The 55,529-nt window shown below is 54.1% G+C and carries 42 protein-coding genes; 30 read left to right on the top strand and 12 right to left on the bottom strand.

The window, feature by feature from the left end:
- Positions 1–343: 343 nt before the first annotated feature.
- Positions 344–889: a hypothetical protein gene (locus BUB22_RS13730; protein ID WP_073116014.1), complete on the top strand. Its 546-nt coding sequence runs from the start codon at positions 344–346 to the stop codon at positions 887–889.
- 128 nt (positions 890–1,017) lie between these two features.
- A complete protein-coding gene (locus BUB22_RS13725) occupies positions 1,018–5,232 on the top strand; it encodes a fibro-slime domain-containing protein (RefSeq protein ID WP_073116012.1) in 4,215 nt (1,404 codons plus the stop codon).
- A 15-nt stretch (positions 5,233–5,247) separates the two neighbouring features.
- Here BUB22_RS13725 and BUB22_RS13720 read toward each other — a convergent pair whose 3' ends face one another.
- Positions 5,248–7,185: an ABC-F family ATP-binding cassette domain-containing protein gene (locus BUB22_RS13720; RefSeq protein WP_073116010.1), complete on the bottom strand. Its 1,938-nt coding sequence runs from the start codon at positions 7,183–7,185 to the stop codon at positions 5,248–5,250.
- 157 nt (positions 7,186–7,342) lie between these two features.
- Here BUB22_RS13720 and BUB22_RS16135 point away from each other — a divergent pair, with 157 nt between their 5' ends.
- The 4 genes from BUB22_RS16135 (at position 7,343) to glmM (ending at position 12,515) form a co-directional block, all read left to right on the top strand.
- Positions 7,343–9,367: a fibrobacter succinogenes major paralogous domain-containing protein gene (locus tag BUB22_RS16135; RefSeq protein WP_083535553.1), complete on the top strand. Its 2,025-nt coding sequence runs from the start codon at positions 7,343–7,345 to the stop codon at positions 9,365–9,367.
- Positions 9,368–9,445: 78 nt separating this feature from the next.
- Positions 9,446–10,669 (top strand): alpha/beta hydrolase, encoded by a 1,224-nt coding sequence (locus BUB22_RS13710; RefSeq protein ID WP_073116008.1) that lies wholly within the window; start codon positions 9,446–9,448, stop codon positions 10,667–10,669.
- A gap of 87 nt (positions 10,670–10,756) precedes the next feature.
- Entirely contained in the window at positions 10,757–11,089 is a 333-nt protein-coding gene (locus BUB22_RS13705; protein WP_073116006.1) for a cupin domain-containing protein, read from the top strand.
- A gap of 85 nt (positions 11,090–11,174) precedes the next feature.
- Positions 11,175–12,515 (top strand): phosphoglucosamine mutase, encoded by a 1,341-nt coding sequence (glmM, locus tag BUB22_RS13700; RefSeq protein WP_073116004.1) that lies wholly within the window; start codon positions 11,175–11,177, stop codon positions 12,513–12,515.
- Positions 12,516–12,721: 206 nt separating this feature from the next.
- Here the strand turns inward: glmM and BUB22_RS13695 are convergent, their stop codons facing one another.
- Both BUB22_RS13695 and BUB22_RS13690 read right to left on the bottom strand, forming a co-directional pair.
- Complete coding sequence (locus BUB22_RS13695; RefSeq protein WP_073116002.1) at positions 12,722–14,407, bottom strand: putative transporter; 1,686 nt, start codon at positions 14,405–14,407, stop codon at positions 12,722–12,724.
- Positions 14,408–14,410: 3 nt separating this feature from the next.
- On the bottom strand, positions 14,411–14,974 hold the full coding sequence (locus BUB22_RS13690; protein ID WP_073116000.1) for an FISUMP domain-containing protein: 564 nt from the start codon (positions 14,972–14,974) through the stop codon (positions 14,411–14,413).
- A gap of 137 nt (positions 14,975–15,111) precedes the next feature.
- Here BUB22_RS13690 and BUB22_RS13685 point away from each other — a divergent pair, with 137 nt between their 5' ends.
- On the top strand, positions 15,112–15,993 hold the full coding sequence (locus BUB22_RS13685; protein WP_072813335.1) for a LysR family transcriptional regulator: 882 nt from the start codon (positions 15,112–15,114) through the stop codon (positions 15,991–15,993).
- A gap of 15 nt (positions 15,994–16,008) precedes the next feature.
- On the opposite strand, the gene BUB22_RS13680 is transcribed toward BUB22_RS13685, so the two are convergent.
- Genes BUB22_RS13680 through BUB22_RS13670 form a run of 3 tightly spaced genes read right to left on the bottom strand, consistent with a single transcriptional unit; the run spans position 16,009 to position 25,659 of the window.
- The gene (locus BUB22_RS13680; protein WP_073115998.1) at positions 16,009–18,120 is read right to left on the bottom strand and encodes an ATP-dependent DNA helicase; all 2,112 of its coding nucleotides are present in this window, start codon (positions 18,118–18,120) and stop codon (positions 16,009–16,011) included.
- A gap of 1 nt (position 18,121) precedes the next feature.
- Positions 18,122–21,895, bottom strand: a complete 3,774-nt coding sequence (locus BUB22_RS13675; RefSeq protein WP_073115996.1) for a UvrD-helicase domain-containing protein — start codon at positions 21,893–21,895, stop codon at positions 18,122–18,124.
- A gap of 8 nt (positions 21,896–21,903) precedes the next feature.
- The gene (locus tag BUB22_RS13670) at positions 21,904–25,659 is read right to left on the bottom strand and encodes an exodeoxyribonuclease V subunit gamma (RefSeq protein ID WP_073115994.1); all 3,756 of its coding nucleotides are present in this window, start codon (positions 25,657–25,659) and stop codon (positions 21,904–21,906) included.
- Positions 25,660–25,785: 126 nt separating this feature from the next.
- On the opposite strand from BUB22_RS13670, the gene BUB22_RS13665 reads away from it, so the two are divergent.
- From BUB22_RS13665 to BUB22_RS13650, 4 genes are read left to right on the top strand one after another with little or no spacing between them, the layout of a single operon-like run.
- Positions 25,786–26,769, top strand: a complete 984-nt coding sequence (locus BUB22_RS13665) for a bile acid:sodium symporter family protein (protein ID WP_073116027.1) — start codon at positions 25,786–25,788, stop codon at positions 26,767–26,769.
- 45 nt (positions 26,770–26,814) lie between these two features.
- Positions 26,815–28,788: an FISUMP domain-containing protein gene (locus tag BUB22_RS13660; protein ID WP_139259013.1), complete on the top strand. Its 1,974-nt coding sequence runs from the start codon at positions 26,815–26,817 to the stop codon at positions 28,786–28,788.
- Positions 28,789–28,800: 12 nt separating this feature from the next.
- Positions 28,801–31,311, top strand: coding sequence for an FISUMP domain-containing protein (locus BUB22_RS13655; protein ID WP_073115990.1), 2,511 nt, complete (start codon positions 28,801–28,803; stop codon positions 31,309–31,311).
- 26 nt (positions 31,312–31,337) lie between these two features.
- Complete coding sequence (locus BUB22_RS13650; RefSeq protein WP_143152023.1) at positions 31,338–31,676, top strand: hypothetical protein; 339 nt, start codon at positions 31,338–31,340, stop codon at positions 31,674–31,676.
- 96 nt (positions 31,677–31,772) lie between these two features.
- On the opposite strand, the gene folD is transcribed toward BUB22_RS13650, so the two are convergent.
- Positions 31,773–32,612, bottom strand: coding sequence for a bifunctional methylenetetrahydrofolate dehydrogenase/methenyltetrahydrofolate cyclohydrolase FolD (gene folD / locus BUB22_RS13645; protein WP_072813350.1), 840 nt, complete (start codon positions 32,610–32,612; stop codon positions 31,773–31,775).
- 87 nt (positions 32,613–32,699) lie between these two features.
- A complete protein-coding gene (locus BUB22_RS13640) occupies positions 32,700–32,933 on the bottom strand; it encodes a hypothetical protein (protein ID WP_073115988.1) in 234 nt (77 codons plus the stop codon).
- A 267-nt stretch (positions 32,934–33,200) separates the two neighbouring features.
- Here BUB22_RS13640 and BUB22_RS13635 point away from each other — a divergent pair, with 267 nt between their 5' ends.
- The 4 genes from BUB22_RS13635 to BUB22_RS13620 all read left to right on the top strand — a co-directional run bounded on the left by BUB22_RS13635 (position 33,201) and on the right by BUB22_RS13620 (position 37,148).
- The gene (locus BUB22_RS13635; RefSeq protein WP_073115986.1) at positions 33,201–34,163 is read left to right on the top strand and encodes an FKBP-type peptidyl-prolyl cis-trans isomerase; all 963 of its coding nucleotides are present in this window, start codon (positions 33,201–33,203) and stop codon (positions 34,161–34,163) included.
- Positions 34,164–34,242: 79 nt separating this feature from the next.
- Positions 34,243–35,601, top strand: coding sequence for an amino-acid N-acetyltransferase (gene argA, locus BUB22_RS13630; RefSeq protein ID WP_073116025.1), 1,359 nt, complete (start codon positions 34,243–34,245; stop codon positions 35,599–35,601).
- A 123-nt stretch (positions 35,602–35,724) separates the two neighbouring features.
- Entirely contained in the window at positions 35,725–36,315 is a 591-nt protein-coding gene (locus BUB22_RS13625; RefSeq protein WP_073115984.1) for a nitroreductase, read from the top strand.
- A 104-nt stretch (positions 36,316–36,419) separates the two neighbouring features.
- A complete protein-coding gene (locus BUB22_RS13620) occupies positions 36,420–37,148 on the top strand; it encodes a DUF3800 domain-containing protein (RefSeq protein ID WP_073115982.1) in 729 nt (242 codons plus the stop codon).
- Positions 37,149–37,284: 136 nt separating this feature from the next.
- Here the strand turns inward: BUB22_RS13620 and BUB22_RS13615 are convergent, their stop codons facing one another.
- Positions 37,285–37,971 carry a CatB-related O-acetyltransferase gene (locus BUB22_RS13615; RefSeq protein WP_073116023.1) on the bottom strand — a complete coding sequence of 229 codons (687 nt, stop codon included), beginning with the start codon at positions 37,969–37,971 and terminating at the stop codon, positions 37,285–37,287.
- A 142-nt stretch (positions 37,972–38,113) separates the two neighbouring features.
- Between BUB22_RS13615 and BUB22_RS13610 the strand changes: the two genes are divergently transcribed.
- The 10 genes from BUB22_RS13610 (at position 38,114) to BUB22_RS13565 (ending at position 48,590) form a co-directional block, all read left to right on the top strand.
- Entirely contained in the window at positions 38,114–39,571 is a 1,458-nt protein-coding gene (locus BUB22_RS13610) for a glycoside hydrolase family 5 protein (protein WP_073115980.1), read from the top strand.
- Between the two features lie 19 nt (positions 39,572–39,590).
- Positions 39,591–40,157, top strand: a complete 567-nt coding sequence (gene folE, locus BUB22_RS13605; RefSeq protein WP_073116020.1) for a GTP cyclohydrolase I FolE — start codon at positions 39,591–39,593, stop codon at positions 40,155–40,157.
- A 111-nt stretch (positions 40,158–40,268) separates the two neighbouring features.
- Positions 40,269–41,561 carry a poly(ethylene terephthalate) hydrolase family protein gene (locus BUB22_RS13600; RefSeq protein WP_083535552.1) on the top strand — a complete coding sequence of 431 codons (1,293 nt, stop codon included), beginning with the start codon at positions 40,269–40,271 and terminating at the stop codon, positions 41,559–41,561.
- A gap of 80 nt (positions 41,562–41,641) precedes the next feature.
- Entirely contained in the window at positions 41,642–42,865 is a 1,224-nt protein-coding gene (gene glgA / locus BUB22_RS13595; protein WP_072813364.1) for a glycogen synthase, read from the top strand.
- Positions 42,865–44,016 carry a macro domain-containing protein gene (locus BUB22_RS13590; RefSeq protein ID WP_073115976.1) on the top strand — a complete coding sequence of 384 codons (1,152 nt, stop codon included), beginning with the start codon at positions 42,865–42,867 and terminating at the stop codon, positions 44,014–44,016. Before glgA ends, BUB22_RS13590 begins: the two co-directional genes overlap by 1 nt.
- Before the next feature lie 172 nt (positions 44,017–44,188).
- Positions 44,189–44,848: a vWA domain-containing protein gene (locus BUB22_RS13585; RefSeq protein ID WP_073116018.1), complete on the top strand. Its 660-nt coding sequence runs from the start codon at positions 44,189–44,191 to the stop codon at positions 44,846–44,848.
- 158 nt (positions 44,849–45,006) lie between these two features.
- On the top strand, positions 45,007–45,498 hold the full coding sequence (locus BUB22_RS13580) for a hypothetical protein (RefSeq protein WP_073115974.1): 492 nt from the start codon (positions 45,007–45,009) through the stop codon (positions 45,496–45,498).
- Between the two features lie 39 nt (positions 45,499–45,537).
- Entirely contained in the window at positions 45,538–46,023 is a 486-nt protein-coding gene (locus tag BUB22_RS13575; RefSeq protein ID WP_073115972.1) for a hypothetical protein, read from the top strand.
- Positions 46,024–46,136: 113 nt separating this feature from the next.
- Positions 46,137–47,771 (top strand): right-handed parallel beta-helix repeat-containing protein, encoded by a 1,635-nt coding sequence (locus tag BUB22_RS13570; RefSeq protein WP_073115970.1) that lies wholly within the window; start codon positions 46,137–46,139, stop codon positions 47,769–47,771.
- A 24-nt stretch (positions 47,772–47,795) separates the two neighbouring features.
- Positions 47,796–48,590: an FISUMP domain-containing protein gene (locus BUB22_RS13565; protein ID WP_083535551.1), complete on the top strand. Its 795-nt coding sequence runs from the start codon at positions 47,796–47,798 to the stop codon at positions 48,588–48,590.
- Here BUB22_RS13565 and BUB22_RS13560 read toward each other — a convergent pair.
- The 3 genes from BUB22_RS13560 to BUB22_RS13550 all read right to left on the bottom strand — a co-directional run bounded on the left by BUB22_RS13560 (position 48,572) and on the right by BUB22_RS13550 (position 50,917).
- Positions 48,572–49,393 (bottom strand): TIGR02452 family protein, encoded by an 822-nt coding sequence (locus BUB22_RS13560; protein ID WP_073116016.1) that lies wholly within the window; start codon positions 49,391–49,393, stop codon positions 48,572–48,574. The genes BUB22_RS13565 and BUB22_RS13560 overlap by 19 nt on opposite strands.
- 187 nt (positions 49,394–49,580) lie before the next feature.
- Positions 49,581–50,102, bottom strand: a complete 522-nt coding sequence (locus BUB22_RS13555) for an Abi family protein (RefSeq protein ID WP_073115965.1) — start codon at positions 50,100–50,102, stop codon at positions 49,581–49,583.
- Between the two features lie 458 nt (positions 50,103–50,560).
- Positions 50,561–50,917 carry a helix-turn-helix domain-containing protein gene (locus tag BUB22_RS13550; RefSeq protein WP_073115963.1) on the bottom strand — a complete coding sequence of 119 codons (357 nt, stop codon included), beginning with the start codon at positions 50,915–50,917 and terminating at the stop codon, positions 50,561–50,563.
- 141 nt (positions 50,918–51,058) lie between these two features.
- On the opposite strand from BUB22_RS13550, the gene BUB22_RS13545 reads away from it, so the two are divergent.
- From BUB22_RS13545 to BUB22_RS13525, 5 genes are read left to right on the top strand one after another with little or no spacing between them, the layout of a single operon-like run.
- On the top strand, positions 51,059–51,655 hold the full coding sequence (locus BUB22_RS13545; RefSeq protein WP_073115961.1) for a restriction endonuclease subunit S: 597 nt from the start codon (positions 51,059–51,061) through the stop codon (positions 51,653–51,655).
- Positions 51,656–51,657: 2 nt separating this feature from the next.
- Positions 51,658–53,211: a type I restriction-modification system subunit M gene (locus tag BUB22_RS13540; protein WP_073115959.1), complete on the top strand. Its 1,554-nt coding sequence runs from the start codon at positions 51,658–51,660 to the stop codon at positions 53,209–53,211.
- 6 nt (positions 53,212–53,217) lie between these two features.
- Positions 53,218–54,129, top strand: coding sequence for an ORF6N domain-containing protein (locus BUB22_RS13535; RefSeq protein WP_073115957.1), 912 nt, complete (start codon positions 53,218–53,220; stop codon positions 54,127–54,129).
- A gap of 5 nt (positions 54,130–54,134) precedes the next feature.
- The gene (locus BUB22_RS13530) at positions 54,135–54,356 is read left to right on the top strand and encodes a hypothetical protein (protein WP_073115955.1); all 222 of its coding nucleotides are present in this window, start codon (positions 54,135–54,137) and stop codon (positions 54,354–54,356) included.
- Positions 54,353–55,468 (top strand): RecQ family ATP-dependent DNA helicase, encoded by a 1,116-nt coding sequence (locus tag BUB22_RS13525; protein ID WP_073115953.1) that lies wholly within the window; start codon positions 54,353–54,355, stop codon positions 55,466–55,468. Before BUB22_RS13530 ends, BUB22_RS13525 begins: the two co-directional genes overlap by 4 nt.
- Positions 55,469–55,529 lie beyond the last annotated feature (61 nt).

Here is a 55,529-nt window from a genome sequence, read left to right as displayed (position 1 = left end):
GCCGATGGTACCTGGCCCCCGGGCCCGGGAGAGTAGGGCGCCGCTGGATTCTCGGGCCCCTTGAGCTAACGCTCGAGGGGCCCTTCTTTTTTATACCGCTCGCGCTACGTCCCGGCATGTACGCTCCGGCAGGCGCTCTCCCCGCAAGGGGGACCATGTCCACATAGGCGCTGAAGCGCCAAGTGGCCAAAGTGCTTTCGCCGCCACGACTCGTCAGTACGAGTCGCTTGCGGCTCACAGCCCCATGAGGTAAACCTCGTGGGGGGCTTTTTTTATACCCGCGATAAACGTCCCTGCCAACTAGAAACATCCTTTTTTATATTTTCAAGTAAATGGAGATGAAATGAAGTTAAAAGCTCTTGCTATTCTTGTCCTTAGCTGTATTTTTTTCTACGGCTGTGCTGCCACTCTCCCTATGAAAGAGCCTGGAGAAAATAACGCCTTGGTTGCAATTCGCAGCCAAGCAAGTGGTTCTTACTTTATTGGGCTTGGGTTAGGCTTCTTTGGAGATGAACCCTTGCAGTTTATTTTGAAGAGCAAGAATTCCGACAAGGAATATTTATGCAAGCGTTTCAACGATAAGATTTGCGTCGCTGCTAATATCCCTGCGGGCGAATACGAGGTGACTACTGCAAATTCTCCGCTCAAGCAACCTATCGTAGGGACTCCTGTCAAGGTTGAACTTGGTGACTATAGGTTTGACATTTCTGTAGAGCCAGATGTGAACTACGCGGGCAAGTTCGTAGTCAAAACAGAGCAGGATGGCACTGTTCTTAAGGTTGCTTCCTGGGAAAATCAGGTTTTGTCTAGCGAAGACAATGCGTTATTGGATGAAATCATGGCAAATAGTGCCGAATCCGGCTGGAAGCGCCCTCGCGCGATCCAGTAACCATCCCTTTACACATATTGCGTTTTTCTCAACATTTTTCACCCGGACTGCATTCCGGTGAGCGACATTCCCGCGGTTTGAATATAGATTAGATATGGTTGTTTGAAGTCTGCGCGAAAGGAGTGTTTATGAAACGCGCGTGTTTGGGTGTATTCTTTTTGCTGTTGTGCGGGCAAATTGCCTGGGCCGACCTTATTCTGCATTTTCAGTCCCCGTGGCGTGACGATGCGACCCGCAGCGAATATGTGCCGCACGTGCTGGGCGGTGCGGGTGGCGACTACAACCCGCATTTTGACGCAAATTCCTCGACGATGATGAAGAGCGATGGCGACGGCTGGTTCACCTACACATGGGTGGGCAAGACGCTCGCCGATTTCCAGGACTGGATGAGCTTCAACATCAAGGCCTGCCCGAATACTGCCGATAACAACTTCAATAACAACAACTGCGTTGCCTGGAATGCGGGCGATTTCAAGATGGGCGAGTTCTTTGGCACGGAGACGGAGCTCTGGCTGTACACGGAGGCCGACGGTACCTACGAGAAGTCGTTCATGGCTCCGGGTTCGAAAATAGTGTGGTTCAAGAGCCCGTGGGGCAACAAGGCCCTGCCCCAGATGATTTTCGGGGCGGATTCCGTGCTGATGCGGTTCATTCCGGGCGATGCCTCGAAGTGCGGGTGGTTCTACGGCTCGGTTACGCCCACGATGATGGCGGCTAACCCGATACAGAGTGCTTACTTTGTCCGCTACAAGGCCCCGTGGTATACATTCCCGGCAGACAGTGCCGCCGTCGTGGAACTTGCTGCGGCACTTGCGGCCGCCGACACGGTATTTGTCGACGGGACGGCGGACGCACCCGAGGTGACGCTTGAAATCGGGAGCAGGGGCGAATGCTTTGACCCGACGCGGGTACTTCACGTTTATCACCCGTGGCGAACCAACACGAGTTACCGCGACAGCGCCTTCTACATCTCGGTGGACAACAACATCATGAACCAGCCGACTCCGCTCACGGCCGAGGGCGAATACAAGTACTGGCGGCATATCAGTTTTGACGATTCGCTGGTGAGTTCGCCGAAGTGGAATTCGACGTGGGCATGGGTGCAGTTCTATCGCGGGCAGAACGAGTGGCCGCAGCACAAGTATTTCGACGATGCGGAACGCCCGCTGGCCACGGACCTGTTCCCCGCCGGCATTTACGAGACGTGGATGTTCGCGAGCACGTCGTTGCATGTAAAGGATTTTGTGTATTACCCGCCCGAACCGAAGGTGGTTCGACTGCTTTCGCCGTGGGACGACATGTCGCCTTCGATGCTCGTGGTTTCGATGGACGATACGGTAAAGATGGGCCCGCTACCGATGGACCGCCAGAAGGATACCTGCGGATGGTACGAGGGTACCTACTACAAGCATGTGGATGACTGGGGCGTCTATTTTAAGCAGACGTTCGGCATGGATTACTACAGCATGGGCGGCATCGCGGTCGAGGGCAAGGACCTGGGCGAGATGGTGCGTCTCGATTCGGTGCTGAAGGTGCGCGATACGGTGTGGGTGCACCCTTACCCCGTTTCGAGCAGTGCCCCGCTGCTGGACGTGGCGTTCCCGAACCACTTGGGACGTTGCCCCGAGATGAAGATTTCGGCGATGGTGGTGGACTGGGCCGGAGAATCGTATGCGGACGCGATTGATGTGGATTTCGGCAACATCTACAACGGTAATCCCTATACGTCGGTGTGGGGGCTTAACCAGAATGGCGAAATGGATACGCTCAAGACGTGTGGCGGGCACGTGCTGGGGATGGTTCAGAATAAACTAGTGAACGGCTTGCCTGCGCGCGTGGATTCGTTAGTTTATCCGTGGAACCAGTGTTCCGCGGCGCACGAGATCGAGAAATGGTTTGTGCCGCAGGTAGTGGCGACTGATGCCGCGGGCAAGGAATACACGAATGCGACTTGCCGCGATATTGATTTGACGCTCGACGAGGAAGGGTTCTGGCTTGCGGATTTTACGAACGAGAACGACTGCAACGACACGCTGAACCCGGGATTCTACCCGATTGACGATTTCGAGTACCTGGATTCCGCGAAGACGGTGAAGAACCCGAAATTCGACTGGAACGTGAGCGGCTGCAGGCACAATTACAGCTTCGCGATGAAGATTTCGGCGCAGTTCCAGTACATTCCGGGGCAGTACTTCGAGTTCCGCGGTGACGATGACGTGTGGGTGTTTATCGACAATCGCCTTGCGGTGGATATCGGCGGGTGCCACAACCCGGTGGAAGGCGCGGTGAATCTCGACACGATGGGGCTCGAGGAAGGCAAAATCTACCCGTTCCATATTTTCTTCTCGGAAAGGAACGCGACGGGCTCGAACTTCAAGATGCGAACCTCCATCAACCTGCAGACGGAAAAGCGCTACTTCCCGGTGGAACAGCATACGGACGACGGGACCATCGAGTACGTGATTCTGCAGATTCTTACGGAAGAGAACCTCACCTGCGATATTTCGAGCGTGGGGAAGGTGGATACGACGCTTGCGGAGTCCGTGTTTATTCTGTATGGGCAGAATGCGGTGAAGGACGGCGAAACGTTGAAGCCGGGATTGAATTATGGCGGCATCAGTATCAGCGAGAATATGGCTGGGTTCGTCATCGATACGGCGGCAATCGTGCGTGCGCGTGCGCTCCCGCCGGGAATGTACATGCTCGATTTTTACCTGGTGGCGGACCCCTCGCAGCGTTCGCAGGTGTATTTCGAGGTGCCGGAATACCCGCTCCCGGATATCGCGTTTGCGGATGCGGCTGGCGAGCCGTTCGACCCTGCGGGCTACAACCTGTTGATGGAGCGCATGGGCCAGCCTGGGGATAACGGCTCGAAGGATACGCTGATGGCGTTCGTCTCTTACCCGGTGACCATCATGGTGACATATATCGGGCAGGTATGCGCGGACTGCATAGTGACTGTTGACCTCACGACTGCGGATTCGCTCTCGTTCCTGGATGCGAACGGCCAGCCGATTACGAGCGTCACGACGGATTCTACGGGATATGCGACGTTCTACGTGATGGGATATGCGGCGGTGAACGAAGCCTCGTTTACGGTTTCGGGGAGCGAGGTTGCGAACAAGTTAGTGTGGGGTGGCATAAACCTGATGGAACCTCCCGTGCCGTTCGCGAGCAAGGGCTACATGTACGACCGCGATGGCGACGGCATGCCCGATAGCCTGCATATTCCGTTCAGCGACAAGCTCGATAGCGATGTGCCCGATACGCTCGCATGGTCATTTGGCGATTCTACGTGGAGGACGACAACGACTGCCGACGCGGTACGCGGCCTGATACAGAACGAGTCGGATATCGTGATTGTGGGCGACCCGCTACTGGATCGCGTATTTACCGGCGGGAACAAGGAAATTTACCAGGGTGGCCTGCATTATCACTACACCTACTGGGACGAGGACAAGGGTGACTCGATTTCGCTTGCGATGAACGGCGTGATAGAGGATAAGGTGGGCCCGATACTCATGAGCGCCATCGTAACTCCTGGTACGGACAAACTCACGACACTCACGCTGTTGCTGAGCGAAGGGACGCTCGACACGAACCTCGCTGCGGCTGACATGTTCAGTTTCAAGATATGGCGCATGGGTGCGGAAGCGTCACTGCAGGCGGTGACCCCGAAGGTGACCCGCATGCAGAACGGCGTGCGGTACGACCTGTACTATTACGGCGACGAGACGATGGTCTTGCCTGCGGTGGGCGATTCCGTGCGGCTTATGCCGGGCGTGTTGCGCGACCTGAACGGCAACGTGCCGCATTTTGAAAACCCGTGGGTGCGAATCATCGGCGGGCAGCGCCTGCTGGTGGAAGATGCGGGCCTGGTGACCCTCACGGAAGAACGCGCGATTGAAACGCTTGACTGGCAGGAAGGCGTGAAGCCCGTAGTTGTTGACCCGGAGATGTCGCTGAAGGATGCCATCGAACAGCACGGGCTCCCGGGCCAGCTGCTGAACTACGACATGCAGGAACTGGCGCTCACTGCGGGCGATTCCGTGTCAATTGATTCCATACGCATCGTGTGGGAGGTGAGTTACTTCTCGAGCCTCGGGCAGTTCGTGAACCGGGCGAAGGGCTCCGTGGCTTGTTCCGATGCGGATATCTTTGGCGGGGACTGTCGGAAAAATCCGGGCAAGGTGTTCCTCGCGTGGAATGCCCGGAGCGACAAGGGAAGGCTCGTGGGTACGGGCGCGTACATCTCGAAGCTCGAATGGAAGGTGATGGCTGGCCCTGAAAAGGTGGGCAGTCGCGACGACACGTTTACGCTGGGCGTGAGAAGAGGGAAATAGGACCGCGCGAACGGTCTAAATCGGGTATTTGTCCTTCGCGGCTTCGAGTTCGGCGCTGGTCCGTTCCCATTCCGCGTAGAGGCTGTCGACAAGGTTCTTGTTGTCGTCCATGTCCTTCGCGATGGCGGTGATGGCGTTTCCGTCGCCGCTTTCCGAGGCGGTCACGAGCTTTGCCTCGAGTTCGCCGCCGAGGGCTTCCGCCTTTGCGATATCTTCCTCGATTTTTGCAAGCTTCTTTTCGAGCGGCTTGATGACCTTGCTGCGCTCGGCGATGTAGTCGGCGCGGGCTTTGCGGTCTTCCTTTGCGCGGGGCGTTGCATTTGCGTTGCCTGCGGGCGCGACATTCTCCACACGGTTTGCACCCGAGTCGCTATTCACGTCGATGTTCGATACCTTGATGTTCGCGGAGTTTGCACCGCCGGGCTTCTTTTCGGATGCCCAGCCCACCTTCTCGAGGAAGTCGGCGTACGTGCCTTCGAATATGCGGCAGGTGCCTCCGTCGAATACCACGAGCCTTGTGGCGAACGCGTGCAGGAGTTCCTCGTCGTGGGTTACCACCAGCGCGGTGCCTTCGTAGTCTTCGAGCGCGTCGATAAGGCTCTCGATGCTTTCCATGTCCAGGTGGTTCGTGGGTTCGTCGAGCAGCAGCATGTTGCAGGGGCTCGCGAGAATCTTCCCGAGGAGCACGCGGCTCCTTTCGCCACCGCTTAAAACCTTCACCTTCTTGAGCGCGTTGTCGCCGCTGAACATCATGAGGCCCGCAAGCCCGCGGGCGCGGCTCTTTTGCGATACTTCTTCAATCGCCGATGCAATTTCTTCTTCGACAGTGTTGTCGAGGTTCAGACGGTTGATATTCGTCTGTCCGAAATAGTTTATCTGTAAGTTCGGATTGTAGGTGATTTCGCCTGCGGTCGGCTGCAGTTCCTTTGCTATCAGGTTTAAAAGCGTCGTTTTACCGCGTCCGTTCGGGCCGATAACCGCGATGCGGTCGCCCTTGAAGACTTCCATCGTCAAGTCGGTGATGAGCTCGGGGCCCATTCCCTGTATGGTGCCGTCTTCGCCCTTGTTCGGGTACGCGAACGAGAGTCCCTTAATCTGCAGCATTCTCTTGCCGGGGAAACCTGCCTCGGTAAAGCTGAATTCCAGATTGCGTTCGTGCGTGAGGCGCTCGCCCGTGGCAAGCTTTGCGGCGGCCTTAATCTTGGACTGCACCATCGCGGCTTTCGCGGCCTTGTAGCGGAAGCGCTCGATGACCTTTTCGAGCTGTTCCTTCTTTTTCGCCTCGTTTTCTTGCGTGCGCTGCGCGACTTCCTCTTCTTCGGCCACCGTCTCGCGGAGCTTTTCTACCGTGCCCTTCACCTTGCGAATCTTGTGGCGGAAAATCCCGGCGGTGTGCGTGCAGACCTCGTCCATAAAGTGGTGGTCGTGCGTAATCAGGAGCACTTCGCCCTTCCAGCTGCGCAGAAAACGGCTGAGCCAGCGCATCGACACGATGTCGAGGTAGTTTGTCGGTTCGTCGAGCAGGAGCATGTCGGGCTCGCTCGCCAAGACCTTCGCGAGGTTCAGGCGAATCTGGAAACCGCCCGAGAGGAGCGAGGGGCTCTTGTGCATGGATTCTTCGTCGAACCCGAGACCGAAGAGAATTGCCTCCACCTTGTGTTCTTCCAGCCAGCCGTCTTCGTTGGGCTTCAACACGCTGCAGGCCTCCTCGTGCACGGTCGCGTGCGTGAAGTTCAGGTGCTGCTGCAGGTAGCCCAATGTGTATTTTTTGGGAATGTCAATGGAACCGCCGTCAAGGCATTCCTGCCCGAGAATCATCTTGAACAGCGTGGACTTGCCGCAACCGTTACGGCCTACGAGCCCTACGCGCTCATGGTCGCCCACGAGCAGGCTCGCACCATCGAGCAAAACTTGCACGCCGAATGATTTGGAGACGTTCTGGATCTGGATCACGGGGGGTAAATTTAGAAAAATGCCGTTTTGGCCGGCTAGGGGTGGTGGTCGTGCTAATTTTTGCTTGCTATCAAATCTTACGAAAAGCATTGACGAATGTTTTTTTTTTCTTACATTAAAAAGTAAGAAGATTCTAACCCCTAAAAAAGGAGATAGCATGACTATCAAAAAATGGACATACGCAGTTGGCTTCACGGCGGGATTGGCGCTTGTGGCCTGTTCAGGTGAAAACGGTACGGACGGTGCTCCGGGTGCAGACGGGGCCGATGGCACGAGCTGCGTTGCCGAGGCGCTCGAGGATGGTTCCGGCTTCGACATGATTTGCGGAGGCAAGAGTGTCGGTACCGTGAAGAACGGCGAAGACGGTGCTAACGGTAAAGATGGTACCAACGGCAAGAACGGAGCCGATGGTAAAAATGGCACCAATGGTACGAACGGCACCGACGGTAAGGATGGAACTTCTTGTGTTGTGAAGCCTTTCGATGGCGGTTTCAAGGTGCTTTGCGCCGGCGACTCCGTAGGCGTGCTCGTGAATGGCGTTGATGGCACTAATGGTAAGGATGGTACCAATGGAACGGACGGCACCAACGGTACAAACGGCAAGAGCGCCTACGAACTGGCTGTGGCGGCTGGGTTCGAAGGTACCGAGGCGGAATGGCTCGCCTCGCTGAAGGGTGCTGACGGCACGAACGGTACGAATGGCACGAATGGAACGGACGGCACCAACGGTACAAACGGCAAGAGCGCCTACGAACTGGCTGTCGAGGCCGGCTTCGAGGGTACTGAGGCGCAGTGGCTCGCCTCGCTGAAGGGTGCTGACGGCACGAACGGCACCAACGGAACGGACGGCACCAACGGTACAAACGGCAAGAGTGCCTACGAACTGGCTGTCGAGGCCGGCTTCGAGGGTACTGAGGCGCAGTGGCTCGCCTCGCTGAAGGGTGCTGACGGCACGAACGGCACCAACGGAACGGACGGCACCAACGGTACAAACGGCAAGAGCGCCTACGAACTGGCTGTCGAGGCCGGCTTCGAAGGAACCGAGGCGGAATGGCTCGCCTCGCTGAAGGGTGCTGACGGCACGAACGGTACGAATGGTACCAACGGAACGGACGGCACCAACGGTACAAACGGCAAGAGCGCTTACGAATTGGCTGTCGAGGCCGGCTTCGAGGGTACTGAGGCACAGTGGCTTGCTGCCCTGAAGGGTGACAAGGGCGATGCCGGTGATGATGGCGTGTCTTGCGTGTTGACGGACAACAACGACGGTACCGTGACGGTGACTTGCGGCGCAAGCTCTACGACGCTTTTCAAGGCTGTGTGCGGTACTACGGCATACGACCCTGCGGAACAGTTCTGCGCTGACGGATTGGTTTATGACCTGTGCGGCGACAAGGTTTTCGACCCGACAAAGCAGTTCTGCTTGGACGAGGTAGTCCTTGACCTGTGTGGGGAGGATACCTTTGACCCGGCCGAGAAATTCTGTTTTGAAAAGCAACTTTACGATTTCTGCGGTGGCGAAATATACAACCCCTCGAAACAATTCTGTGATACGCGTAAGGGAGGCCGAATTTACAAGTACGTGAAGATTGGCACCCAAACCTGGATGGCCGAGAACCTAAATTATGACCCGGGCCAGGGTGGTGCAGGTGCTACTGCATACGATTGGAGTTGGTGTGTCGATGATGACCCTGACAAATGTACCAAATATGGGCGTCTTTACACTTGGGCAGCGGCAATTGACTCGGTGAAGTTGGCGAATGATACTGAAAATCCGATGAACTGTGGTTACAATGCCATTTGGTGCGAAATTACCACAACTACGATTCAGGGTGTTTGTCCGGAAGGCTGGCACCTGCCATACCTTGAAGAGTGGAATACTTTGTTCACCGCAGTTGGCGGGTCATCGATTGCTGGTAAAAAAATCAAGTCCGTGACAGGCTGGGAGAAATATGGCGATATCACCAACGAGGACGCCTTCGGCTTCTCAGCGCTCCCTGCCGGCTACAGGAGTAACAGCAATAAATTCGACTACGAGGGCTCCCATGCGTCCTTCTGGAGTTTTGATGAGTACAATTCCTACTACGCGAACGACGTGTACATGGAATCCTCGATCGATAATGCGTATGAACAGCGCGTCTACAAGAACAGTGGACACTCTGTCCGTTGCGTCAGGAACTAGTTCCCTGATCTGAAGGCAAATCTAATTTCAAGGCGGACCGGTTAACCCCGGCCCGTCTTTTTTTATTTTTCCTGTACTATGGCAGAGAAAGAACGCGGTATTAAAAAAGTTGTTGGCCTGATTGGCGTTGCGTTGGCCGTAATTCTTGTGACCCTGTTCCATGTCGGGTTTGCCAGTGCCGTCGAGAAGGAGGAACGTTCGCTTGATTCCGGCATCAAGGTCGTGCCGAGTGCGGAGACTGTATGGAAGACTATCATGGACCGGTCCGTGGATAGCGTGCTGGGCGCGCCGTTCTTTCGGTATGCGATGCGCACGGATGCCGGTGGCGGAAAATCTTTTCGCTCGACGCTTGTAGGTTTTCCGCATAGCGGCAATGCTCGCGGAATTATCTTGTATGTACACGGGTACAACGACTATTTTTTCCAGAAGGAACTTGCCGAGAAGGCGGATTCGGCGGGATACGCCTTCTTTGCGATAGACCTGCACTATTGCGGGCGTTCGTTTTTGCCCGGTGATGCTCGTGGCGACATGCGGAACATGCGCGAGTTCTTCGCGGAACTTGACTATGCCGTGGAACTTGCCCGCGTCATAACGAAGGAGCGTGCGGAGAGTTTGGCCTTACTAAGTGAACGGGCTGATATCGCCGATACGACGGGTCGCGAGCGGAGACTCCTTGATGTGTCGCGGCGTGCGTATTCGCTCCCGATGGTCTTGATGGGGCATTCGCAGGGCGGCTTGCTGGCGGCATTCTATGCGGACCATCGTCCAGAAGAAAAATTTGCGGCACTTGTCCTGAACAGTCCGTTTTTCGATTTCAACTTCAATTGGCTCGTGCGCAACCTCGCGATTCCTGTCGTTTCGGAAATAGCGATGTACTTGCCCGATTTCTCGATAGGTTCGAGCGGGAACCCGAATTACGCTTATTCGCTCGACAAGAAATATTACGGCGAGTGGGAATACAATACGGAATGGAAAAGCGAAAGCCGTCCGGAACAGTTCCTGGGTTGGGTCCGCGCGATTCACAAGGCGCAACAGGAACTGCACAGGGGATTTCATATAAATTCACCGACGCTCGTGATGCACGGCGACTGCACCGAGAAGGGCGAGGAATGGTCCGAGAACTACATGCACTGCGACGGTGTGCTCGACGTGGAACATATCGAGAAGTGGGCACCGAAAGTCGGGCCGAACGTGAAGACGGAAACGATAGCGGGCGGCCTGCACGACTTGTTCCTCTCGCGCAAGGCGGTTCGTGACGAGGCGTACGCGAAGGCGTTCCGGTTTATCGACGAGAGCCTGTAATTATTCTATCTCAAGTTTTTAGCCTTGTAGAAACTGCGCACGAAAACTTTCTATTATTTGGCAGGAAAGTTTTAGCAAGGGCTCAAGATGATTATCGACCTGAAAGGCATGGAAACGACGGTGCTGCCGAACTTCAAGGGCGGCGAGAAGGAATACAAGGCAAAGATGTACTTTGACGGAACGACCCGCATTATGCACGGGACGCTCGAACAGGGCGCATCTATCGGCTACCACAAGCACGAGACCAACAGCGAAATCATGTTCTTCGTCGCGGGCAAGGGTAAGGTGCTCTTCGATGACGGCGTGGAATACGTGGAAGCGGGCCAGTGCCACTTTTGCCCGAAGGGCCACAGCCACAGTTTGATTAACGAGAGCGAGGAACCGCTTGTGTTCTACGCGTGCGTTCCGGAACTTGGATAATTAAGGTTTGAGATTGCCACGACCCCACTTCGGCAAGCTCAGTGGCCTTGGGCCACGCAACGATTAAAAAAACGGAGTATACAAGATGTCTAAACTGATGCGTTCTATTTCGGGTATCCGCGGTATCGTGGGCGATACCCTCACCCCGCAGGTTCTCAAGAGCCACGTGCGCGCCTTCCTCGAGATTACGAAGGCGAAGCGTGTGGTTATCGGGCGTGATAGCCGCCCCACGGGCGATGCCATCGTGCAGTTTGTCGCGGGCATATGCCGCCTTTCCGGCGTGGACGTGGTGGATGTTGGCCTTTCGACGACGCCCTCGGTGGAACTCTTGACGGTGCACTTCAAGGCGGATGCGGGTATCATCATTACCGCGAGCCACAACCCGCTCGAATGGAACGCGCTCAAGTTCCTCAACAGCAAGGGACTCTTCCTCGGGCCCGATGACGTGAAGAAGCTTTTCGAACTCGCCGATGCGGACAACTTCAGCTACCCCGACTACCGCACGATGGGCAAGTACGAGGTGGCGCCGGATGCCGACGGCATCCACATCGACGGCACGCTCAAGATTCCGTTCGTGGACGTGGAGGCGATTCGCGCGAAGAAGTTCAAGGTGGCCGTAGATGCCGTGAACGGTGCGGGCAGCTACATTGTGCCGCGCCTGCTGGAACAGCTCGGCTGCGAGGTGGTGCGCGTGCATTGCGAACCCGACGGCACGTTCCCGCGCGGTGCGGAACCGATTCCCGAGAACCTGGGCGACTTGCGTGACGCCGTGAAGAAGAACGGCTGCGCGCTCGGATTTGCGGTGGACCCGGATGCCGACCGCTGCGCCCTCGTGGACGGTTTAGGACAAAGTATCGGCGAGGAATACACGCTCGCGATTGCGACCGAAGAAGTACTGAGCCAGAAGAAGGGAAGCGTTTGCGTGAACCTTTCTACGAGCCGCATGAACGAAGATGTTGCCACGAAGTACGGCTGCGAATTCAGCCGCGCGAAGGTGGGCGAGATCAATGTGAGCCTGCAGATGATCGAGAAAGGCTGCATCATCGGCGGCGAGGGCAACGGCGGCGTGATTCTGCCGGCGCTCCACTACGGGCGCGATTCCCTGGTGGCGGCGGCGCTGGTGCTCAGCTGGATGGCGCACCATGACGGCGGCCCCGAGAAGTTTGTGGCTGAAAACCCCGCCTACGTGATGCCGAAGAAGAAGTTCGAACTCGGCGACAAGAAGGTGGCGGATATCCTCCCGAAGGTGAAAGCGGAATTTGCCGGCTGGAAGAGCGACGAGCGCGACGGCCTGTGGCTCGGGAGCGAAAAGTCCTGGGTGCACGTGCGTGCGAGCAATACAGAGCCGGTGATTCGCGTGATTGCGGAGGCACCGACTGCCGCAGAGGCCGAAGCCCTCTGCGCCAAAGTGGAAAAACTCATCTAACCGTCGCTATGCGGCGTTTCTCGCCCCCTCACGTACGACTAGTACGCTACGGGGGCTCGCGCCTTGCCTAGCTCGGTTATCTGAGTTTTTAGAAAATCGGTTGTTTATTTTTGTGAAAAGTGGCCGCTCGTTCGTTTTTAAACCAGAAATGAAAAAGCCCGCGGGAAAAATCCTGCGGGCATTTGTCTTTTTTTGGGGGGAATTTTTTACACTGCCGACATCAGCAGTATGGCGAGGACCTGGCCGCTCAATATGCGGAGCAGCATGGTGAGCGGGTAGACGGAGGCGTACCCGATGTTCACGGCTTCGCTGTCGGCCTGGCTGTTGGCGAAGGCGAGGGCGGGCGGGTCCGTGGTGGCACCTGCGAGCACACCGCAGAGCGAGAGGTAGTTCACCTTGAAGGCGAGGTGCCCGACGGTCGCGACGATGGCAAGCGGGATGAACGTGATGAGTGCGGCCAGCCCCATGTAGTAGACGCCGTCGCCGTTCAGGAGCACGTCGAAGAACTTGATGCCCGCATTGAGCCCCACGCAGCTGAGGAAGAGCGTGAGCCCGAATTCGCGGAGCATGAGGTTCGCGCTGTTCGCCATGAAGAAGTTGAGCGGGCCGATTTTGCGCTTGCGGCTCAGGAGGATTGCGACGATGAGCGGTCCGCCAGCAAGCCCGAGCTTGAGCGGCGTGGGCATTCCGGGGATGGCGATGGGGATGCTTCCGGCGATGACGCCGAGGAAAATCCCGAGGAACGCGGGCAGGATTTCGGGATGGTCGAGCGCGGTGAGCGAGTTCCCGAGTTCCTTGGCGGCGGCCTCGATACCTTCTTGCGTTCCGACGAGCATTAACTTGTCTGCAAACTTGATGCGGAGATCGAGGCGGCCGGTGAACTTGAAGCCGCTGCGGACAACGCGACTCACGTTGACGCCGTAGCGTTCGGCGAGGGCAAGCGCGCCGATGGTCTTGCCCAGCACCTTCTTGTTCGTGACAAGCACCGTCTTAACCAAGATGGCGCTCGTGCCATCTGCAGCGGTTTCCTTAGTAATTGGCTTCTCGAGGCGCCTGCCGATAATCTTTTCCATGCTGGCGACTGCATCGGGCATGCCCACGATATGCACCTTGTCACCTTCCTGCAATATGGTCTTCCCGTTCGGCGTGAAGATATCGCTGCCGCGCATCAGTCGCGTGACAACGACGCCGCTCGAAATCAGGTCCGGGATATCTTTCAGCATGGTTCCGAACAGATTCTGGTTATCAACAGTGAGGCTGCACGATTCGATTTCCTTGGTGCTCGCCGCGATATCTGCGGCGTAATCCTTGGCGGCCTTGTCCGGGTTCTGCCTGAAGACGATGCGCACGAGGAGCATCACGAGGATGATGCCGATGACGCCGAAGGGGTAGGCAACGGCGTACCCGATGCCCGTAAGGGAGGTGTCCACGCCGGCCGCGGCAAATGCGGAGTTCGCGGCTCCGAGAGAGGGCGTGTTCGTGACGGCGCCGCAGAGCATGCCGATGAGTACCGGCACGTTGCTGTGCATGTTGGTAAAGAAGTACAGGCAGAGCGTTACCACCACGCCGAGGAGCACGATGCTGGTCGAGAGCACGTTGAGCACGAGGCCGTGCCTGCGGATGGAATCCATGAATCCCGGGCCCACCTGCATGCCGATGGTGTACACGAAAAGTATCAGGCCGAATTCCTGGATAAAGTGCAGCACGTTGCCGTCGACGCGCAGGCCGATGTGCCCGAGGCCGATGCCCACGAAAAGTGCGCCTGCACCCCCGAGGCTTATTCCCTTGACCTTAACCTTGCCGAGCATGAGCCCGAGAGCCGCGGTAAGCGCGATGGCGATGACCTGTTGCGCGACGGAGGGTTTTGTGAATAAGTCGATTAGCCAGTTCATGGATTACTCTTTTACGCAGCGGACCGAGGCGAAGATGTTCTTGTTGAAGTGCTCGTAGGTGATGCTTGTATCCGTGGCGCGGACGAGGTAGGCCCTGGAATCGTCGTAGCTGTCGCTGGTCCAGAAGCTTGCGCTGGCGCCCTTGTCGGCGAACTTGCCGTCGAAATAGCGGAAGCCTGCGAATTTCATGCCGAAGGAGGCCTCTTCCTTGAGGGCGGAGGCGTTAGCGTTCCCGAAGGCCTCCTTGAAATCCTGCTGCGTGGGGAGCGCCCAGCCCTTGGGGCACAGGCCCGTGGTGGCGGCGTTCCATGTGTAGAGGCGGCCCATGGCTTCGCAGTTCGCATGGTCGTTCCCGTAGCAGATGCTGGAATCGGGGGTGTAGATGTCGATGTTTTCGGCCGTCCAGACCTTTCCGCCGATTTTCACTGTCTTGTATGCTTTTTCGGAGCAAGAGAGCGTGCCCGCGGATTCGTCGTAGGTGCAGGTGTTGGCCTGTTCGCAGGCGGTAAGGGCGAGGGCTGCCGTGGCGGCGAGCGTTGCGAGGGCTGTCTTTAAAATCCGATTCATAATAACTCCTTTTGATGCGGAATAATCCTGTTTTCGCATGCAAATTTAGAACCGTGAATTCATATTGTCTAATATATTATTTATATTCAATTCATCAATTTTTTTTATGGATTTGCAAAAGCCAAAGGAAAAACGCCATGGAATTGACCCACCTCAGGTACTTTTTGGAGGTCGCACGCACCGAACACATAACGCAGAGTGCGCGCAACCTGTGCATTGTCCAGCCCGCGCTGACGATGGCGATACACAAGCTGGAAGAAGAAATCGGGGTGCCGCTTTTCAAGTCGAGCGGGCGCAACATCAAGCTGACGGAATACGGGGCGCATTTCCTTTCGCGGGTGCAGCCCCTGTACGAGGAAATCGAGAGACTCCCGCAGGAACTGCGCAGCATGGCGAGCGACGATTCGGTAAAGATTCGCCTGAACGTGTTGGCGGCATCTTCGCTGATAACTTCTGCGGTGATTGCCTATAAGCGCCTGCACCCCGAAATAAACTTCGACCTGACGCAGAACGAGTCGTCGAGCCTGTACGACGTGGGCGTGTTCACGTATGCCGATGCGGGCAAGGTCAAGCCGGACGACGATGAGGTTGCCCGCTTTGACGAGGAGATATTCCTTGCCGTGCCGAACATGGAACAGTACAGGAAAGTGGACCGCATATCGCTCCGCCAGATGGAAGGCGAGAAATTCATCGGGCTTGCGGGTACCAAGCAGCTACGCAGCATCTGCAACGAGTTCTGCAGGGGGCTCGGGGTGCGTACCGACATCTCGTTTGAGAGCGACAATACATCGGCCATCAAGGATGCGGTTGCCGCGGGAATCGGCGTGTGCTTCTGGCCCGAATTCACGTGGGGCCGTGTCGAGAGGCGCAAGATTCGCCTGCTCAGGATTGTGGATGCCCCGTTTAGGCGCGACCTGCTGGTGACGCTGCGCAGGAACAAGGCGGACAACCGCAATACGGAAAACTTCTACAGGTTCCTTGTGGTGTACCTGCGCAAGCATTTCCGCAGGCACCGGTAAACGGCGCCGTTCCCGTTACAACTCAATTCCCGTGTCGCGCTCGATGACCGTCTCGCAGGCGGCCTTGAAGGTTTCGGGAGTCGCGATGATGGTCACGGACTGCTTGGCGCGCGTGATGCCCGTGTAGAGAATCTGGTTGTTCAGGAGCGGGTGGCCTTCCTGCTTGGGGAGGAACATCGTCACGTGATCGTACTCGGAGCCTTGCGACTTGTGAATAGTAATCGCGAAGGCGGGCTCGATGGCTTCGGTCGGGAACCAGGAAAGCGGGTAGAATACAAAACCCGTTTCGTTCTCGCTCGCCTTCTTGAGCATGATGTACGGTGTGGAATCCTTGTACACCACGATACCCGTGTCGCCGTTGTACAGCTTGTACATTGCCTGGTTCTGGGTAATCATCAGGAGTTCTCCCGGGAAATAGCGGTCGGTGAATTTCTTGGCGCCGTAATCCCGGATGAGTTTGCCCGCAGACTTGTTAATTTGTTCTACACCGTAGATTCCGCGGCGTTCTGCCGAGAGGATTCTCTTTTTAAGCGAGAGTTCCCAAATTGCCTCGCACTTGTCCTTGTCCGGATTTTCCGGATCGATTTCGAGAGCCATCTGCGGAAGTTTATAGAAATCGCCAATCCAGGAATGCAGAATCTTTTCGAGCGTTTCGGTTTCTTGCTTCTTGGTTTGCGTGCCTGCGGGGAGCGAGTAGTAGAATACCGCATCCTTCGGGAGGTTCTCGCTTTGCGCGGGAACTTCCGTGCCGGAGTTTTTCGCGGGAGCGTCCGGCGCTACGGTGCTATCAAGCGCCGGATGCGGAGTGAACCTGTGGACGGGAGCGGTGGCGTTCTTGTCTTCGGCGCAAGCCTTGATTGCTTTTGCGAGGTTCCCGATGACGGAATCGTCGGTAAAGCGGTTCGACCTTGTGAGCCTGACGGTGAAATCCTTCTTTGACTTGGGCTTGAGAATTTCGCCCAGCACGGCGCCCGCGTCTACGGAAGGCAACTGGTACGGGTCACCGAGAATGAATATCTTCGCCCCTTCGGGAATTGCCTGCAGGAGCGATGCGAACAGGTTGATATCGATCATGCTCGCTTCGTCAATCACGAAGATGGATTTTTCGGAGAACTGTTCCTTCGCGTTGAAGGAGAATCCGTTGTTGCTCCTGGAATACTTGAGCAGGCGATGGATGGTGGAACCTTCGAGATCCTTGAGCTTCTTGTAGACTCTTGATTCCTTCTTCTCGGCGGTGTTGCCCGAACCGGTCTCGTACTTGAATTCATCCCTTATGCCCTTGAGCCCGTTCTGCAGGCTTTCTTGCATGCGGTCGGCAGCCTTGCCGCTGGGTGCCGCGAGGTAGATGGAACAGCAGCATGTTTCGTCGTTGGGAGTCTTCAGGTCGCCCTGGGTCAGGAGGCTCCACAGGATGTAAAGCACGACAGTTGTCTTGCCGGTGCCGGGCCCGCCCGTGATGATGAGGTTTTCGCGCTGCCCGCGGATTACGGCCTGCGCCTGTTCTGCGTTCAGTTCGAGCGGATGGACTTGCCCGCCCTTCTTGTACGTGGCGATGCCTGCAATCTTTTTCTGGATGCTTTCGATATCCGCCTCGCTCGGCAATTTGTCGCTGCCGTCCTTGAAGAGCGTGCCGGCGTATTTCTCGATGAGGATTTTTGCCCGGAAAAGCCTGTCGAGGTACAGGTAGGGAAGTTCGCCCGCGACGCGTGTCAGTATGAGCGGGGTGGATATGGCGCCTTCGCTGACTTCGCTTGTCTCGAGAGTAGAAATGATGCTTGTAAATTTGCTGGCGCAGTTGTGGAGAATGTCCTCTACACCCGTACTGATAATTTGTTCAAAATCGTCAATTCCGTCTGTGGAAGTGGCCGCGTTGCCGGCAGTTTCCTTCAGGAGGAGCAATCCATTCCACTTGCGCGTCCAGCGTTTTGAAAATTCGCCTGCATCTAGCGGCACACGCGTGTTGCCGTCGTCCCAGAGCGAAAAGCAGAGGCACAGGAATTTCTGTGTGGATTCACTGATGTCGGGCTGCATCCGGATTAGTGCGTGAAGGAGGTGCTTGTCGAGTTCGGCGATGCCGCGCATATCCTTGAGCGTGCCAAAGAACGTATCTATCATCTTTGTGTCCATATTAGTTTTCTCCCTCGTCCTTCTTTTTCTTGCTCATCAGCTTCTTGACTTCTCCGTATGCCTCTTCGAGGGATGCGTAATCCTTCCAGGTGTGCGCGTAGATTCCCTTGCCCGTGGCACCGTCCGTACCGCGGAGGAACGCGTAGTAAATACCGCCGAAGTGCTGCTCGAAAATCTGCTGTTCGTCGAGGCCTTCGCCCGATCCGTCGGCGCGCTTGCTGTAGAACTGCTTGAGCCACTGGATAAGGCAGTAACTGTAGAGCACCCGCTGGACGGAATAGTCCTCGTCCACCTTTTTCTTGATTTCCGCGTCGCCGTAGTTTTCGAGCGAGTCCGATTTCCAGTCAAGGATGGAGTAACGTTTTTGCTTGTTGACTTCGCGCACGAAAAGCAGATCGATGAAACCCTTGCACACGCGGTGCAGAATCGTAAGCGCCTCGGTTTCTGCAGGGGGCGCGTCCGTGCCGGTATCCGCCGGGTTCCCGGCATAGGCGTTCATGCCGAACTGCACTTCGGGCTTGTGGTCGTTTAGGGGGAGTTCTACCAGCCTGAAGGTTGCGTCGCGGTGGATTTCTGCACCCTCGATTACGGGGAGGCTTGCGTGCAGCGTGTTCCACACGAGGCGCGCGGTGATTTCGGTCCATTCCTTCTTGTGGGCGGCTATCGGGAGCGACTGCGCCTTGAATTCTTCCTCGATGACGTTCTCGAGTTCTGATGTTTCGATATTCGGGGTGTGCCCGAGCGCATCTTCGAGGGACTTGAACCTTTCCCCGAATGCCTTGAAGCGCATACGTTCGAGAATGTTGTGGAGCGCGTCGCCCACCTTTGTCCCGCGCGGGTAGTTTTCCATTCCCGGTACGGGGATTTCTTCTGCCGTAGATTCGCCTTCCTTTTCGGTACGGCTGTCGTCGGCTTCGGCAATGGGCGTCTCGGCTCGGCCGGAAAGCGAGGAGTATGAATACTGCATTATGCTTGCGCTTGCGACCTTCCCCTGCAGGGAAGCGATTTCCACCTTCTGTTCCGTGATGGCCTTGTCGAGGTCGACCGTATTACTGTTTGCCTCGTTTGTCCTGGCGAGAATGTCCTTGACGAGGTTCGCTTTCTCGGCGATGCCTTCCTGTGCGGTGACCCACTGGTCTTTTTTCAGCAGGCTGTCGTACAGATCCGTGCTGTTTTCGGCAAAGTTCTCAAGGGCATCCATCAGGAAGTGGACATGCTTGAAGTGTCCGCTTTTTTCACCACCGGATTTGTACCACACGTCGTAACGCGGGATAAGCAACAGCGAAGAAGCGCGTGTGAAGTCCACGTAGAACAGGCGTTTCCATTCTTCCATCTCTTCGCGCTGGCGGCATTCCTTCGCCGTGTCGCCAAAGCCGAGGTGCAGCGAGTCGTCTTTGCCGTGGGTGATGTAGGGCGGCTTGGAATTAGGCAACTGCTTGAAGCCCGCGACCGAAATGACTACCGGGAATTCGAGCCCCTTGGACGCGTGGATGGTCATTACCTGCACGGCGTTGAAGTCGCTGCCCTTTTCGACCAGGTCGCCGTTCTCGTCGTCGGCAGATTCCTCGTAGCGGGCGAGCCCCTGCAGGTGGCGGATAAGGTCGTTGAGCGAGCACCTGTGATTGTACAGATAGTCGATGGCGTAGTTGCCGATTTGGCGCAGGCGGGCCATGCTCTGCAACCGGGAAACATCCATCAGGCGGTATTCTATTTGCGTGTCGTCGTAGATGCGTTCCAGCATTTCGGCGTAACGGCGTTTCAGCGCGAGGGTCCTCCAGGAGGCAATCTGCAGGCGTTCCGGGTTGTTCGGGTCGTCAAATTCCTTGCTTTCGGCGTAGTGCAGTTCCTCGAGGCCGCTGGACTGTTCCGAGCCGCGGGTGGCGCGTTCCCTTTCGGCGACGACATCCTTGAAGAAGTCGGTAATGAGCACTTCGCTGAGCAGCTGCCTGTTCCATGAAGAAAAATCGGGGGCGTTTATCGCACGGAAGAGCGAAATCCATTCGGCGCATTCCCTGCTGCGGAACAGGTTCGTCTCCTTGTATTGCGTGTAGGGTACGCCCACGCTCCGCATGATGCTTTCGATGTTTTCCATCTCGCTGCGGGATTTTGCGAGAATGGCGAAATCCTTGAACGTCACGTTCTTGAGTACCGAATCGTGACCGGGTTTGCCGTAATCCTTGTCGAACACCTGGAGGCGCGTCGTCTTGCCGTCTTCGCGGAAGGAACACCAGTCGATAATATGCGCGACTGCCGTTGCGGCGAAACTGTCTGCCGAGATGTCCTTCTCGCTGAGCCAGATGGAGCGGACTTCGTTGCCGTCGATTTCGGGCGCCTTCTTCTTCTGGCCTGCGTTCTCGCCTTCGGGAGGGTATGAATCCGTAAACTTCACGAGTTCGGGCATCCCTTCTGCGGGGGCGAAATAATTGCCGGAAAATAGCGCGTTGCAGCCGTTGATAATCCCGTCCGTGGAGCGGAAGTTGTGCACGAGGTCAATTTTCTTGCCGATTTCGCCTGTCGCCTTCTTGTACACGTTCACGTCGGCGCCCTGGAAACTGTAGATGGACTGCTTGGGGTCGCCTACCACGAAGTTCTGGAACACATTGCTGAAGATATCCCACTGCAGTTGGTTCGTGTCCTGGAATTCGTCGATGATGGCGTAGGTGTACTGCGCGCTGAGGCGTTCCTTGAGCGCACTGCCGGGCTCCATGACGGCCTTGTGGACCGAAAGAATCATGTCGTTGAACGACTGCAACTTGTTTTCGGCCTTGTATGCCTGCCATGCGTCGAAAAGTTGCGGCGTATGGGCGATAAGGAACTTGTGGAGCTTGACCTTTTCAACCTTCTTGTCGATGTCGGAAAGGAATCCCTTGAGTTCCTTTAGGTAGCAAAAAGACGCATACATATCCTTGGGCCAGTCTTCTTGCGGGCATTTCCCGTCTTTGAACGAACCGTCGTATAACGGAGAACCCTTTTTCCATTTCTTTAGACTGCTGAGAAATTCAGGAATCGGCCCCGTGTTTTTCTTTGTGAAGAATTTGTCCGTGTTCGCTTCAAAATTTTCAAGATGGCCTTCCAGATGAAGGGTAGACACGAGTTCTTCGAAATTCTTCGCCTGCGCAATCTTTTGCAGTTCTTCCAGCGACAGCGCTTTTTCGCCCAGCTTGGGCATTTCGACTTCGTCAATCGTGACGATTTCCTTGCCGCTTGCGTCGACTCCCTTGTACATATCGACAGCCTTGATGAAATAGCTTTTCAGGTTCTCGATAAGGCTGGAGGTGCTTTCGGCTTCTCTCAGCAGGGCGATGAATTCGTCATCCTCGATCCACTTGTCGCGAATGTACTGGTCCACCATGTCCTCGACGGCGGAATCATCGACCATCGCCATGTCGAACGGTCTGCCTGCATCGTAGGCGTACTCCTTGAGCGCCTTCTGGCAGAAGGAATGGATGGTGAATATCGCCGCGTTGTCCACATCCTGATAGGCCTTGCGGAAATTCGCCATCTGTTCGGGCGAAAGTTCGGGTTCGCTCTTGTCGATTCTGCCCTTTTGCAGGACCTCGTCGATTTTCTTGCGGATACGGTCCTTCAGTTCGCCTGCCGCCTTTTCGGTGTAGGTCACGATCAGGATTTTCTTGAGCGGAGTGCCCTCGGCAAGCATGCGCGCGACTATCAGCTGGATAGTGTATGTCTTGCCGGTGCCTGCGGAAGCCTCGATGTAGATGCTCTTGGAAGGAGTGAACTTGTTTATCTTGAATTCATTGATTTCTTCTGACATACTCGCCTCTACTCCTTTGCCTTGCCTTTCTTTGCCGTAGTCTTCTTGGCGGCGGTTTTAGCCGTAGCCGCCTTGCCTGTTTCAGCCTTCTTTGTTGTCGCCGCGCTGTTCTGCTCTTTAGGCTTCGCGTACTTCTTGATGGCGATGAGCCTGTTCATTTTATCGGTCGCCTCGTCCCATTCGCTTGCGAAATTATCGGGAGAGAATCCGACATCGGTCAAGGGGTTGAAAAGGCTCTTCTTGTCGAAAAATGCCCATGAATCGCTCAGAAGCTTTTCGGCGTAGCTGAAGATATTCTTTTCCTTGAGTTCGCCGATGAGGTCGGCAGGGACTGCCTTGCTGAACGGCATGGATTTTGTCGCCTCGTCACCGAATGCGGTGGCGTATATGGTCTCGATTTTCTTGCGGGCGTCTGCGGGAGTCATGATTACGCTCGTCTTTGCGGGGCCGCTCATTTCCTTGTCGCAGGAATAGATGGAAACGCCGATTGTCTGTGGTGTATTTTCAAGTTCGGGTTTGGCGGAGCCTTTGTACGCAATGACGGCAAGCGCCTTGATATAGGGGGACATGTACTTGTCGAAGGAAATTTTTTCGTTCTTGCTGCTAGTCGAGCTGACCTCGATTATTTCCGTCACGTCTTCGATTTTCTTTGCGTTGCTCCAGTCCAGCTTGCCGGAGAGGAGCCACTGGGAACCGTCGGTACGTGCGAATTGCAAATCCTGGATTTTCTGGCCGTACGACCAGTTTGCCTGAATGTCCTGCACGAGGCCGGGCGCCTCGGCAGTGCCGCCCATCTGGGTGTGAATCAGCTTCTTCTTGGCGTCGATGGTTTGCCACTGGATTGCCCCGAATTCGCCGTTAGGCGTCTTTCCCTTCAGTTCGAGGTCTTTCTTGAAGTTTTCGAGTTCTTCCGATTCTCCCGAAAGTTCGGCGGCCAGCGCCTTCTTCAGCACAATGCTTGTATCCAGATGGTCGAAATATACGGGCTCGAAAAGTTCCTTCTCGACATCCTCGTCATCTTCGTCAATCAGCATGAGCGAGATGCGGAACTGGAACGGGTCTTTCAGGAAGCTTGCGAGCGTGTAGAAGCCGACCCTTTCCGGAATACGCACCAGGTATTCCTTCAGCTTGTTTCTGTCCAGCTTTCCGAGCCTTTCCCTGCGACGGCTCCTGATTTTTTCCTGGTGTTCTTCTTCGGAGAGGCGCATCCATTCGTACGCTTCCTTGTTGCGCAGGCTCTTGGGCGTGAACAGTTCGGTTACATCGCGCGTCTCGTCGAGCTTAATCTCCGTTTCCTTCCATTCCACGGCGATGAATTTTCGCAGGTCGTTTACCACCGACGACGGGTACAGTTCCGCATCCTTCTTGATATCCTTGTTCACGTAGCTCAGGTGGAAACCTTCCCCCGTGCTCATGAGCTGGCACAGGAACGCATAGCGGTTCTTGAGTACGGGCGAATCGTCACCGGGCCAGGGCCTGCAGGATTTGCGCAGGTCGAGCGTATTGTGCTGTTTTGCCCCCGGGAACGACATCGCGTCGGCGCCGATAAAGAACAGGTGCTTTACGGGGAGAGTGCGGTTCGGGGCGAACTTCATGAAGGTAATCCCGTTCACGAAAATGTTCCCGCAACTGTATTCGGTTCCCTGTGCGGCGGTAAGGAGGGTCTGTTCCACGATTTTCATCGAGATTTCGTTCTGGCCGGCCGCATTCTGCCAGCCGAGAAGCGCAATCGCATCGGCGACGCGCCTGTAGACGATGGTTTCACTCTTGAGTGCATCGGGAACGTGCGGCATGGCAATCCACTTGTCGAGATGTTCCGCGAGCTTTTCCAGGTCGTTGCACTTGTTCTTGCCGAATTCCACCCAATCCTCGAGCGTTTCGATGCAGTCGATAAACTTGCAGAGCGATGCCTTGTCGGAGCAGGCCATGTCGGAGAATGGCCGGAGCGTATCGCCGTCGAACTTGACGTCGTATGTCGTCATCTGGGCCATCAGCAGGCGGTTCTTGACCTTGTCCCAGTCATCCTGCTTGTCGCGGGGGCGGAACGTATTCGTTTCGGATACCCAGTTCTGCCAGGCGTCCACCTCCTCGTTGGTAATCTTGCGGACCGCCTGCACAACGGGATTACGGACCAGCGCAAAGAAGTCGGGCCTGGAAATCCCCTTCTGGTCAAGGACGGTAAACAGGCTCGCGAGTGCATTTTCGGTCAGGGAACTCCTTGCGGGCGAATCAACTATCGAGAACGGGATGCGCATCTTTTCGCTCTGGTCGAACACCATGTTGATTGCCGTGCGGTAATCGTCGAGGCAGGGCGATACCACCAGGATATCCTCGACGCGTGCGCCCTTCCTGAGCAGCTTGCAGATTTGGGTGTGCAGGTTCTCGATCTCGCGAATTCGGGTCGGTGCCGCGGTCACGTCGAGGGAACCGTCGCCTACGCAGGATTCGAGACCGTCCATGTTGTTTTCGCGATGTGCGACGGCGTACTGTACCTTGTGCAGGAGGGAGTCTTGCGGCAATTCGATTTCGCGCCCCTCCCTGTCAAAAATCCCGTTGAAATCGAAATCGTAGTTGGTCGCCTGGCACCAGAGTTTTATATTGTCGCGTCCGGAACGGCCCCAGTTTACGAGCAGGTCGTTTTCTGCAGGTTGCGCTGCAGGTTGCGTGCCGTTGCCAGCGTATTCAGAGATATCCTCGATGTCCGTCGTCGGGTCGCCGGATTCGGGATTTCCCGTTTCCATGATTTTCATCTTGTCCTTGATGTGCGCGGCATCGCCGGTACCCGATTTCCATTCACCGGTCTTGGAAACTTCCCAATTCCTGCAAATCTTCTCGGGGGCGGTAAACGCGTCTTCCCAGAATTCCATACACGGATTCTGGATGAACGCGTACACGTCGTGCTCGCTGGCATATTTCTGCAATATGACGCGGTAGAACTGCCCCATGCCCGAAAGCCCGAAAATAAAGACGGGAAGTGCCTTGCCGTTGCTGCCGTGCGGAAGTTTTTCTTCGTTGAATTTACCGTTTTCAAGTGCCTCGAAGAGGTACGGGATGGTGAGGTAGTTCCGATTTTCGTGCAATTTCTGGGACATTTCCTTGAAAGCTCGGGTCAACAGCGATTCATTGTCGCCCTGCTTGTGGAAAATGGCCGAATACAGCTTTTGCTGCCATGCCTCGCGCCCCGCGAGCTTGCCGTTGAAATTTGCAAAGAACGGCTGCAGTTTTCCCGCTTTCCAGTGGTCGAGAATGCCATCTACATCGCCATTCGCGTTTTTTGCGAAACCGCTCGGGCGGCTCGTCTCGTATTCCAGGAAGAGGGATGCCATCTTCAGGGCAAAATCGAACAGGTGGTTTTCGTCAAGTCCTCCCTCCGGGTCGTTCGCGTTCGTGAGGTAGCGGGTCACTTCGTCGTCGATGCGCTTGTAGTTCGGGATACCGTCCGTTTCGCTCGTCAGGTAGGCGAGAATCACGTTCATCAGGATATCCGCCGAGAGCTTGCAGAGGCGGGTTGTTTTGTTTTCTTTTCCCTTGACTACACCTTCCCCCACCAGAATATCAAACAGGAACCTGTCAATGGTGCTCTTGTTCAGGTTGGCGAGCACACCCTTCTTCTTCATCCAGCGCAGGCGAAACCACTGCTCGAGTTTCGGGTCCGGGAATATCACGACCGGGGCGTTGAACGGGTCGGTCCAGGCGGCAGTGAGGGCTTCGATCATCTCGTCGGCGAGATGCTCCAGATTCAATGCAAATTTAAGATGTAGCATAGGCTTAATATACTCAAAAAAAATGTCAGTAAAATGACAATTCGAAATTTCTTTTATTATATCGTCAATTGGCACGGTTTTGTAAAATGGGGGGCCACGGACCCGCTACAATGCTATATTTTGCGCATGCTCAAGATTATCAAGGCTATCAGCCGTTTCCTTTCTACCTATACATCTCTGGTCGTCATCGGCGCCGCGGTGGTCGCCTTTTTCCTCCCGGTCGCGTTCGGCTGGGTGCACGGCAACACGAGTTCCATCATCCTGGGCATCATCATGCTCAGCATGGGCCTCACCATCACCGTCGACGACGTGAAGAACCTCATGAAGCAGCCGCTCCACATTCTGCTCGGGGCGTGCGCGCAGTACACCATCATGCCGCTGGTGGCCTTCATCCTCACCAAGGTTTTCAGGCTCGACCCGTACCTGGCCGTGGGCATCATTCTCGTGGGTTGCTGCCCGGGTGGCGTCTCGAGCAACGTGATGAGCTTCCTTGCCAAGGGGGACGTGACGTATTCCGTGAGCATGACGATGGTCTCGACTTTGCTTGCCCCCCTCATGACCCCGCTGCTCGTGCTCTGGCTTGCCGATACGAGCATTGACGTGAACGCGAAGGGGATGTTCCTGAATATCCTGTACGTGACGGTTGCGCCGATTCTGGTTGGCTTTATTTGCAACTATTTCCTGGGCAAGAACCCGGTGTTCAAGGAAGTGCGTGCGAATATGCCTGCGGTTAGCGTGATTGGCCTTGCGCTGATTGTGGGCGGTGTCATCGTGACGGTGCGCCCGCACCTGCTTACGAACGGGCTTTCGCTGTTGTTCCTCGTGCTTGCGGTGGTGTTTTTCCACAACGGGCTCGGCTACGTGCTGGGCTATACCGTCGGGCGCATCTTCAAGTTCAATACCGCAAAGAAGCGCACTATCGCTATCGAGGTGGGCGTGCAGAATGCGGGCATGGCGACCGTGCTTGCGGCTGCCTTCTTCGCGAACCCCGAGAACGTGGCGGCCCACCCGGAGGCTGCGATTTGCGTGGTCCCGTGTGCCATCAGCTGCGCGTACCATTCCATAAGCGGCACGATTGTCGCGGAGTTCTTTGCGCGCCGTGACCGGTAAATTATTTATTATTGTGTTATAATAAGTAGGAGGAAACTTCGGGTTATGAAAAAACAATTGTTCCTGCAGGTTCTTGTATTGGCGTTCCTGTTCGTCATGGCTTCCTGTGGTGACGACGATTCTGGCTTTATCGCCCGTGGCGACGGTTCCTCCCTGGAAGACGATTCGAGCGATTCCGAAGGTGACGAGGATTCTGCTGATTCCAAGAGTGGTTCCAGTTCCAGCAAGAAAGGCTCAAGTTCCAGCGGCAAAGGGTCTTCGTCCGGTTATTCGTCCTCCCGCTCGTCCAGTTCTTCGAGTGTACGCAGTTCCTCTTCCGTGAAATCCTCCAGTTCTTCGCTGGCAAGCTCATCTTCCATCGCTTACGAGGACATTCCCGGGAAGGCGATTGCGGGCGTGTACCAAGGCTTTGTCGGGCATGTGGTAATGCCTACCATCGAAGTACGTGCGCTGACAAGCAAACTGGAATATGTGGATTCTACGGTTTCGTACGCGGGAAAGATTGACTCTATTGGGTACCGGTTCAGTGTCCGGGGGCTCCCCGAAGATATCGAGTACGCCGAGATACACGTTAGGGTGAATGACGGCACGAACTCTACGATAAGGTACTACGTAGACGAGTATGCGGTTGTCAACCTGAAGGGGGTGGATTCCCTGTATGTGAATTCGGCGATGAACTTTATCTACAAGAGGGTAAAGTACCTGGTGCGCGAAAAAGGCTTGTCGTTTGACGAAGCCAAGGCGCAGGCGGAAAGCGACTTGCGAAAGGCCTTCTATGTCGAAGAGGCCTTCCATGACCTGGAAAGAATTGATGTGCTGCATGACGAGACGGAAGGTGGGTACTGGGCGGCGACAATTGCAACGACGGAATCCATCTCTTGGTTGGGTAATGCGTTGCGGACTGATTTCTGGTCGGATGCCTTTGTTACAGACGGTACGCTCAACCTGGGGGATGAACTTGCTTCCGGGCTGGCCAGCACGTTCTACAACTGTGTCGGTCTCGCTTGCTTGGGGGACGTCTATTCTAGGCATGCGAACCGTGACCCCATAAGGGTGAACCTGATAAAGTTCTTCGATACGGTCAGTGGGCGCGGTGCCTGTACTTCGGACCGTGCAGGGGATGTCTTCAGGGTCGCGTCCGATACTTCCGCATCGGGTTTCTATACCTGCGATGGAAAGGAGTGGGACCGTTCTACCGTTATGGATAGGGATATGTACAAGTTGGATTTTCCGGTCTGCGGAACTACGGAAAAGACGGTCATTGGCGCCTCTAAGTTTGAATACTATTGCAATGGGAAGGGAACGTGGATTGAGGCTCGCCCTTGGTCGGTTGATGTCCCTGTAAAGTTCCGGCTCAATCCGGATATTGACTACGGGACAATGATTGACCCGCGCGATGGACAGACGTACGCGACTGTGAAAATAGGGAACAAGGTATGGATGGCACAGAACCTGAACTTCAAGGGCTACAAGAACAAGGCCGACGAGGACAGTACGCTTATGGCCAACCTGAGCGGAGGCCACATCTGCAATAGCAAGAAGGAAGCGCATTGCGATGTGTGCGGAAGGCTGTACGACTGGGCTGCCGTCATGAACCTCAACGAATCCATGGATTCCGTCACGGCGAAGGCGATGATTGTAGACCCGCACCAGGGCATTTGTCCCGATGGTTGGCACATCCCCAGTACGGATGAATTTGAGCATATCATTACGGAATACTATAGCAGCAACACGGACAAGACTGCCGATATGCTGAGGTCTAGGCAGGGCTGGGGCAAGTCGGTCCCAGACAAGGACCCGGTAGGTTTTTCGGCGTTGCCCTGCGGCATATACTTTAATTCCTTGAACATGGGATGGGCTTTTGATGATTGGGGATCTGAGGCGTATTTTGCTGCCACGCCAAGATACCATTTACACACTGAAATTACCATGAGCGCGAGCTTTACGGGCATTGGAAGTTACGACAACAGTTCCCGGCATAGGCATAACTCTGTTCGATGCGTAAAGAACGACGACTAGATAGGAGGGAACATGAAGCATCTTCTTTCTATAGGCTTGATTGTGGTCTTGACGCAGGTGTTTTTTGCCTGCGGGGACGACGATTCCGACTTTATCGCCCGTGGCGACGGTTCCTCCCTGGAAGATGACTCGAGTGATTCCGACGGCGATGAGGATTCTAGCGAATCCAAAAGCGGTTCCAGTTCCAGCAGGAAGGGCTCCAGTTCCAGTTCCGGCGGGTCATCTTCTAGCGCGGGGTCCTCTTCGTCGAGATACACCTACGACGTCTCTAAGATTGAGAAGGGAACGTTTACCGACAAGCGCGACGGGCGCGAGTACAGGACCATTACCGTTGATGGAAGTATCTGGATGGCGGAGAACCTGAACTACGCGCCGGCATCTAGCCTCGGTTGCCACCAAGACGATGATAAGGACTGCACCAAGTATGGAAGAATCTATACCTGGGGCGAGGTTATCGATTCTACAAAATCCTATTGTGGGTACAACATTGTTTGTGACCAGCCTCTCCAGGGAATCTGCCCGGATGGATGGAGGATTCCGACGAGGGGGGATTGGGTGGCCCTGCTTAGTAAGTTCTACGGATCGACTCCCTCATTCTACGAGTATAAGGGGTTGGCTCCGGCTCTGTTTTCTAAGGATAACGCGTCGAGCTATCAGGGGACCGATGATTACGGGTTTACCGTTGCCATTCCCGAAAAAGGGACGAATAAATCGGCTGCGTTAAATTTCTTTACGGCTACACAAACTAGTGGTAGTGAAAATATCAGACCATATTTCATGGTATTTGACTCAAAAAATATCAATGACAAGGCGACTACGAATTTTGCGTTTCCTGCTGCATTGCGGTGCATAAAGGGAGACTTGGTTCCCAATCTAAATAATCCTACGACGACATTCGGTGTCCGTGGCGAGGACCGGAAGGTGTGCAATGGTGCTGAACCAAACAGTTCGCTTTCTACCCGAGCCTGCAACAAGAATGGCGAAAATAAGTGCTCCATATACGAAGACGGCAGCTTGAAAATCAATGGCAAGTATATGTATCTCGAGGCTAACGGCAAGAAGGCGTGCCCTTTCGAATGGCATATCCCGAGTGTTAGCGAGTGGAAAGACTTTCTCGCTTATGTCGGTGGCGAGTGCTTTGCCGGGTTTACGCTCAAGGCGCAGGAAGGCTGGGGCGATGACTATGCCTTTGACGCATTTGGTCTCGGCATCAAGCCCACGGATGGCGATGAGGCCAGGTTCCTGATAGGGGGGAGCAAGAAGGGCGAAATAACGGGAAGCGTCGTATTCGCGAAGGGCTCGAATATCGCGACAATCAAGGACGATACCGCGAACGTGTCCGGGCTGCTTTGCATGAAGGGGCGCCTCAAGGACGATACCTTGAGTTACATGAACCCTGAACTCGAGTACGGGGAATTTACCGACAGCCGCGATAACAGGACGTACAAGACCATAAACATCGGGCATACCAAGTGGATGGCGGAGAACCTGAATTTCGAGACGGACAGCAGTGTCTGTTTTGGAGGGTATCACGGAAACACGACATTCTCGTGTGTGCGCTATGGAAAGTTCTATCGGTATGAAGATGCTTTGACAGCCTGCCCTGCAGGTTGGCGACTCCCCACAAAGGAAGATTTTGACACGTTGGTGTATATAGCGACGCCTTATAAGCGCGCCAGTACCTTGGTTTCCCAGGAAAATGAAACCTACAAGGGGAACAACAGTTCGGGATTCTCACTTATAATGATGGGGTATATATGGAACGGCAGGGATGACTTTGGTGATACGGCTACCTACCTGTGGTCAAGTACGGAGCTTAATGATTCCCTTGTATATACCTTGGTCGCCTATAAAGGAACCTATACGGATACTGCAAATGTTGCTAAAGCGAATGCCATAAGGGACACGAAGTTTAACGTCCGCTGCGTGAGCGAAGAAAAAGTGGTGTACGGGTATAAGGGAACATACGGTACGCTTGTCGATGAACGCGATGGCCATGAATACAGGACCATAGAAATCAACGGCACGACATGGATGGCAGAGAACCTCAAGTACGAATCGGAAAATAGTACCTGCAAGCGCGATTCCTGCGACATCTACGGGCTGCACTACTCGTTCCCGTTCACCTCCCTTGTCATAGACCCCCTCTGCCCGGATGGCTGGCATATCTCGACCACTGCGGATTGGGATAGCCTGCTCGCCTTTGTCCGTGCGAACGATTCGGCGACATACGCCCTTGATTTGAGATACACGTTCAGGTGGCCTTCATACAACCAGGGTACCGACAAGTACGGTCTAGGTGTTATCCCGAACACCTGCTACCAGGATAATTCCGGCTACGATATTGTCAATGTCAGGGACGAGGCCGTGGCGTGCATTGGTGCAGAAGATGTCGAGAACAAGAAGGGCTACTACTACATCATGTCGTCGAACGGAGTCAATAGCGTGCGCAAGAACGTCTACAAGAGATCCATTGATAGCGACCGCTACCGCTATGGAATCCGTTGCGTCAAGGACAAGTAACTCTTGCAAAAACTATATTTGTCCATATGAAATTTGTTTTAGCGTGTCTTTTGTTGTGCGTGTCGCTTCCTTTTGCGCAACTCGTGCAGAAGAAGGCTTCCGCGCAGAATGATGCCGTCGATTCGGTCGTCATTCCGGGGGCGACGAAAAACAGACCGTTAGTTTATTCGGACAGTGCGACGCTGCGTAACGAACGTGCTGCATCCGATGCGAAGGCCGCGATGGATCTCAATTATTCGAACGATTCCCTCACGGGAACGCTGATTGGTATTGGCGCGGAATATGTCGGCCAGATCATGAAGAACACGCTCTCGCCCAATTCCGCCGAAGCGGACGCCGTTGAACTGGAACGCACCAGACGGTAACTAGTTCTGAGTTCGGAATTCGGAATTACGAATTAGAATAGTCGCGGCGAAGCCGCCTAACTAAACAACTCTGAACTCTGAAATCCGAAATCCGAATTATCCTAAATACTTTTCGCCGCTTTCCACGCTCTGGTAGATGAGCGTGTTGATGGTCATGGGGCCCACGCCGCCCGGAACCGGGGTATACGCGCTCGCCACGTCGTCGAGACCCTTCTCGATATCGCCCACGCCACCCGGATGGTAGCCGGCGTCGACCACGACCGCACCCTGCTTGATCCATTCCTTCTTGATGAACTCGGGCTTGCCGACCGCACCTACCAGGATGTCGGCTTGCTTCACGAATTCGGGGAGGTTCTGCGTCTTGCTGTGGCAGATGGTCACTGTGCAGTCCGCGTTCAGGAGCATCATGGCCATGGGCTTGCCGAGGATCGCGCTACGGCCCACCACGACGGCGTGCTTGCCCGCGAGCGGGATGTTGTATGCCTTCAACAGGCGCATGATGCCTGCGGGAGTTGCGCAACCGTAGGCGGGTTCGCCCATCGCCATGCGGCCAAAGCCCAGGCAGGTCACGCCATCCACGTCCTTGCGGGCGTCGATGGCCTCGAAGGCGGCGCGCTCGTCGATGTGGCGCGGAACCGGGTGCTGCAGCAAAATGCCGTGCACGTCTCGGTTGTCGTTCAGTTCCTGAATCTTGTTGAGCAGTTCCTCGGTGGTGGTGTTCTTCGGAAGCACCACGCGGATGCTTTCCATGCCCACGCGGGCGCAGGCGTTGCCCTTCATCTTCACGTAGGTGGCGCTCGCCGGGTCGTCGCCCACCAGGATGGTGGCGAGGATGGGGGTCTTGCCCGTCTTTTCCTTGAGTTTTGCCACGCGGGCGCTGAGTTCTTCTTCAGTGGTCTTGGCGAGTGCCTTGCCGTCGAGGATGAGTGCTGCCATAATGTCTCCGGTGCGCAGGATGCGCGAAAATTACGGAGTAAAGATAGAAATAAAAAGAAAACCCTGCGCTGGATGGCAGGGGTTGCCTTACACGACCACGTCGAGAATGGCGGGGATGACCAGGCAGAATATTGCCCACGGGTACGATAGCGCGCCGGGGAGCCAGCCGGTAGATCCGGACTTGGGCGCCATGTGCGGAACGGCGTGCGTGGATACCTTGATGGAGTCATCAAGTGCGACCTTGATGTTTTCGACAGAGGAGTCGAATAGGCTCTTATTTTCGGCGGCTTTCGCCACTATATTCATAAAGTTGCTATTCATGTTATTCTCTCTTTCCATCCCTCGTGTATAAAAATAGAAACGTTTTACATGGAATGCAAGTATTCTTGTAACTTGGCGTTTACAAATTGTCCATAATGTGAATCGCCTCACAAATCGGGTAAAAAATGCCCGAAATGGTGCGAAAAAGCGGGTTTTGTCCAAACTTGCACTGGGAAATGCCCGTTTTTGCCCGAAAAAAGTTGGTCTACTGGAACGAAAATTCCTAATTTTTTGTGTGTTGAACATCACACCACGGAAAGGAACGCCATGAATCTGACCCGCTTTACCCTCCTTGCTGCCTCCTGCGCCACCCTGCTTGCCTGTGGCGGGAACAAGAATGCCGCCCCCGCGACGGACCCGGCTCCGGCCCCCGCTCCTGCGGCTGCACCCGCCCCTGCTCCCGAAGTGAAGGTTTCCCTCGATAGCACGGTCGACCGCTACAGCTACGCGCTGGGCATGGATCTCGGCAAGGCGATTGCCAACATAAACGTTCCCCTCAAGCTGGACGTGATTATCGCCGCTATCAAGGACGAGGTGGACACGACCCGCAAGGTGCTCATGACGGATTCCGCATCCGAACAGGCGCTCCAGGGCCTGTTGCTCCAGATGCAGAAGCAGAAGGAGGCCGATGCGAAGGCTGCCGCCCAGAAATCTCTCGATGAGCAGGCGCAGTTCCTGGCGAAGAATGTGCTGGATTCTACGGTCAAGGTGACCACGAAGGGTGTGCAGTACAAGGTGGTCAAGGAAGGTACCGGCATTACCCCCAAGGTGAGCGACAAGGTGCAGGTCCACTACATTGGCGCCCTTCTGGACGGTACGGAATTTGACAACAGCGTGAAGCGTGGCGAACCGCTCGAGTTCCCGGTGAATGCCGTGATCGAGGGCTGGCAGGACCTGCTCCAGGTGATGAAGGAAGGCATGAAGGTGAAGGCCTGGATCCCGAGCGCCCTTGCGTACGGCGAGGCGGGCGTTCCGCCGATGATCCCCGCGAATGCCCTCCTCGTGTTCGATGTGGAACTCCTGAAGGTGTATGCCGAGACCCCGGCCGTGGATAGTGCTGCCGTGGCGCCGGCCGATACGGCTGCGGCTAAGGCTGCTGACCCCGCTGCTGCACCTGCCGAGGCAAAGGATTCCAAGAAGGCCGAACCCGCCAATGCTTCGACAAGCGCGCCGACCGATGCCAAGAAACCGGCCGCGAAGGGTGCAAAGAAGCCCGCCGCGAAGAAGTAACGCGAAATTGCGGGCCTGAAAAGGCTAAAATTTGTGGATGCGGCCCTTGACGGGGTCGCGTTTTTTTATGTTTATGTACATGAATAACACTGCGTCCGATTTCTATTCCCAGCACTTCGAAGTTGCCGGATTCATCCGGGAAGTGTTCGGCTATATGGACCGGTTCAAGGGCCAGCTGTTCGTGTTGAAGATTGACGACGGCCTGATGGACCATCCGCTGTTCCCCGTGCTCATGCGGGATATCGCCCTGCTGCACAAGGCGGGTATCCGCATCATTATCGTGCCGGGTACGCGAAACAGTATCGACGCACAGTTGAAGGCCTGGGAACTTGAAAGCAAGTTCGAGGGTGGCGTTCGGCTTACGAGCGAGGAGGCCCTGCCCCTCATTGAGCAGGCGAGCCTCGGGGTTGCCCAGCGCATCATGAGCCACCTCACGGCGAGCGGCCTGAGCGGTATCCAGGGCAACTGGGTGCTGGCCCGGAGCCTTGGCGTGATTGGCGGCGTGGACTACATGCGCACCGGAAAGATCGAGCGGATCCAGCGCGATATTCTGGAGCAGTTGCTTGACGAGAATTTCGTGCCTATCATTCCGCCTATCGGCTGGAACAAGATCGGGCATGCCTACAATATCAGTTCTACGGAACTTGCGACCGAAATCTGCAAGTACATGCAGGTGGGCAAGCTCTTCTTTATCGGTAACGAGAACGGCATCAAGCTCAAGGGGCTCGTGACTGGCAAGAACACGAAGTACCTGGAGCCGACGGACTCGGGCGTGATTTCGGCACTGGACGTGGACCAGGCGAAGGAACTGCTGGAACTCAATTCCGACGTGCTCGACTTCGCGCAGATGGACTACCTGATGAACGCCATCCGGGCGTGCGAGGCGGGCGCGAACCGCGTGCATTTGCTGAGCGGTGAATTCCAGGGCAGCGTGCTGCAAGAAGTATTCAGCGCGCGGGGCGACGGTACCATGGTGTACGCGAACCAGTACTCCAGTATCCGGCCCGCGAACATTGAGGACATCCCCGATATCCTGCGCATCATGCAGGACTACATCGCGAAGGGCTACCTGGTGCCGCGTACGCAGGAAAGCATTTCCGAGAAGCTCAAGGACTACGTGGTGTACAGCATCGACAACAGCATTCACGGTTGCGGCGCCTTGCACGAGTTCGAAGACGGGATGGCCGAGGTCGCGGGCATCGCGGTGGGTGCGAACTACCGCAAGTCGGGCATTGGCGATGCCATCGTGCGGCACCTGATTTCTGTCGGGCGCATGAAAGGCTACAGTAAGCTGTTCTTGCTGACCACGCAGGCGCTTGACTGGTTCTACCACTTCGGATTCGAGGATGGTTCGGTCGAGGATTTGCCCAAGAGCAAGCGCGACCACTACAACCAGAAGCGGAACTCGCGTATCCTGATCCTCCCGTTGGACAAGTGACACGCAAGTGTCATCCTGAGCGGAGTGCGAAGCACGAAGTCGAAGGATCTATTTTTCATTCGTCATCCCCGCGATCCCTAATTCGTCATCCCCGCGAAGGCGGGGATCTCCAAGGAAAAGAATATGAACACACTCGAAGCAATACGCACACGTCGCAGTACCCGCAAGTTCAAGGCACAGCCTGTGGAACTCGAGAAGTTGAAGCAGATTGTCGAGGCGGGTCAGTTTGGCCCTACCGGCGGCAACGCTCAGACGAATCACTTCTTCGTGATTTCGGATGCTTCGGTGATTGCGAAACTCAAGGAACTGGTGCAGGCCGCGTTCGCGAAGATGGAACTCCGTGAAGACCTGTACAAGAGCCTCAAGAATTCCATCACGCTTTCCCGCAAGGGCAACTACTCGTTCTGCTATACGGCGCCTGTTCTGATTGTAGTCGCGAACAAGAAAGAATACGGCAATAACATGGCCGATGTCGCCTGCGCTGTGGAGAACATGATGCTTGCGGCGAACGAGCTCGACCTGGGCAGTTGCTACATCAACCAGCTCAAGTGGCTGAACGAAGACCCGACGCTCCTCGAATACCTGCGCGGTTTTGGCTTGCGCGATGACGAACGCGTGTACGCCTCCGTTGCCATCGGCTATGCCGATACGGAGAGTGGCCTCCCGAACCGCGCGGAATCTCCGCGCGTCGGCAACGAAGTCGTGTTCGTGTAATTTTTGTATATTATTCCTTGCACCAGAAAAGGTGGTATTATGGATCATTTTCCGCTTTGCGGAGTGGTCCATTTTTGTTTTTAATAGGTCTAAGTGGTGAAAAAATGAGACGAACGAAGGCATATTATTACTTTGACGAAGCGGGGGATACCGCGATTCTTGGACGCAAGGGTGTTAATCTCATTGAGAAGGGTGAGGCGAGCAAGATGTTTATGGTGGGGTATCTGGAGACTACAAAACCACAGGAACTCACTCGGGCATTGAACGACCTACATAAGGATATTTGCGAGGATGAATTGTATGCGGGCATACCGTCCATGGAAAAGACTCGAATATCATTTCATGCGGCCAAAGATTGTGCTGAAGTTCGTGATAGGGTTTTCCACCTTCTGAAGAAACTTGATTTTTCATACTACTGCGTGGTTCTGAAAAAAGAAGAAGCCTTCTTTAGAAATATGTTTGACTTTAAGGATGCCGCCATATACAAGTATGCAGTTGAGAATTTGTTAGAGAATCGATTGCATCTGTATTCAGAAATCGATTGCTATTTTTCATCGCTTGGAAACGTTGTTCGTAAGGACACGATGCAAAGCGCCATAAACTCTGCAATAGAGCGATTCAAGACGAAAAGTTGCTTGGACAATCCGAGTGTCATCAGGATTTTTATCCAACAGTCTAAAGAGCGTCCCCTATTGCAGGCTTCGGACTACGTATTGTGGACTATTCAGCGTGCATACGAGAAAGGGGATTTTCGCTATTATAATTACTTGAAGGAAAAGATTTGTCTTGTCTGCGATATAATTCCGCTAAATAAAAAAACGGATCCCGTATAAGGCTAGGTTTCTATCGAAACGCATGGCATGAAGCCCGCTTTCACCTTAATGGGACCTGTTTTCAATAAAAATACAAAAATTTTAGTAGAAAGTCAACAATTATTTGTTTTTGAATGAAAATTGGCCCCCAAATTTTTTACTCTTCTTCTGGGGTATTCCTCTCAATATCAGAAAAGGCGGTATTAAGCATCTCTTTAACTTTTCTCTTGACTTCTGTCAAGTCGCTGCTCGTGAGTACCGGGATAAGCGAGTTTATTTCTTCGATGGGTTTGTCCCACCAGCGCCATTCGAGCATCAGGTTTGTGAGTTCTTCGTCGAAACGCTTGCGTATAAATTGCACCGGGTTTCCTGCGACAATCGTGTAGGGCTCCACATTGCTGCCAACGACGCTGCTTGCGCCAATAATCGCACCGTCGCCGATATGTACTCCGGGGAGTATCGTTACGTTCTGGCCAATCCACACGTCGTTCCCGATAATCGTGTCGCCCTTGAGCGGCATGTCTGCGGGTGCGGGCGCCTTCATGTCCCAGCCTGCGAGCGTGTAGAACGGGAAAGTCGAGACCGCGTTCATCTGGTGGTTTGCCCCGTTCATCACGAACTCCACTCCCGCAGCAATCTGGCAGAACTTGCCGATAACTAGTTTGTCGTTGTTCCACGGGTATAGGTGAGTCACGTGGCTTTCGAACTCGCTGTCGGCAATGTAGGTGAAGTCGCCCACGACTATGTTCGGGTTCTTGAGTGTCGGCTTCACGTAGATTTCCTTGTCGTAGCCCGCAATCGGGTGTACTGCCATCGGGTCGGGAATGTTATTTGGCGTTGTCATAATTCCAAAATACATTATTTGTGTACAAGATTGACATCTTGTCAACGGAAAAAATGCCGGATGGTCGCCCGCGGGCCGTAAATCCATATATATTTCAGGTGTTGTTTGAAGTGAAGGCGTCTTTACGCCTTAAAGGGATGTTATGCTTAAAAGCAGACTCAGGACTGCGGCGCTGGCCTCTTCCTTCTCCGCGGCGTCGCTTGCTGTGCTCGCGAATGCCGAAACGCTCCCGACTGCGGGCGAAATGTTCAACAAGATGGGTTTCGGGATTAACATCGGCAACACGATGGAAGTTCCAGGCAACCCCACGGGCTGGGGCAACAAGTTCCCGACAGAAGCCTACATCGATTCGGTGAAGGCGACGGGGTTCAGCACCATACGCATTCCCTGCGCCTGGGACAGCCACGCTAAGGACGGCGTCATCAACGAAAGCTGGATGGACTCGGTGCAGACGGTGGTGGATATGTGCATGCGCGCTGGCCTCGTGACGGTCCTGAACATCCACTGGGACGGTGGCTGGCTCGAGGAGAACCTGAAGGACGAAAAGAAGGACGAGGTGAACGCGAAGCAGAAATCCTACTGGACGCAGATTGCGACGCGTTTCAAGGACTATAACGAGAACCTGCTCTTTGCGAGCGCGAACGAGCCCGCGACAACCGACGACAATTACAGGCACGAGACGGAAATCCTGATGGAGTACCACCAGACGTTCGTGGATGCCGTGCGCGCAACGGGCGGCAACAATGCGAGCCGCACGCTCGTAATCCAGGGGCCCTCCACAAGTATCGACCGCACGACCGAGGTGATGCCGGTATCAAAGCTCCCGAAGGACGTGATTGAAAACCGCCTGATGGTCGAGGTGCATTTTTACGACCCGTACACCTACACACTCTTGAACGATATTGTTGACTGGGGCGCGCAAGTTTATCCGCAATACTACTGGGGCGATGACCTTGCGACCGGTGCAGACATCGTGCACAACTGCGGTTACAACGCCTGGGCGGGCGCGATGGGCGACAAGTGCACCAGTGCGCAGATTCAGGAACAGTTCGGCAAGATGAAGACGAACTTTGTGGACAAGGGCGTGCCCGTGATTATCGGCGAGTTCGGCGCGAACGACCGCGTGGGCGTGCTGACGGGCGACAACTACGCGAAGCACCGCGAGGGCCGCCTTGCCTATTACGACGCCGTGATGAAACTCGCGAAACAGAACAAGGTGGTGCCCATCGCCTGGGATACCGGTCACGAGGGTGAAAACAACATGACGATTATCCGCAGGCAATCCGCGCCGGACGGCTCCGTGTTCGACATGGACGTGCTGAAGATTATGCGCAGTGCCTACGGGCTCGGCGACTACGTGAACGGCGGCGAAACGACGGGAATCGTGAACGGCGCGCAGTTGGGTGAGGGTTTGGCGCGTGCGACCCCCGGGATTCTGCGCGTGGGCAACCGCCTGGAATCTGCGGGCGAGATTAGGCTGTTCAACCTGAACGGAACGCTTGTCCGCACCGCGATAAACGGCATGTCGCTCGAAAACATTCCGCACGGTATATATATTGCCAAGGGCGCTGGCGCCTTGGTGAGAGTTGATATCCGGTAATTTTTCTATCTTTGCCCGCATGAACTTGAAGATGATGGAAGACGGCTTCCGGATGATTCTCACCGGCATGGGCGAGAATCCGAACCGCGAAGGCTTGCTCGATACGCCGAAGCGTGTCGCGAAGATGTATGCCGAGCTCATGACCGGCCTTTCGGGCGAGATGCGTGCCGAAGACATTCTCAAGACGCGTTTCCACGAGAAGTACGACGAGATGATTATCGTGCCGGATATCGAGTTCGCGAGCATGTGCGAACATCATTTTCTGCCGTTTACGGGCAAGGCCCACGTGGCCTACATTCCGGGCGACTGCGTGGTGGGCCTTTCCAAGATTCCGCGCGTGGTGGAATTCTATGCCCGCTTCCCGCAAATCCAGGAACGCATGACCCGCCAGATTGCAGAACTCATCCAGAAGGAACTGAACCCGAAGGGAGTCGCCGTGGTGCTTGAGGCATCCCACATGTGCATGACCATGCGCGGGGTAAAGAAGCCCGGCGCCACGATGGTCACGACCCAGCTCTTGGGCCGTTTCAAGACCGACGAGAAGACCCGCGCCGAGTTCATGTCGCGCATCTACGCGCCCCGGTAAACAGCCCCTTTTGGATTTATTGTCCATAGAAACTCGCGAAAACCGCGAGTTTTTCCTTTTTTTGCAAGGTATCTTTATATGCGGTTACGGAGTAAATCAAGGAGTAATACAATGAAATCTCGATTCTTCAGGAATCTGGCGAAGGGCCTCGTGGTTGTTGGCGCCGCCCTTGCCGTTGTCAACTGCGACGAATCTACCGTTTCCGCCGCTGCGGCCGATGCCCAGCAGCACGGTGCCGACCCGAGCCTCCTCAGTTCCTCGGGCATGGCCGACCCCGCCCAGGTGGGTGATGTCGACCCGACTCTTGCTTCCAGCAGCTCTACCGATATTATCGGTGGTGGCGAAGTTGATCCTTGGGCTGACCCTTGCGTGGCCTCTAGTTTGCCCGATGCTTGCGGCCCCGGAACAAATCCGGTTGCAAACCCGACGAGCAGCGCAGATGTGAATCCTGCTTCCAGTGCGGATGTCACCCCGGCTAGTTCCGAAACGGTCATACCTGCTTCTAGCGAAACGGTGAAGCCGCAGTCCTCTTCTAGCGAAGCGAAGGTCGTTTCTTCTTCCAGCGAAGAAGTGAAGCCCGCCGTTCCGAAAATTTTCCTCGCGAACGACAAGGAAGAAGAAAAAAACTATATGGAAGTTGAGTACAAGACAAGGACAGGCTGGGATGGGGAAGGAATCCTCGCATATCCCAAGCGTCTGACCGACAATCCAGACCAGAAGCACGCCATTGTGGTGTGGGGCCCGGGTGGTGGTACTCAGCCGAGTGCATACGAGGGCATGATTCGCCGTCTTGCCTCCCACGGTTTTGTGGTGATTGCCCTCAAGGAATCTCCGGGCAATGCGACCCAGGCCATCAAGGCTCTCGACTGGCTGGATGGGCTGAACAAGGACTCGAATAGCCCGCTGTTTGGCAAGCTCGACATGAATACGGTCGGTTGCTCGGGTCACTCCATGGGCGGTCTCGAATCCGAACAGGCCCTCATCAAGGACAGGCGCGTGCTTACCGCGTTCCTCAACAACAGCGGAGACTGGGGCGGAGCCGGTGCCATGAAGGTGGCGACCGACCGGACTATCGCTATCCTCTACGGTGAAGGCGGCATGGAACGCGGCAACGCCGAGAACGATTACAACAACGCGAATGTCAAGGCGCCTGCATGCCTTATCCAGATGACGGGCGGCAAGGGTACCGAATGCTACGAAGTTTCCCCTGGCCGCAGGGAATGCGGTTACGGTCACGGTTCCGGTTCCTGGGACGGCATGGCTGCGACGGTTGCCTGGATGCGCTGGCACCTCGGTGGCGAGGAATGGCGCAAGGCTGACTTTGTCGGCACGAGCGGCAAGTATATCGACGGCAATATTGCCGGCTACGATGGCAAGTGGAAAGGCCAGTGCAAGAACTTCTAAGAATTTCCACACTCACTCCAAGCACCTCGCCCCACAGGCGGGGTGTTTTTGTATAATTATTGGTGAAAAGGAGTTCCTTCATGAACGCAGCAATTCTTACTAACGAGTTTCCGCCGGAAATTTACGGCGGTGCAGGTATCCACGTCAAGTTCCTTACGCAGGAGCTTTCGAAACTTTGTCACATCGAGGCGCGCTGCTTCGGGAGCCAGGATGTCGACGAGGACAATGTCCGTGCAATCGGGTTTTCGCGCAAGCTGGGCCTGGACCCAGCCGACGACCGCTTCCAGAAGATTTTCAAGCCGCTCGATATCAACCTGCAGTGGGCCGCTACCCTCAAGGATATCGACGTAATCCATTGCCACACCTGGTACAGCCACTTCGGTGGCGTGCTCGCGAGTCGCCTTCTGCAGTGCCCGCTAATCCTCACCACGCACTCGCTGGAACCGCACCGCCCGTGGAAGGCGGAGCAGCTGGGCGATGGCGGTTATGCCATGAGCTGCTGGATTGAACGCACCGCATACGAGGCCGCCGACGGCGTGATTGCGGTGAGCCAGGGCATGAAGCGCGACGTGATGAAGCTCTATGGCGTGCCCGAGGACCGCGTGAAGGTTATCTACAACGGCATCGACCCGGAATTCTACGCGCCGACGTTCAATGCGGGTATCCTCGAGAAGTGGGGCGTGGACCCGAACCGCCCCTACGTGCTGTTCGTGGGCCGCATTACGCGCCAGAAGGGCATTAGCCAGCTTATCCAGGCCATTCCGCAAATCGACAAGAAGGCGCAGGTGGTGCTCTGTGCGGGTGCTCCCGATACGGTGGAACTCGCCGAGGAATGCAAGTCGCTTATCGAAAAGGTCCAGGCCTCCCGCGACGGCGTGGTGTGGATTCAGGAAGCCGTCCCGCACGAGGAACTCCGCGTGCTCTACAGCCATGCGACCGTGTTTGCCACGCCCTCGCTCTACGAGCCGTTCGGGATAATCAACCTCGAGGCGATGAGCTGCGGGACCCCGGTGGTGGGTTCTGCGGTGGGCGGGATTCCCGAGATTATCGTGGACGGCGAAACCGGATTCCTGGTGCCGCTCAAGCACGTGTCCGAGACGGATTTCGAGCCTGCCGACCCGAAGGCCTTCCAGACCGACTTTGCGAACAAGCTAAACAAGGTTCTCGCAGACCCGGAACTCGCGAAGAAGATGGGCGAGGTGAGCCGCAAGCGTGCCGTAGATGTGTTCAGCTGGAAGTCTATCGCCAAGCAGACGTACGACTTTTACCAGGAATGCATCGAGCGCTACAAGAAAAGTAAGTAATGCCCCTCGAGATTGTACGCAACGACATTACCAAGGTCAAGGCCGACGCCATCGTAAATTCCGCGAATAGGCAACCTGTTTGCGGGGGCGGTACCGAATACCAGATTTACGAGGCCGCAGGCCACAAAGATTTGTTGAAGGCCCGCGAGCAGGTCGGCCCGCTGGATGTTGCCGAGGTGGCGGTGACGCCCGCGTTCGCGCTGGACGCGAAGTACATCATCCATACCGTGGGCCCCAAGTGGATGGGCGGCAAGTCCGGCGAAATGCTTGCGCTTGCGGGTTGCTACCGTAATGCCCTCGAGAAGGCGAAGGAACTGGGTTGTGAGTCCATCGCCTTCCCGCTTATTTCCAGCGGTGTGTTCCGTTTCCCGAAGGATTATGCCGTAAGGATTGCGACGCAGGCTATCGGCGAGTTCTTGCAGACAAACGAAATGATGGTAACGCTTGTGGTTTTTGACCGCAAGGCGTTCGAAGTTTCCGAGGATTTGTACAGCGATATCCAGGCGTTTATCGACGATAATTACGTACAAGATAAATACGGCGACGTGCGCAGGTATGCAAGGCGGCGCTGGCAAGGTCGCAACGTTTTCGATGTAGAGCGGTACGATGCGTTTGAGAAATGGGGCGACGAGGCTCTTGACGAAGCTGCTGAATGCAAAGACCAGGCCCTGGAATGCGAAAACATGGCCCTGCAATCGCCACAGATTCCTGACGGGGAACCGCGCATTTGCTCCATGTCGCTTGCCTGTGCCAAGCCCAAAGAGGATGCAGAAAAGGGCTCGGCAAGCCTCGATGACATTCTCGCGAAACCCGGCGAAACCTTCTGCGACAAACTGTTCAATCTCATTCACGAAAAGAACCTGGACGACGTGGAAGTCTACAAGAAGGCAAATCTCGATCGCAAGCATTTCTCGAAAATCCGCAGCAATGTGAAGTACAAGCCCACCAAGAAGACTGCCCTCGCGCTCGCCATCGCGCTCCACCTGAACATGGACGAGACGGTCGATTTGCTTGCCCGTGCGGAACTTGCGCTTTCGCCCTCCAACAGGGGCGACCTGGTCGTTTCGTACTTTATCGAGCGCGGAATGTACGATATCTGGGAAATCAATAACATGCTTTTCAAGTTCGGGTTGCCGACTCTAGGCGTATAACTGCCAAAATTCGCTCAAAAACGCCAATTTAAAATGTCGCCTGTCAGGCGACCAAAACGCCTCCTGTAACATCTATTATTGCCATCGTTAACCGGTCGCAAATGTGAAGGTGCGAACGCACCAAGCCAGCGACCACTACCTAAGCCGCACGAATAGCGGCACGGAGGCAATCATGAAACAGGGACTCACCGAAATCGTATTTATCCTGGACCGCAGCGGTTCCATGAGCGGGCTCGAAAAGGATACTATCGGGGGCTTCAACGGCACCATCGACAAGCAAAAACAGGAGACGGGCGAGGCGTATGTCTCTACCGTCCTCTTCGACACCGAAATGGAAGTGCTCCACGACCGCACCCCGCTTGCCAACATTGCGCCGCTCACCGAAAAGGAATACTACGCCCGTGGCTGCACCGCGCTCCTTGACGCCATCGGCGGGGCAATTCACCACATCGGCAACGTGCACAAGTACGCCCGCGACGAAGACCGCCCCGAAAAGACCATCTTCGTCATCACTACCGACGGCTACGAGAATTCGAGCCGCAAGTACACCGCCGAACGCGTGAAGCAGATGATTGAACGCCAGAAGCAGAAGTACGGCTGGGAATTCATCTTCCTCGGTGCAAACATCGACGCCATCGAAACCGCAAGGAACTTCGGCATTGACGAGGATCGCGCTACAAACTACGTGAACGACGGCGCGGGAATCAAGATGATGTACGAGGCGGAATGCTGCCTGATGAGCGACATCCGTAACAACCGCAAGAACACCCGCCAGTGGAAGGCAAACGTCGATGCCGACTACGCAAAGCGCGGCAACTGCAACGGGAAATAGCCATGTGCGGCGGCTGCCTTACAGGGATATTCTTGATGTTCCTGTTTATCTATGCAATAATTTTTTAGGTAAGCAGGAACGAAAGAATACTATTTATGTCATTTTATGACGTAAATATAATGTATATTTATGGTTGAACCACAATGCGGCGAGGGAATATGGCTCCGGGGAAATACATAGGTCAGGTCTTTACGGAAAAAGTTGAAATCTGTGAAGGTGAATCAACTTTCGAAAACTGCGTCTTTGAAGAAGGCGTGCTGGTTAAAGGAAATACCAAAAGTCATTTCTTGTCGGGCGAATTTCCGTCGGCCTCTTTTAAGGCCTGCTCGTTCCGTGGAGAAAATGAACCGAGTGTGTCGCTGTGGCATTTTGCGCAGTGCTCGTTTGTCAATTGCCAGATGTTTTCCGAAAACTGCGTTACGCTACGTATAGATGCTGGGGCGCATGGGACGTTCAATAACTGCAAGATAGATTACACAAAGTGTGCCGCAGCTATTATGATAGAAGCTTCGGGGGACTTTGAAAATTGTTCCTTCCGTTGTTCGGGTGACGTTGTGGGGGAATTGTCTGCGCTTCCGGTATACTTCGATGCAAATAATAAGGAAAGGACGCGCTTTGTCAATAACACGCTGAATGGTGAACGCCTGTAATTTTCATATATTTTATCCGGCTAAAAAAGGAGTTTCGCAATGCCGGAACAAGTCTTGACGCATGAATCGCTGGTGCAGTTTTTCGGGGAAGAGGAATTCAAGAAGTTGTGCAATCACGAGGCGGGCCACGCGCTTGTCGCGTTCCTGTTCAAGCGCCCGCTGGATTACGTGAAGATGAACAATTCCAGGGAGCAGCCGGGCACCACGCACATCGCGGGTACGGAACTCGAGGGCGACGCGCATATCGCGATGGCGGGCCATATCGCGGAATTCCTGATGCGCAAGGATTTCAAGTGCGACCTCGATACCGTCATGAAGGAACTGCCTATGGAGCTCTACAAGAGCGATCCGGATTACCAGAAATTCCAGGCGGCGTGCTACTATTTTCAGCTGGCCGAGACGAACGTGGTCGAGCAGGATTACAACATCCTGATGGCCTGCCAGAAGCCACTCTGCAAGATTGCAGAGGCCCTGAATGAACGCGCCTACCTGAGCCGCGCCGATATCGAGGCTATTTTCAAGTAATTTCGCCGTTTCTTTTGCGGTGCTGTACCGGGTTGCCGAAAATTAGTGTATATTCGTGAGTACGGGCTTTGCCCGTGCTTTTTTGTGGATTAGGACAATTCGCGGAGTCGGACATGCGCCTGAAAAAATGGAACAGTAGAGTATTTGCATTCTCGCTCGCATTCGCGGCGCTGCAATCTTTCGGAGCCGTTTACTACGTGGCCACTGACGGCAACGACAACAACGCCGGTACAAAAGCAAAACCCTTCGCCACGCTCAACAAGGCGAATACCGTGGTGCATGCGGGCGATACCGTGTGGGTGCGCGGTGGCATCTATGACCTGCGCGATACGGTCTTTTTCGCGCGGTACAAGATGACTGCGGCAATCGTCCTCACGGCAAGCGGCGAGAGCGACGACAACCGCATCCATTACCTGGCCTACCCGGGCGAGCGTCCGATTTTTGACGGTGCGAACCTCCCCGTGGCCGCAGGCACGGACCATAGCGACGGCACGCCCGAGGGAGCGATGTACACGTCGCCCATCGTGATTTCGGCGAAGTATCTGCACTTGAAGGGTTTTGATGTCCGTAACACGCCCATGAAGCACAATTCCAATTCCGGCGTTTTCCTTTACGCGAGCAAGCACATTTTCTTGGAGCAGATTGATAGCCACCACAATGCGGGTCCCGGATTCTTCGCGAACGACGGCGCGCCAGATGGCGGCGGACACATCTTCTTGAACTGCGACGCGCACGACAACTACGACCCCTTGGGCTGGCAGGGTGACGGCGAAAATGCCGACGGCTTCGGCGCGCATTACCAGAAACCCGGCGAGGGCGATACCACCAAGTTCATCGGGTGTCGTTCCTGGTGGAACAGCGATGACGGCTTCGACTTCATTAACCAGGAATTCCCCGTGGTGCTGGAAAACTGCTACGCCATGGGGAACGGCTACAGCGACTACGGACTTGGAAACCCGAAGAACGGCAACGGGCACGGCATCAAGATGGGCGAGAGTACCCTCGGCGGTGGGCGGCATACCATCAAGTTCTGCGCCGCCTGGAAAAACAAGGCTACGGGCTTTTACGCGAACTACACCGGCGTGGGCAGCAAGTGGCTCAACAACACGTCGTACATGAACAAGGACCGCGAATTTGCCATGGCATCGACGCTCTTCGATTCCGAAGGGAACCGCATTGCCGAGGTGGCGCCCCTCACCGGTGACAACGCGCACGTGCTCAAGAACAACATTGCCTTCCCGAACAAGAATTCGCAAGTCGGGGAGTGCTGGGAGTATATACCAAGTCAGAACATCGACCGTTATGTGGAATGCCCCGCCGGCGAGAACAACACATGGAACCTGAATCTCGACTTGACAGAAGACGATTTTGAAAGTCTCGACGACCCGAGCATGACCGTCACCGGCAAGGACCTCTCGACCATCGCGGGAATCTTGGGCCCGCGTAACGCTGACGGAAGTTTGCCCGACGTGGGATTCTTGAAACTTAAGAAAGGAAGCCGAGCCATCGACAAGGGCGAAAATTTGGGATTCCCGTTTGTGGGCGAAGCGCCCGACCTCGGAGCGTTCGAATACGGAATGAGCTCGAGTAGCACGACATCGCTTTTCAGGAAAGTTGTCCGCAATTCTCGTGACCTCAAGTCTCGCTCGGTGAAGGCTTTCGATTTGCAGGGGCGTTTCCTTGGAAAGGTGCCGGTTGAGTATGGCGTAGACTTTGTTCCCAACAAGAATGTATATTTAAAATACTAAACGCTTTAACATAGGGAGTTACAGATGAAATTTTATCCTTTATTTGCCGCTTGCTCCATTTTGGCCGTTACCCTGATTGCGTGCGGGGACGATTCGTCATCGGGCGCAAAAGAAGAACCATTGCCAAGTTCTTCATCAGAAGAAATCACGTCTAGCGAGACTGTGCCAGAAAGCAGTTCGTCTGTAGTGCTCTCTACTATAATCAACGAGGATTCGACCATTATCGATCCGCGCGATTCTAGTACATATAAAGTCATTAAATTCGGAGATCAGATTTGGATGGCGGAGAACATGAAGTATTCGCCCGAAGACACCCTCTGTGAAAAAGGTATTGGGGATGAATGCCTTTATACCTGGTCCGAAGCGATGGGTAAAGGACACGACTACGATCGCAAGTGGCTGGCCATCAGAGATACGACAGGATTCCAGGGGCTTTGTCCGCCCGGGTGGCATGTCCCTTCCGCAAAAGAAGCTTTGGCATTGGAAAAAAGTTTGCGCAGACTTCTGGAACATGGATACGAAAGCGAGTATTTCTGTTCTTCGGTGGTTCAGGAGGATATGTTAAAAGAAGACGGAAGCCGTGATAACTATTGTGAAGCTTACGGTGCTGACGGCCTTTCCAATGGCTTCAACATGCATTTGATTGGGGATCGAAGTGGTTTCTGGCTCGTTGAAGAAGACAACGATCCCTTTACTTGCACTATCGCAAGTGCAGTGACTTTCTGGGGAGGGTCAATTTGGGTGGATGATTTCCCGAATTCAAGAAAGGATAACCTGTACAACCTTCGTTGCGTCATGAACTATTCCGACCCAAGATAATTGCAGAATTCCCTGTAGTTCTGCTCAAATCCGGGGCGGCAGAATACCGCGAACTCGATGGTCTTGAAGGCGAAAAGGTAGTCCTTGATAACCTCGGCAGAGGCAGCCGCCACGACCTTCGGGTCGTTCATGAATGCCCCGCAGCCGAACGCGCCCAGCACGATGTTTTCTACTTTGTTCAAAATGGCGATATCCAGGATGCGGCGGAGCCGCTTGGTGTGCAGCTGCTTGAGCGCCTCGTCCGTAATGTTGACATCTCCATAGCGCAGGTTCGGTGCCGCGCACGTGATGACATCCACGTTGTACCAGTCCGTTTCGCCTAGCAGTTCGGGGGCCGAGACATCGGTCTTGAACACGGTCACACCCGGCGTGTAGATGCAGTCGTCGGTATGCAATGCGGTTCTGTTGCGGCAATGCGGCTCGTAGAAGAGTTCCCACATCTTTTGGTCGGTAAGGCAGCTGTACAGGGTGGAACACCTGCAGAGGCATTCTTCCTGTGCGCCTGCACCCGTCGTGACGCCACCGCCCGGGTGCGATGCCGAGGCGAAGTTGAGCACCGCGACCCTGGTGCCCGCATACGCCTGCGCCGCCTCGAACGTGCGCTTCTGCGAAACGACGACCTTGGCCCGCTCCGCATGGATGTTTCGGCTGTCGATGGCGACGCCCTCGCGTTCGCCCGTAAACTTCTGCGTCCGCCTTGACTGCGCGATGGACTCGCGGAGCCGCGCGTTTGTGCGGCAACGTTCCGCCGTGTCGTTGAACACGCTGACATTCAATTCTCTATAATTGATTTTATTCTGCATACTTTTAATATCGCTTATTTGCGGGGAAATGTCAAGGGGACGGGGGATGGGCAACTCTAATTAGCATTGAAATAAATCCTGTTTCTGCCAATCTTCTGGAAACCCTAGAGAGGGCAATTGTTCTGGTCGAATCATTTTCATAATCGATTTCAGCTTGTTCTTGAAATCGTGTTTCGGGGAACAAATATCAAGTAGAGTTATAATGATGCATATTGATAGATAGATTCGGTCTTGAATAGTGTGCACAAATGTTACGGACTAGATTCAGGTGCTGAAACCAACTTGTCAAAACCTTTATTGAAGACTTGTTAAAACCAAAGTATGTGGCGATTTTTGTTTTAGCGGCAATGTTGTTGTTCAGATTGGAGAAAATCTTTGACACGGTACCGAAAGTTGTAGTTTCGAAGATCATCCATGCTGGTGGCGATACGGCAGTATCGTATTCACTTTCGTAATGTTGCTTAAATACTTCGCGTGAACGCTGCCAATGTTTTTTAAGCTCTGTTAGATTTTCGGAAAATAACCTTTCGCTATGGCATAGAGTTGGGTCTTCATACCATCGCGAACCGTATGTGATAGCCATTTGATAGGCTAATTGTGATCGAACAGCGATTTCAATATGGCCTAAGGCATCTACAACCAGATTGAGAAGTAGTTCTGCTTGCTGTTCTAATGTCAGGGGTGGTTTGTTGTAGATTTTGGAGGTCATCGTGCCTCCAAATAAAAAAAGAACCTCGCTGGGTGCGCATTGTTAAGAGGCGTGCAAGGTTTTCTTGCACATAATATACTTTTTTTAAAGTTATAAGTCAAGTCATTTGTCATTTTTCGTTATGTTTCTTGATAAGGTTGTAGAGTAGGTTCAACACATTTTTCAACAGATTGTTGAAAAATAGGGTGTTTTTGTATTCTTGGGGGGGATGCTCTTGCGGTGTTGTTGGCGGGGGCCTTCCCCGGCGTTACCTGGCGCGGCTTTCGTCGCACACTCGAGCAGGTCGTGTTCCTGCCAGCTATCCAACAACATCGACAAGAAGGTTGATGCGCCTCGTCGCGGATGCACGTACGGGCCAGAGGCCTATGCCGACTGTCACGAGGATTGTCGAATTATCGAGATAAATATAAATAATCTTTCTGCAGAGTGCAATAGGGATGGTGTTTCAGATGCCGTAATTACACGAACTCGACCACGAGCTGTTTGCCGAGGGCGTGTGCCAGCTTGTAGAGCGTTTCGACGGAAGGCGAGCCCTTCGGAGTCTCGAAACGCTGGTACGCTTGCGGGGTGATGTTTGCGCGACGCGCCACCTCGCTCTTCTTTTGTCCCCTGCGCGCTTCGAATAGTTTGTATGCAATCTCGATTCGCGGGGAAAGCTCGACCGGGTAGAGCCCCTTGTCGGAATCGGGCATTGTTTTGGGGAGAATCATCGTGTTGCCGAGATCCAGGTCGCATTCCATCGCGCCGTCGAAGGCATCCTTCGCCTGCCTGAGGGCCTCCTCCTGCGTGTCGCCGAACGCGTTCAAATTTTCCATCTCTGATATTTATCGCGGTAATATTCTCGATTTCTCTTAATCACAAATTCTCCATAACAAAAAAATCTTCAAAAAACTATTGCATTCTTGGCTGAAATAACTTATATTACCATTATAAAATCACAAATTAACCATTGCAAAATGTTTTTAAAGGACGTTTCGAACATAAGAACAGGGCTGGTTACGGCCCGAAAACAGGCAAAAGGGCCCGAAAACGGCGATTTTCGGGAATATCGCCTGCTCAGCCTGCGCTGCATCAAGGAGCCGGGCGTCTTGGACGTGGGCCTTGCCGAACCGTATGCGGCCAACGACGAACTGAAACCGGAGTTTTTGACCCAGCAGAACGACATCCTGGTTCGTCTCAGTGCCCCCTACACGGCGGCCTTGGTCAACAAAGAATCGACCGGCTATGTGGTGCCCTCCCATTTCGCTATCATCCGCGTTGACAAGTCGAAGGTGGATCCTGCTTATGCGCTGTGGATTTTGCGCCAGCAATCCACTTTGAAGCAAATCTACCAGAATGTAAGCGGAACCATCGCGTTCGGCACAATCAATTCCAGTTTCTTCAACGATTTGAAAATCGACATCATCCCGCTAGAAAAGCAGCGGTTGATCGGTGCAATCCTGAAGCTTTCGGAACGGGAACAGGCCCTGCTTTCTGAACTCGCGAAGGCGAAAGCGGAACTGAACATGGCGATAATGGCCAATGCGTACAAAAGTTTAAGTAAAGGAAAATAGCAATGACGACAAAACAAAACATCGAAAAAGTCCTCTGGAATGCATGTGACAGCTTCCGCGGTAAAATCGACAGTTCCCGCTACAAGGACTACATCCTGTCCATGCTCTTCGTGAAATACTTGAGCGACGTGTATAAGGAAACCCGCGAAAAATACGAGAAGCAGTACAAGGGCGACAAACAACGCGTAGAACGAGCCATGAGCCGCGAGCGTTTTGTGATGGATGAATCCTCCACGTTCGATCACCTCTACGAAAAGAGGAACGACAACCAGATTGGCCAAAAAATCAACGTGGCATTGGCGGCAATCGAAAACAACAACAGCGCCAAGCTGCACGACGTTTTCCGCGCCATCGACTTCAACTCCACGGTTGACTTTGGTGAGCCCAAGGAAAAGAACGCGACCCTCAAGAACCTGCTGGAAGATTTCAAGGACCTTGACCTGCGCCCGTCGCAGTTGGACAATGCCGATATTATCGGCGATGCCTACGAATACATGATTGCAAACTTTGCATCGGATGCGGGCAAGAAGGGCGGCGAATTTTACACCCCGAACAAGGTGTCAGAACTTGTCGCGCGCTTGGTGAAGCCCAAGGAAAACGACCGCATTTACGACGGCACCTGCGGAAGCGGAGGCTTGTTGCTCAAGGCGTTTGCGCAAATCAAGAACCGCAAGGCGCGTATCTACGGCCAAGAACAGAACATGCAGACATGGGCTCTTTGCCGTATGAACATGTTCCTGCATGGTGTTGACGATGCCGTGATTTGGCAGGGCGACACGCTCTCGAATCCGGGCAATATTGAAAACGACCACCTGATGAAATTCCAGTGCATTGTGGCCAACCCGCCGTTCTCCTTGGACAAATGGGACAGCGGCTTCTTGGGCGAAGCTGCTGAAAATGAAAAAAAACAGAAAATGTCTGCCGATCTCGATCCGTATAAGCGCTTTGATTGGGGCGTTCCGCCGACATCCAAGGGTGATTACGCCTTCGTGATGCATTTCCTCCATAGCCTCGACGACGCAACGGGCCGCATGGGCATTGTGCTTCCGCATGGCGTGCTGTTCCGTGGTGCAAGCGAAGGCAAAATCCGCCAGACAATTATCGAAAAATTCAACTTCCTGGATGCGGTTATCGGGCTCCCGGCGAACCTATTCTATGGAACGAGTATTCCTGCGTGCATTCTAGTATTCCGCAAAAGTCGTGGTGCCAGCAATCGCGTGTTGTTCATCGATGCCAGCGGCGACGAGCATTACGAAAAGGGAAAGAACCAGAATGCTCTCCGAGAACAGGATGTTGAAAAAATTGTCGAAACTTACAAGACGTATCTTGAAGACCTGAGTTTTGGCGGCGAAGAAAAGTACAGTTACGTGGCGACGCTCGACGAAATCAAGGAAAACGACTACAATCTGAACATCCCGCGCTACGTAGATACCTTCGAAGAGGAGGCTCCCATTGATGTGGATGCGGTGCAGAAGGATATCGACCGTCTTGAAAAGGAACTTGCCGAAGTCCGTAAGCAGATGGCCCAAAAACTGAAGGAGATTAAGCGGGGATAGGAGAAAATGGAAAACGAAATCTCCGTAATACAGAACAAAATTGTTGCTGTGCGTGGTCAACAGGTGATGATTGACCGCGATATAGCAGAATTGTATGGCGTTGAAACTAAACGTTTGAATGAGCAAGTCAAACGTAATATTGAGCGTTTTCCGAAAGAATTCTGTTTCCAGCTGTCAGTTGTAGAACTTCAGGATTTAATGTCGCAAACAACGGCATTGCCTTTCGATAATCGTTCAAGGTCGCAATTTGCGACCTTGAACATTGAAAAAAAACGTGGTTCGAACATTAAATATATGCCCTATGTTTTTACCGAGCAGGGCGTCGCGATGCTTTCTGCGGTGTTGAAAAGTGAAACGGCAGTGAAAGCTAGTGTCCAGATTATGAAAGCCTTTGTTGCCATGCGGAAGTTCTTGTTGGCAAATGCACAGGTTTTTAACCGCCTTGATTCACTTGAAATGCGTCAGGTTGAATCAGACAAGAAAATAAACGAGCTGTTTTGCCGAATGGACAAATATTCAATTGATAATACCCAGGGAATCTTTTTTCAAGGCCAAATTTTCGATGCGTATGCAAAATTTGAAAATTTTATTGCTCAAGCAAAAAAAGAAATTGTGTTGATTGATGGCTATGTTGACTTGTCTGTTCTTGAACGGCTCGTGACGAAAAAAGAAGGAGTCGCGGTAAAGGTTTACACGTCTTCAAAGGCAAAATTGAAAGAGCAGGATGTGAAGAAATTCAACGAGCAGTATCCGCAACTTGATTTGAAATATACAGAAAAGATGCATGACCGTTTTATGATCATTGACGGGAAAATTCTGTACCATATTGGAGCATCGCTGAAGGATTTGGGCAAGAAGTGCTTTGCTTTTGAATTGTTGGATTCCAAGTTTATCGCTGATATTTTGGAGAAGGTGTAAAGAGCATGATGGTTGTGTGCGAAAAAAGGGAATGTCTTGTTGGCGTCAACAAAACATTTGGGGACCATTTTGCCGGCATTGGCAATATGGTGATCATGAAGTCACAATTTGTGACTTCACCAGATGACATCTGTTTTAAACGTACCGAATTCGATACGTTTAACCAAAAGTTTGGGCTTTTTGCGAAAAAATGGTCATTTGGTAAAAAATATGGGAGTGAAAAATGAACCGTCAAGAAGCTGAGCAAAAGTTAAAGGAAATCTTTGGATTCGCCCATTTTCACGACGCACAGTGGGTGGCGATTGAAAAAATTTTAAATAATGAACGCGTCTTGATGATTCAAAAGACTGGCTTTGGCAAGTCTCTCTGTTACCAGTTCCCTGCAACACAACTTGATGGCCTCACAATTGTCTTTTCCCCATTGATTGCCTTGATGCGCGACCAAGTGAATTCTCTCAACGAGAAGGGGATTGTCGCTAAGTGCATCAACTCGAACCAGACTCCTGAAGAAAATGAACAGATTCTGGAAGAAGCAAAGAACGGGAAAATTAAGATTCTGTATATCGCTCCGGAACGTCAAGGCAATATATCGTGGCAGGAAACCGTCCGTGAAATCAAGGTGGCCATGGTCGTTGTTGACGAGGCTCATTGCATTTCTCAGTGGGGCCACGATTTTAGACCGGATTTCAGGAGAATTGTCGATCTTGTCAATATCTTGCCGAAAAATGTTCCCGTGTTGGCCGTGACGGCAACGGCGACCAAACGAGTTCAATACGACATCCAGGAGCAAATAGGCGAGAACATGACCGTTTTGCGCGGAGACCTTTTGCGAGAAAATTTACGGCTATTTGTTGTTAAGGTTAAATCAGAAAATGAAAAGAAAATCCGCATTGCAGAATACTTGCAGCATTGCGATGGTTCTGGCCTTATTTATACGGGAACTCGCGTCAACACGCAAGTATATGCGGACTGGTTGAAGTTTGTAGGAATAGATGCTGAAATGTATAACGCCTCTTTGGAGGGCGAAGACCGGATTCGGATAGAACAGGGGCTTAAAGAAAACCGCTGGAAGGCTATTGTCGCAACGAATGCTTTGGGAATGGGCATTGACAAACCAGACATTCGTTTTATCATCCACACGCAAATGCCTCAATCTCCAATCCATTATTATCAGGAAATTGGCCGTGCGGGACGTGACGGCAAGCCTTCAGACATCATTCTGTTTTACAACGAGAATGTGGATAAAGACGGAGTCCCTTACGACAAAATGTTGCCCCTCAGTTTTATCAACGGAGCAAAACCCAAAACTGGACCATGCAGGAGTTTAATAAGAGGGTAGCATAAGCTACTATATTCATTGCGCAACCCCAAAAAGGTAAAACAATGGCAAAAGTCAACTA

This window comes from Fibrobacter sp. UWCM, from assembly GCF_900129735.1.
Taxonomy (GTDB): Bacteria; Fibrobacterota; Fibrobacteria; order Fibrobacterales; family Fibrobacteraceae; genus Fibrobacter.
Note: the sequence above shows the minus strand (reverse complement) of the source record. Positions and strands in the feature narration are given on the sequence as shown.

What these genes read in the sequence shown, in the direction of transcription:
- BUB22_RS13535 (WP_073115957.1), top strand. Translation starts at nt 53,218, where the DNA reads ATGGAAAACGAAATCTCCGTAATACAGAACAAAATTGTTGCTGTGCGT.
- folE (WP_073116020.1), top strand. Translation starts at nt 39,591, where the DNA reads ATGAACTTGAAGATGATGGAAGACGGCTTCCGGATGATTCTCACCGGC.
- BUB22_RS13610 (WP_073115980.1), top strand. Translation starts at nt 38,114, where the DNA reads ATGCTTAAAAGCAGACTCAGGACTGCGGCGCTGGCCTCTTCCTTCTCC.
- BUB22_RS16135 (WP_083535553.1), top strand. Translation starts at nt 7,343, where the DNA reads ATGACTATCAAAAAATGGACATACGCAGTTGGCTTCACGGCGGGATTG.
- BUB22_RS13585 (WP_073116018.1), top strand. Translation starts at nt 44,189, where the DNA reads ATGAAACAGGGACTCACCGAAATCGTATTTATCCTGGACCGCAGCGGT.
- BUB22_RS13650 (WP_143152023.1), top strand. Translation starts at nt 31,338, where the DNA reads ATGAAATTTGTTTTAGCGTGTCTTTTGTTGTGCGTGTCGCTTCCTTTT.
- BUB22_RS13625 (WP_073115984.1), top strand. Translation starts at nt 35,725, where the DNA reads ATGAACACACTCGAAGCAATACGCACACGTCGCAGTACCCGCAAGTTC.
- BUB22_RS13560 (WP_073116016.1), bottom strand. Translation starts at nt 49,393, where the DNA reads ATGCAGAATAAAATCAATTATAGAGAATTGAATGTCAGCGTGTTCAAC.
- BUB22_RS13565 (WP_083535551.1), top strand. Translation starts at nt 47,796, where the DNA reads ATGAAATTTTATCCTTTATTTGCCGCTTGCTCCATTTTGGCCGTTACC.
- BUB22_RS13580 (WP_073115974.1), top strand. Translation starts at nt 45,007, where the DNA reads ATGGCTCCGGGGAAATACATAGGTCAGGTCTTTACGGAAAAAGTTGAA.
- BUB22_RS13620 (WP_073115982.1), top strand. Translation starts at nt 36,420, where the DNA reads ATGAGACGAACGAAGGCATATTATTACTTTGACGAAGCGGGGGATACC.
- BUB22_RS13635 (WP_073115986.1), top strand. Translation starts at nt 33,201, where the DNA reads ATGAATCTGACCCGCTTTACCCTCCTTGCTGCCTCCTGCGCCACCCTG.
- BUB22_RS13710 (WP_073116008.1), top strand. Translation starts at nt 9,446, where the DNA reads ATGGCAGAGAAAGAACGCGGTATTAAAAAAGTTGTTGGCCTGATTGGC.
- BUB22_RS13590 (WP_073115976.1), top strand. Translation starts at nt 42,865, where the DNA reads ATGCCCCTCGAGATTGTACGCAACGACATTACCAAGGTCAAGGCCGAC.
- BUB22_RS13575 (WP_073115972.1), top strand. Translation starts at nt 45,538, where the DNA reads ATGCCGGAACAAGTCTTGACGCATGAATCGCTGGTGCAGTTTTTCGGG.
- BUB22_RS13545 (WP_073115961.1), top strand. Translation starts at nt 51,059, where the DNA reads ATGTTTTTAAAGGACGTTTCGAACATAAGAACAGGGCTGGTTACGGCC.
- BUB22_RS13730 (WP_073116014.1), top strand. Translation starts at nt 344, where the DNA reads ATGAAGTTAAAAGCTCTTGCTATTCTTGTCCTTAGCTGTATTTTTTTC.
- folD (WP_072813350.1), bottom strand. Translation starts at nt 32,612, where the DNA reads ATGGCAGCACTCATCCTCGACGGCAAGGCACTCGCCAAGACCACTGAA.
- BUB22_RS13705 (WP_073116006.1), top strand. Translation starts at nt 10,757, where the DNA reads ATGATTATCGACCTGAAAGGCATGGAAACGACGGTGCTGCCGAACTTC.
- BUB22_RS13540 (WP_073115959.1), top strand. Translation starts at nt 51,658, where the DNA reads ATGACGACAAAACAAAACATCGAAAAAGTCCTCTGGAATGCATGTGAC.
- glgA (WP_072813364.1), top strand. Translation starts at nt 41,642, where the DNA reads ATGAACGCAGCAATTCTTACTAACGAGTTTCCGCCGGAAATTTACGGC.
- BUB22_RS13655 (WP_073115990.1), top strand. Translation starts at nt 28,801, where the DNA reads ATGAAGCATCTTCTTTCTATAGGCTTGATTGTGGTCTTGACGCAGGTG.
- BUB22_RS13685 (WP_072813335.1), top strand. Translation starts at nt 15,112, where the DNA reads ATGGAATTGACCCACCTCAGGTACTTTTTGGAGGTCGCACGCACCGAA.
- BUB22_RS13640 (WP_073115988.1), bottom strand. Translation starts at nt 32,933, where the DNA reads ATGAATAGCAACTTTATGAATATAGTGGCGAAAGCCGCCGAAAATAAG.
- BUB22_RS13660 (WP_139259013.1), top strand. Translation starts at nt 26,815, where the DNA reads ATGAAAAAACAATTGTTCCTGCAGGTTCTTGTATTGGCGTTCCTGTTC.
- BUB22_RS13530 (WP_073115955.1), top strand. Translation starts at nt 54,135, where the DNA reads ATGATGGTTGTGTGCGAAAAAAGGGAATGTCTTGTTGGCGTCAACAAA.
- BUB22_RS13570 (WP_073115970.1), top strand. Translation starts at nt 46,137, where the DNA reads ATGCGCCTGAAAAAATGGAACAGTAGAGTATTTGCATTCTCGCTCGCA.
- BUB22_RS13525 (WP_073115953.1), top strand. Translation starts at nt 54,353, where the DNA reads ATGAACCGTCAAGAAGCTGAGCAAAAGTTAAAGGAAATCTTTGGATTC.
- BUB22_RS13725 (WP_073116012.1), top strand. Translation starts at nt 1,018, where the DNA reads ATGAAACGCGCGTGTTTGGGTGTATTCTTTTTGCTGTTGTGCGGGCAA.
- BUB22_RS13600 (WP_083535552.1), top strand. Translation starts at nt 40,269, where the DNA reads ATGAAATCTCGATTCTTCAGGAATCTGGCGAAGGGCCTCGTGGTTGTT.
- BUB22_RS13550 (WP_073115963.1), bottom strand. Translation starts at nt 50,917, where the DNA reads ATGGAAAATTTGAACGCGTTCGGCGACACGCAGGAGGAGGCCCTCAGG.
- glmM (WP_073116004.1), top strand. Translation starts at nt 11,175, where the DNA reads ATGTCTAAACTGATGCGTTCTATTTCGGGTATCCGCGGTATCGTGGGC.
- BUB22_RS13615 (WP_073116023.1), bottom strand. Translation starts at nt 37,971, where the DNA reads ATGACAACGCCAAATAACATTCCCGACCCGATGGCAGTACACCCGATT.
- BUB22_RS13690 (WP_073116000.1), bottom strand. Translation starts at nt 14,974, where the DNA reads ATGAATCGGATTTTAAAGACAGCCCTCGCAACGCTCGCCGCCACGGCA.
- BUB22_RS13695 (WP_073116002.1), bottom strand. Translation starts at nt 14,407, where the DNA reads ATGAACTGGCTAATCGACTTATTCACAAAACCCTCCGTCGCGCAACAG.
- BUB22_RS13675 (WP_073115996.1), bottom strand. Translation starts at nt 21,895, where the DNA reads ATGTCAGAAGAAATCAATGAATTCAAGATAAACAAGTTCACTCCTTCC.
- argA (WP_073116025.1), top strand. Translation starts at nt 34,243, where the DNA reads ATGAATAACACTGCGTCCGATTTCTATTCCCAGCACTTCGAAGTTGCC.
- BUB22_RS13670 (WP_073115994.1), bottom strand. Translation starts at nt 25,659, where the DNA reads ATGCTACATCTTAAATTTGCATTGAATCTGGAGCATCTCGCCGACGAG.
- BUB22_RS13555 (WP_073115965.1), bottom strand. Translation starts at nt 50,102, where the DNA reads ATGACCTCCAAAATCTACAACAAACCACCCCTGACATTAGAACAGCAA.
- BUB22_RS13665 (WP_073116027.1), top strand. Translation starts at nt 25,786, where the DNA reads ATGCTCAAGATTATCAAGGCTATCAGCCGTTTCCTTTCTACCTATACA.
- BUB22_RS13680 (WP_073115998.1), bottom strand. Translation starts at nt 18,120, where the DNA reads ATGGACACAAAGATGATAGATACGTTCTTTGGCACGCTCAAGGATATG.